Source organism: Diaphorobacter sp. B2A2W2, assembly GCF_056730635.1.
Genome location: NZ_JBWZOR010000017.1, coordinates 1 through 40419, shown reverse-complemented (window position 1 = coordinate 40419; position 40419 = coordinate 1). Strand labels below are relative to the sequence as shown.

The window sequence follows — 40419 nt, the reverse complement described above, 5'->3', positions numbered from 1 at the left end:
TCAACAACCGGGTCATGCTCAAGCCGGATCCCACCACGCCCGAGGTGCCTTTTGCCGGTGCGCGTGTGCGCCTGCACCGACTGTTGGACGGCTACTGCGCCTGGGAGGGTATCTCAGACGCCTCGGGCTACTACTGGCCGAGCGGTCTGGAGGTAGGAGTGGCGTACTACCCCGTGGCGATCGACCTGAGTGGCACTCATGAGTGCGATGCCGCCGGGCCTGTCATTGCGGTGAGGGCTGGCTGATGCGTGACCTGACACTCACCAAAGACGCCCGCGCCGCCCGCAATGCTGGCAGCATCGCCCAGGCAGATGCCGGCACCGGCAACAGCGCCATCAAGCTCTACACCGCCCAGGGCGGCACGCTGCTGGCTGTGCGCCAGCTGGACAAACCCAGCGGCACCGTGCGCCCGACGGATGGGCGCATCCAGCTTGCGATCGGCGCCGTCAACGACGTGGTGGCGGCGACTGGAGTTGCGACCTGGGGCGAGTGGCATGCGGGCGACGGCACGGTGATGGCCACTGGCCTTGTCACCGATGAGGATGGCAACGTCAGCGACGGAGCTGGCGGCCTCACGCCCACGGGTGACGTGGGCCCCTGGGTGCTGCAAGGCACCACAGGCACGTTGTTGTACGAGGGTGGCTTGGTGCTGCTCAACACGGGCCTGATCGGGTAGAGGGGCGCATGTGGCAGACGGCAAGCTCGTTTTTCTGCGCCCCGCCAGCGGGTCGGCCAAGCTGGTACTGGGCGACACCCATGCGGGCAGCATCGTCCCGGACGCCAACCTTGCCATTGATGCGGGGTTCGCCGGCGATGCCGCTGCGAATGTCCGCCTTGCATACGGCAGGCCGCTGGCTGTCGATGCGGGATTTGCGGGCGAGGGTGCGGCCGATGTGCAGCTGCTGTGGGATGCCAACGTCAGCCGCGGCGGCCTGCGGCACGAGCTGCGCAGCCACTGGCAGCCCGCCCGCACCCTGGCCGCCGGCCTGGGCGCCGCATGGCAGCAGGCACAGCCGTTGCACCTGGGCACGCAGGCCCGGTGGCAGCAGGCGAACACCCAGCGCGGTGCGGTGCGCGGCCACTGGCAAGATGCCGAGCGCCAGCGCACAGCCGTGGCCACGCGCTGGCAGCAAGGTGAGCTGCGCCGCGCCGGTGTGGATCTGCTGTGGCAAGAGGCCGAGCGCCTGCGCGCCGCAGCGCTCACCAGATGGCAGCACGGTGAGCTGCACCGCGCAGCTGTGCGCAGCCACTGGCAAGAGATGCTGCGCCTGCGCGCGGCTGTCACTTCGCGCTGGCAGCAAGGCCAGCAGCGCCATGCCCACCTGCTCACCAGCTACGGAGATGGTCTGCCCGTGCGCCTGCCGATGCGCGCGCACTGGCAAGAGGCCTGGCGCCCGCGCTCTGGCGTTTCCCAGCTGCCCAAGCCGCCTGAGCCGCGCCCCCCGTGCTACGACCCCGCGCGCCTGGGCCTGCTGGTGTTCGACACGCCGTACACGGGCGATGGGCGGCTGGTCTTCGTGTGCCGCCGGGCGGGGCCACCGCTGCCACCAGCATCCATCGTCGTTCCAGCGAGCAGGAGTTACATCGTGATCAATTCCATCGAGGTCCGCCGCGCGGATGACCTGGCGGGCGACCCGTTGCCATCCGAGACATTCCAGATGCAGCTGGACCGGCAAAGCTGGACATGGACGTTCTCAGCGAGTTTTCACGCATCGGCACGCGATGCGGTCGCTCCTGGCCCGGGTGGTCAGCCCGTGGAGCTGGAGGTGCGCGTTAATGGGCAACCGTTTCGTCTCCAGGCCGAACGCATCGGCCGCAGCAAGCGCTTCCCCGAGCACATGATCACCGCCTCGGGGCGGGGCTTAGCTGCGGTGCTGGATGCACCCCACGCGTCAGTGCAGACCTTCAGCCAGGCCATGGACCGCACGGCGCAGCAGCTGATGACCGAGGTCCTAACGGTCAATGGCGTAGGTTTCGGCTGGTCGGTGGACTGGCAGATCACGGATTGGCTGGTACCGGGTGGGATCTGGATGCACCAGGGCACATGGATCAGCGCGCTGGCGGACATCGCGGGCAGCGTGGGCGCCTATCTGCAGCCCCATGACACGGCCCCCGTACTGCGCGTACTGCCGGCATGGCCCGAGCCCTGGTGGCGGTGGGACACCCTGGCACCGGGCATAGAGCTACCCGAGGGCACTGCTGAGGTGGACGAGACCGAGGTGGTCGATCTGCCTGGCTACGACCGCATCTTCGTGGGGGGAGAGGCAGGCGGCATTCAGGCGGACCTGACGCGCTCTGGCATGCCCGGCACGATGCTCAAGCAGCCCATGGCCGTGCATCCGCTGATCACCGAACTTGCCGCCGCCAAGCAGCGCGCAACGGCCGAGTTGGCCGAGTCGGGGCGGATGCTCAAGCACAAGATGACGCTGCCAGTGTTGCCCACCACGGGCGTGATCAAGCCGGGGACGGTACTGCGATATGTGGATGACGCGCAGGCGCTGCGCCTGGGCATCGTTCGCTCCACGGCAATCACCCAGCAGTTCCCTGTGCTCACACAGTCGCTGGAGATCGACAGCCATGCCTAACCTGTACCAGCAACTCAAGGAACTGCTCGCACCTGGCCGGGTGCAGATCGGGGAGGTGGTGGCCTATGCGGATGGCGTGGCCACTATCAATCTGCCCGGCGCGGGCCAGATCCGCGCGCGTGGCGAGGCCACGGTGGGCGGCAAGGTGTTCGTGCAAGACGGGGTGATCCAGGGGCCGGCTCCCAATCTGCCCGTGTTTGTGGACGTGATCTAAAAAAACGGGCGACCTGGCAAGGTGCGGGAACACCAAGCCAGGACCCTAACCTGCAGGTATGAGCTGCAAGCCAGGCGAAGACCCGCCACTCTCGCGAGAGCGGGTGAAGCCTAACAGATGTTTCACCACAGAAAAGAGGCTTGCAAATAATGGCGAATCCAATCGTCCCGTGGATCGGCGGCAAACGCCGCCTAGTGGACCTGCTGCTCAGCAGGTTTCCGTCCCACGAGTGCTACTGCGAGGTGTTCGCCGGCGGTGCGGCGGTGTTCTTCGCGCGCAACCCGGCGCCCGTCGAGGTACTCAACGATGTCAATGGCGACCTGGTCAATCTGTACCGAGTCGTCACCCATCATCTCGAAGAATTCGTGCGGCAGTTCAAATGGGCACTGACGAGCAGGTTGGTGTTCAAGTGGCTACAGGAAACCCGTCCTGAGACGTTGACCGACGTGCAGCGCGCGGCGCGCTTCTTCTACCTTCAACAGCAATCCTTCGGCGGCAAGGTAGCCGGGCAGACCTGGGGCACGGCGACCACAGCCCCGGCGATCAATCTGTTGCGTATCGAGGAGAACCTCTCGGCCGCGCATTTGCGCCTGGCGAGTGGCGTTTACATCGAGCAGCTCGACTGGGCCGCGTGCATCGATCGCTACGACCGAGCCCACACACTGTTCTATCTCGACCCGCCGTACTGGGAGACCGAGGGCTATGGCGTCCCGTTCCCCTGGGAACAGTACGTGGCCATGGCTGCGAAGCTCAGGGCGATCAAGGGCAAGGCTGTAGTGAGCATCAACGACCACCCGGCCATCCGCGAGTGTTTCGCAGGCTTCGACATGGAGTCGCTCAAGCTGGACTACACCGTGGGCGGCGGTGCAAACAGGGTCGAGCGAGGAGAGCTGGTGATCTACAACTGGGATCGCCAAGCGGAACCAGCCGGCTTGTTCTGACGCGCAATTTACTTTCCTGACGCGAAAGTAAACTGACGGCAATTTATCTCAGCGCTGCGGCTTCAAATATCGCGGCGCGCTTCACCCTGTTTGCCATGAATGCTTCCGCCCCCACCGCCGCCCCTTCCCATCCGCGCCTGACCTCGCTGTCGCATGGCGGCGGCTGCGGCTGCAAGATCGCGCCGGGCGTGCTGTCGCAGATCCTGCAGCAAAGCGGCGCGGGCGCCGTCATGCCGCCCGAGTTGATGGTGGGCATCGAGACCTCGGACGACGCGGCCGTGTACCGCCTGAACGAGAGCCAGGCGCTGGTGGCTACCACGGACTTCTTCATGCCCATCGTGGACGACCCATACGAGTTCGGCCGCATCGCTGCCACCAACGCGCTGTCCGACGTGTACGCCATGGGCGGCAAGCCCATCATGGCGCTGGCGCTGGTGGCCATGCCGGTGAACACGCTGCCGCTGGACGTGATCGGCGCCATCGTGCGCGGCGGGCAGGACGTGTGCCGCGCGGCGGGCATCCCGATCGCGGGCGGCCACACCATCGACTCGGTCGAGCCCATCTACGGCCTGGTAGCCATGGGCCTGGTGCACCCGGACCGGGTGCGCCGCAACGCCGGCGCCCAGCCGGGCGACGTGCTGGTGCTGGGCAAACCGCTGGGCGTGGGCGTGTATTCGGCCGCGCTGAAGAAGGAGCAACTGGCCGACGCCCACTACCGCGAGATGATTGCCGCCACCACGCGCCTCAACACCCCCGGCCCGCTGCTGGCCGAGCTGCCCGGCGTGCACGCCATCACCGACGTGACGGGCTTCGGCCTGGCCGGCCATGCGCTGGAGGTGGCGCGCGGCGCGGGCGTCACGGTGCAGATCGACTGGGCGCGCGTGCCGCTGCTGCCCGGCGTGGCGGACCTGGCCGCGGCGGGCTTCGTGACCGGTGCCAGCGGCCGCAACTGGGCCGGCTATGGCGAGGGCGTGGCGCTGGGCGCCGGCCTGCCGGCCACCGCACAGGCGCTGGTGACGGACCCGCAGACCTCGGGCGGGCTGCTGGTGGCCTGCGCGCCGGACAGCGTGCAGGACGTGCTCGCGGTGTTCGCGCGCGAGGGCTTCGCGCAGGCGGCGGTGATCGGCAGCGTGCAGGCGGGGCCGGCACGGCTGGAGCTGCGTTGAACACGCCGCCGGGGTCGCCGCCGCAGCTGGCTACTCCGGCGGGGCAGGGGGGATTGCGCGAGCTGTCGCCTGCCTACTTTGGCCTGGTCATGGCCACAGGCATCGTTTCACTGGCTGCGGACATGCTGGGCCATCCCCTGCTGGCGCGCGCGTTGCTGGCCCTGAATGCCGTGCAGTACGTGGTGCTGTGGGCCTTGTATGTACTGCGGGCCTGGCGCTATCCCCGGCGTTTCTTTGGCGACATGGTGGACCACGCGCGCGGGACCGGCTACTTCACCATGGTGGCGGCCACGGGCATCCTGGCCAGCCAGTGCATCGTGCTGCTGGGCCATGTGCCGCTGGGCTTCGCGCTATGGGCGCTGGCGGCGCTGCTGTGGCTGGTGTTGACCTACACCATCTTCACGGCCTTCACCATCCGCCGGGACAAGCCCCCGCTGGACCGGGGCATCAGCGGTGCCTGGCTGCTGGCCGTGGTGTCCACGCAGGCGCTGGCCGTGTCCAGCGCCCTGCTGGCCGCGCGCATCGGCCAGCCGCTGCGGCTGGAACTCAACCTCCTGGCGCTGTCCATGTGGCTGTGGGGCGGCATGCTCTACATCTGGATGATGGCGCTGATCTTCTACCGCTACCTGTTCTTTCCCTTCTCACCGGGCGACTTGTCGCCGCCGTACTGGATCAACATGGGGGCCATGGCCATTTCCACGCTGGCCGGCTCGCTGCTGATCCTGAACGCGCCACAGGCGCCGTTCCTAGTGTCGCTGCTGCCGTTCCTCAAGGGCTTCACGGTGTTCTACTGGGCCGCGGGCACCTGGTGGATTCCCATGCTGGTGCTGCTGGGCATCTGGCGCCACGGCGTGCGCCGCTTTCCGCTGCGCTACGACCCGCTGTACTGGGGCGCAGTGTTTCCGCTGGGCATGTACGCGGCCTGCACCTGGCAGATGGACCAGGCCATGGCCTTTGGCTTTCTGGATGCGCTGCCCCGGCTGTTCTTTGCCGTGGCGCTGCTGGCCTGGCTGCTGGCGTTCATCGGCATGCTGCGCAGCGTGGCGCGCCAGCTGCGTGGGCTGTAGGCAAACAAAGGCACAGGCGCGCCAGTGCCAAGGCCGCTTGGCTAGACTCCGGCTTTCTCTTCAGCAAACCACACAACCATGGCACTCACAGAACAGGCATTGTTGGCGGCGATCGCCGGCGTCCAGGATCCGCACACGGGCAAGGACTTCGTGAGCACGCGCGCGGTGCGCAATGTGCAGATCAACGGCGGCGATGTCGCCTTCGACGTGGAGCTGGGCTACCCCGCCAAGAGCCTGGTGCCCGAGTTGCGCCGCCAGTTCATCGCCGCTGCCAAGGCAGTGGCGGGCGTGGAGAACGTGTCGGTCAACATCAACACCAAGGTGATCGCGCACGCGGTGCAGCGGGGCGTGCAGCTGCTGCCGCAGGTGAAGAACATCATCGCCGTGGCCTCGGGCAAGGGCGGCGTGGGCAAGAGCACCACGGCCGCCAACCTGGCCCTGGCGCTGGCCGCTGAAGGCGCCCGCGTGGGCGTGCTGGATGCCGACATCTACGGTCCCAGCCAGCCCATGATGCTGGGCATCAGCCGCCGCCCGGAGAGCGAGGACGGCAAGACCATGGAGCCGCTCGAGAACTACGGCGTGCAGGTCATGTCCATCGGCTTCCTGGTGGACCAGGACGAGGCCATGATCTGGCGCGGCCCCATGGCTACGCAGGCGCTGGAGCAGCTGCTGCGCCAGACCAACTGGAAAGACCTGGATTACCTCATCATCGACATGCCGCCGGGTACGGGCGACATCCAGCTCACGCTCTCCCAGCGCGTGCCCATGACCGGCGCGGTGATCGTCACCACGCCGCAGGACATTGCGCTGCTGGACGCCAAGAAGGGCATCAAGATGTTCGAGAAGGTGGGCGTGCCCATCCTGGGCATCGTGGAGAACATGGCCGTGCACGTGTGCAGCAACTGCGGCCATGTGGAGCACATCTTCGGCGCCGACGGCGGCAAGAAGATGGCCGCCGACTATGGCATGGACTACCTGGGCGCGCTGCCGCTGGACATGCACATCCGCCTGCAGGCCGACAGCGGCAAGCCCACCGTGGTGGCCGACCCTGACGGCGAGGTCGCGCAGATCTACAAGAAGGTGGCGCGCGATGTGGCCGTGAAGATCGCGCAGCAGGCCAAGGACTTCTCCAGCAAGTTCCCCACCATCTCGATCAGCAAGAACACCTGATCTGTCAGGGCGCGGTGCGGCTCAGCGCAGCGCGAGCCGCGCGCCCGCGCCTTCCTCTGCTCCGCCCATCACGGGCAGCGGCTTGCCGTCCGGTGCGCGCACCGTGCTCAGCAGCGCCACCACGCGGGCCTGCGTCTCGGCGGGCAGTGGCGCAAAGCCGGTGCCGGCCACCGCGCGGTCGCCCATCAGGAACGAGCGATAGAAGAAGTTGAGCGCGCGTGCCGTGCGCTCGGGCGCGGCGGGCTTGCTGTTGATCACGATGTAGGTGGCCGACACGATGGGCCAGGCCATTGGGGTGTCCACGTCCACCAGCGGCGGCGCGTTCAGGCCGTCACGAAACAGGTTGGCGCCGCGCACGGCGGCGCGGTAACTCGCCAGCGAAGGAGTCACCCATTCGCCGCGCCGGTTGCGCAGCGCGACGGCGGCGGGACCGTCGCCCACCACATAGTCCGATGACACGTAGCCCAGGGCACCGGCGGTGGCCTGCACCGCCGCCACCATCTTGCTGGAACCCTCCACGGCCTGGATCGCGCCGCCGGCGGGCCAATTCGCACGTCCGTCCTTGAGGGGGATGGCGCTGTCGTTCGCGGCCGCGGCCTGCCGCAGGTAGGCGAGCAGCACTTGCGTGGTGCCCGAGCCGTCGGCCCGCACGACGCGCGTGATCGGCAGGTTGGGCAGCTTCAATTCAGGGTTCAGCGCGGCAATCGCCTTGTCGTTCCAGTGGTCGATGCGTGCGGCGAAGATGGCGGCCAGCACCTGCGCGTCCAGGCGCAGCCGCCCGCTGGCTACGCCCGGCAGGTTCACGACCGGCACCACACCGCCCACCAGCGTGGGGAACTGGATCAGGTGATGCTGGGCCAGCTCCTGCTGCGACAGGGGAATGTCGGTGGCGCCGAAGTCGACCTGCTGCGCCTTGATCTGCTGCACGCCTTGGGTAGAGCCGACGGCTGCGTACTGGACCTTGGTGCCGCGCTCCTGCGCATAGTGGCTGGCCCACTGGGCATACACCTTGGCGGGAAAGGAAGCGCCCGCGCCACGCAGGGTGATGTCTTGGGCCAGTGCGGGTGCGGCCAGGACCAGGCTGACCAGCACGGGGGCGGCGATCAGCGCGATACGCGATCGGATAGTCGTTTGCATAGCGAGAAAGCGTCGGGAAGAGTGGTACGGCAGGGCCCGCATGCGCCGCAATCCAGGGGTGCGGCGGCGGGGGGGCTGCAGGGCTGGGCGGGAGCCAGGAGCGGAGCGCGGCTTTGAAGGGCGCGCATCTTACCGGCCTTTGCAAGGAGGCAGGACGGCTGGATGAGATGCCATGCCGCGGGAGCGGTATGGAGCCAAGGTGCCGAGGGCAAGCGAAGTGCGCGCAGGCAAGCGCGGGGCGGTGTGCCGGACAGCAGGGCCCGGCCTTAGTCCTGCCCGGTGGGACGGCGTGCATTGACGCCGCGGGGGGCGCGGCGCACACTGCCTGCGCTTCCTTTTCCCCGCGATTCCATGATCTCCCGACCCGAATTCACCGCCGTGCCCGTGGCCACGGCAGACGATCTGCGCGAGCGCCTGCGCCGCAAGGCCCACCTCAAGGGCCGCCAGCCCGAGGCCTCTGCCTTGACCGAGGTGCAGGCGCTGATCGGCGCGCGCCCGCCAGAGGGCTATGCGCGCGACCGGCTTATCGAGCACCTGCACCTGATCAACGATCGCCACGGCGCGCTGTACGAGCGGCACCTGGTGGCGCTGGCGCGCCTGATGAACCTGCCCATGGCCGAGGTGTACGAGGTGGCAAGCTTCTACCACCACTTCGAGGTGCTGCGCGACGCCGACGGGCCGCCGCGCCTGGTGCTGCGCGTGTGCAACGGGCTGTCCTGCTGCATGGCCGGGGCCGACGCGTTGCTGGCCGAACTGCCCGGGCGGCTGAGCGCCGCGGGCCATGGCGACGTGCGTGTGCAGGCCGCGCCGTGCGTGGGCCGCTGTGAGCAGGCGCCTGTGGCCGTGGTGCACCAGTGCCCGGTGCCGCGTGCCACGCTGGGGGCGGTGCTGGAGCGGGTCGATTTGATGCCGAATCGGGCTCAGGCCCAGCACCCTCAAGCGCCGACAGCTCCTGTTTTTGAAGCGCTGCCGCAAACGGCCATCACGCGCGGGCCGGAGGCGGTCGCGCCGCCGTGGGTGGGATTGGCCGCCTATCGGGCGCGCGGCGGCTATGCGTTGGCCGCCGGCCTGGGCCAGGGGCGCGTGCCGGCCGACGGCGTGCTTGCGGCCATGGAGGACTCAGGCCTGCGCGGCCTGGGCGGTGCGGGTTTTCCGGCGGGGCGCAAGTGGCGCATCGTGCGCGAGCAGGCGGCCCTTGCCGGGCGCCAGGCCGCCCCAAGCGGGGCAGCGGCCCCCTCGGCGGGCAGCGGACCACGCGAAGCGGGGGAGCGTGGGGGCGTGGCCCTCATGGCGGTGAACATCGACGAGGGTGAGCCCGGCACGTTCAAGGACCGCACTTACCTGGAGCGCGACCCGCACCGCTTCCTGGAGGGTGTGCTGGTGGCTGCACAGGTCGTGGGCACCGCGCAGGTGTACATCTACCTGCGCGACGAATACCACGGCTGCCGCGCCCTCCTGCAGACAGCGATTGCCGAACTGCAGGCCGACCCGCCGTGCGCCTTGCCGCGCATCGAGCTGCGCCGCGGGGCAGGCGCCTACATCTGCGGCGAGGAGTCCGCGATGATCGAGAGCATCGAAGGCAAGCGCGGCGAGCCGCGCATGCGCCCGCCCTATATCGCCCAGGTGGGGTTGTTCGGCCGGCCCACGCTGGAGCACAACTTCGAGACGCTGTACTGGGTGCGCGACATCGTGGAAAAGGGCCCCCAGTGGTTTGCCAGCTTCGGCCGCCATGGACGCAGGGGGCTGCGCAGCTTCAGCGTGAGCGGGCGTGTGAAGGAACCCGGCGTGAAGCTGGCGCCCGCGGGCATCACGCTGCGTGAACTGGTGGATGAATACTGCGGCGGCATGGCCGACGGGCACGTGCTGTATGCCTACCTGCCCGGTGGCGCGTCGGGCGGCATCCTGCCGGCGCGGCTGGCCGATGTGCCGCTGGACTTCGACACGCTGCAGCCACACGGCTGCTTCATCGGATCGGCGGCCGTGATCGTGCTCAGCCAGCACGACCGCGCGCGCGATGCAGCCCTGAACATGATGCGTTTTTTTGCGCACGAGAGCTGCGGCCAGTGCACGCCGTGCCGCGTGGGAACGGCCAAGGCGGCGCAGCTCATGCAGGCGCCGCTGTGGGACGAGGACACGCTGGACGACCTGGCGCAGGTGATGGCCGATGCCTCCATCTGCGGGCTGGGGCAGGCGGCACCCAACCCGATCCGCTGCATCCACAAGTACTTTGCGCATGAGGTGGGCGAGGGCCCCTGGCCCGGCGACCTGCCGCTGCCGCGTGGCGGCGTGCGCACCGAGCGCATCCCGCCCGCCGCAGTGCCGGAGGATCGCCCATGAGCGCCGCACCGCACACCGGCGCAGGCGCCGTGCCGTTCGAGCTCGACGGCGAACTCTTGCAGGCCCTTCCGGGTGAAACCCTGTGGCAGGCCGCGCGCCGCCACGGCGTGCAGATCCCCCACCTGTGCCACACCGATGGCCTGCGGCCCGACGGTAACTGCCGCGCCTGCGTGGTGGAGATCGAAGGCGAGCGCACGCTGGCGCCCAGCTGCTGCCGCGCGCCCACGCCCGGCATGCGCGTGCACGCCCAGAGCCCCCGCGCGCTCAAGAGCCAGCAGATGGTGCTGGAACTGCTGCTGTCCGACATGCCAGAGACCGGCTACAAGTGGAACGACGCTGCAAAAACAATAGCTGATAGCGCTTGTCAGGAGAGCGCTGGAGCAAAATTTGACCAAGTACCAACGCCCCCGGGGCAGCATGGCGAGTTGAGCGCCTGGGCCGATGCGCTGGGCGTGGCCGTGCGCCCCGCGCTGGCCGCGCTGCGCCGCGCGCAGCCCGCGCCCGACCTGAGCCACCCGGCCATGGCCGTGCACCTGGACGCGTGCATCCAGTGCAACCGCTGCGTGCGCGCCTGCCGCGAGGAACAGGTCAACGACGTGATCGGCTATGCACTGCGCGGAGCCGACAGCAAGATCGTCTTCGACCTGGACGACCCCATGGGCGCCAGCACCTGTGTGGCCTGCGGCGAATGCGTGCAGGCCTGCCCCACGGGCGCGCTGAGTCCCAAGACCCACATCGGCCCGCAGAAGGTGGACCGCACGGTGGACTCGGTCTGCCCGTTCTGCGGCGTGGGCTGCCTCGTCACCTACCACGTGAAGGACGAAAAAATCGTGCGCGTGGACGGCCGTGACGGCCCGGCCAACCGGGGCCGCCTGTGCGTGAAGGGGCGCTTCGGCTTTGACTACGCGCACCACCCGCAGCGCCTCACGGTGCCGCTGGTGCGCAAACCTGGCGTTCCCAAGGACTGGCAGGGCGCTGTGAGGCCCGAGGACTGGCGCGAGGTCTTCCGCGAGGCGACCTGGGACGAGGCACTGCAGCGCGCCGCAGGCGGACTGCGTGCGCTGCGCGATGCGCACGGCCCCAAGGCGCTGGCGGGGTTTGGCTCGGCCAAGGGCAGCAACGAAGAGGCCTACCTGTTCCAGAAGCTGGTGCGCACCGGCTTTGGCAGCAACAACGTGGACCATTGCACGCGCCTGTGCCACGCCTCCAGCGTGGCGGCGCTGCTGGAGGGCGTGGGCTCGGGCGCGGTGAGCAACCCGGTGAGCGACGTGGCGCATGCCGAGGTCATTCTGGTGATCGGCTCCAACCCCACATCCAACCACCCCGTGGCCGCCACATGGATGAAGAATGCCGCCCGGCGGGGTGCAAAGATCGTGCTGGCCGACCCGCGCGTGACCGACATCGGGCGCCACGCCTGGCGCGTGCTGCAGTTCCGGCCCGACACCGATGTGGCCGTGCTCAACGCGCTGATCCACACGGTGATCGAGGAGGGCCTGGCCGACGAGGCCTTCATCCGTGACCGTGCGCTCAACTACGAGGCCCTGCGAGAGAACGTGCGCGCCTACAGCCCTGAGGCCATGGCGCCGCTCTGCGGCATTCCCGCGGACACGCTGCGCGAGGTGGCGCGCGCGTTCGCCACGGCCAAGGCGTCGATGGTCCTCTGGGGCATGGGCGTGAGCCAGCATGTGCATGGCACCGACAACGTGCGCTGCCTGATTGCCCTCGCCACCGTCACCGGGCAGATCGGCCGGCCCGGCACGGGCCTGCACCCGCTGCGCGGCCAGAACAACGTGCAGGGCGCAAGCGATGCGGGCCTGATCCCGATGATGTTCCCCAACTACCAGCGCGTGGACAACGCCGAGGCGCGCGCGTGGTTCGAGCAGTTCTGGGGCTTGCCGCTGGACGACGCGCCGGGTTACACCGTGGTCGAGATCATGCACAAGGCCCTGGCCGATGAGGCCGACCCGCACAAGGTGCGCGGCATGTACATCATGGGCGAGAACCCGGCCATGAGCGACCCTGACCTGAACCATGCGCGCCAGGCGCTCGCGAGCCTGTCGCACCTCGTGGTGCAGGACATCTTCCTGACCGAAACCGCCTGGCTGGCCGACGTGGTGCTGCCCGCCAGCGCCTGGCCCGAGAAGACCGGCAGCGTGAGCAACACCGACCGCATGGTGCAGCTGGGCCGGCGCGCGCTCACGCCACCGGGTGACGCGCGGCCCGATCTGTGGATCGTGCAGCAGATAGCGAAGGGCATGGGCCTGGCCTGGGACTACGAGGGCGCAGAAGCTGGCGTGGCTGCCGTCTATGAGGAAATGCGCCAGGCCATGGCCGGCGCCATCGCCGGTATCAGTTGGGACCGGCTGGAGCGCGAGTCCAGCGTGACCTACCCCTGCCTCTCGGTCGAGGATCCGGGCCAGCCCATCGTATTCACCGAGCGCTTCCCCACCCCCACGGGCCGCGTCACGCTGGTGCCGGCCGACATCATCCCGGCCGACGAGCGGCCCGATGCTGACTATCCGCTGGTGCTCATCACAGGCCGCCAGCTGGAGCACTGGCACACGGGCAGCATGACGCGGCGATCGGCCGTGCTGGACGCCATCGAGCCGCACGCCACGGCCTCGCTGCACGGCGACGAACTGGCGCGCCTAGGGCTGGCGCCGGGCGACTGGGCGGCGATCCGCTCGCGCCGCGGTGCCGTGCAGGTGCGTGTGCGCCGCGACGACGGCACGCCGCGCGGTGCGGTGTTCATGCCGTTTGCCTATGTGGAAGCGGCGGCCAACCTGCTCACCAATGCGGCGCTGGACCCGTTCGGGAAGATTCCCGAGTTCAAGTATTGCGCCGTGGTCGTGCGGGGCATTGCGCCGCCGCAGGGGCAGGGCGGCTGACTCCGGCGTACAGTGGCGCGCATGTCCTCCCGCCCCTTTATCTCCGTTGCTGTGGTCATGCGCCGCGAGCATCTGAACAACCGCTGGCAGCCCTGGCGCTGGTCCCTGGGCGAGGTCGTGCCGCATGAAGACGTGTTTGGCACCACGCCCCGCCTGTTGCGCCAGAGCGAGGCCGAGGAGCACTGGCTGTTCCCCGGCTTCGCCGTGGAGCTGTTCCGCGACGATGTCGAGGGCTACCACCTCAATCTGAGCGCGCCCGAGCCCTGTTGGTTCGTGCACTGGCGCATGGACGAGGAGCCTGGCGCGGACGGGCACCAGCTGGCGCGCCCGGTCGATGTGAGCCTGAGCTACCACGATGCGGGCCGATGGCTGGATGCGCAGGAAAACGTGGACCAAGTGCCCGCGCCCGACCCGGTGCGCGAATGGCTTCAGGCCTTCGTGACGGAGCACTACCAGCCCGAGCCCAAGCGCCGCCGCCGGCCTGAGAGCTTCCGCCCACTGACCGACCGGTTCGGCAACCCCGCTTCCATCTCCACGGGCAAGACGCGCGGAGGCGGCGGTGGCGGTGGCGCACCGGCAGAAGGCGAGGGCGGTCATGGCTGAGGGCTTCCTGGGCCGCTGGTCGCGACGCAAGCAGGAGGCGCGAGACCCCGAAACCGCTTCCCAGACCGAGGTGGAGGTTGCTGCGGCGCCCGTTCTGCCGCTACACCGCGAAGCACCTGTGCAGCAGCCTGCCGCACAGCCAGCAGCGCAACCGGCAGCCGCAGCGCGGCCGTTGCCCACGCTGCAGGACGTGCAGGCGCTCACGCCAGAGTCCGACTTCTCCAGCTTCGTGACGCGCGGCGTGGCGCCGGAGGTTCGCAACGCCGCCATGAAGAAGCTGTTCAGCGACCCGCACTTCAATGTGATGGATGGGCTGGATGTCTATATCGACGACTACACCCAGCCCACGCCGCTGCCGCTGAGCACGCTGCGTCAGCTCGCCAGCGCCAAAGTGCTGGGGCTGGTGCAGGAGGACGCGCCGCAGGAGCGCGCCAGCGCGGCAAAGGCCAGCCAGGGTGCTGGGGTGATCGAGCCGCAGCAGGCCGCGGGCGATCTCGATGTGGCACAGTCCGGCGTATGCAACGCCATTCCTAGCCCGCAGGCGCCGGATGCTGCACCGCAGCAGACCGCGCCCGCCAGCCACCTACCCGATGCCCAAGACGCTGATATGCGATTGCAACCGGACCATGCCTCTGGACCCCAGGGCACTGGGAACGGCTCTGCATGAGGAGCTGACGCTCCACTCCACCCTGTGCCGCCGCGAGGCCGGCGCCTTCCAGCAGGCCGTGCGCAGCGGCGAGACGGTACTTGTCGCCTGCACCCAGGAACAACGCCTGTTCACCGAACTGGCCGAGCAGACCGAAGGGGCCACTTCGCCCCTGCGCTTCGTCAACATTCGCGAGACCGGCGGCTGGAGCCACGATGCGCGCCAGGCCGGCCCCAAGATCGCTGCGTTGCTGGCGGCGGCCCATCTGCCAGAGCCCGAGCCTGTGCCCACCGTGAGCTTTCGCAGTGGTGGCCGCCTCTTGATCATCGGCGCGCTGGATGCCGCCGAGCGTGCGGCCACGCTGCTGGCCGACGTGCTGGACGTGACGCTGTTCGCGCAAGGCCCCGGTGATGCCGGTGGCCGGCAGGAGCGGCGCTTTCCCGTCCTGGGCGGGCGCGTTGTGTCACTCAAGGGTTGGCTGGGGCGATTTGCGCTGCAATGGACGGCGGACAACCCCATCGACCTGGACCTGTGCACGCGCTGCAATGCCTGCGTGACCGCCTGCCCCGAGAACGCCATCGGGCTCGATTACCAGATTGACATGACGGCCTGTACCGGCCACCGCGATTGCGTGAAGGCCTGCGCGGTGGCGGGTGCCATCCGCTTCGAGCGCGAGGCCGAGGTGCAGTCGCAGGACTTTGATCTGGTGCTGGACCTGCGCCCTGCCGGCGCCGGGCCCACCTTTTTGCAGCACGCGCTGCCGCAGGGGTACTTCCGCTGGGACGGGCAGGACCTGCAGGCGCTGCTGCGCCTGCGCGACCTGGTGGGTGAATTCGAGAAGCCCAAGTTTTTCAGCTACCGCCAGAAGCTCTGCGCCCACAGCCGCAACCGTGGGGTGGGCTGCAATGCCTGCGTGGACATTTGCTCGGCCGAGGCCATCAGCAGCGACCCCGTGCGCCAGCAGGTGGTGGTCAATCCACACCTGTGCGTGGGCTGCGGCGCCTGCACCACGGTCTGTCCCACGGGCGCCATGGGCTATGCCTACCCGTCCGCGCAGGACATGGGCACGCGCATCCGTACCCTGCTGTCCACTTACGCCCAGGCCGGCGGCCGACAGCCCAGCCTGCTGCTGCACAGCCAGGAGAGCGGGCAGCAGCTCGTGCATGAACTGGGACGCGCGGCCCAGTTGGGCGTGGCCCAGGGCGTGCCCGCGCACATGATCCCCGTGGCGCTGTGGCATACAGCCAGTGTCGGTATCGATCTGTGGCTCAGCGCTATCGCGCAGGGGGCGACACAGGTGGCGGTGCTGTTCACGGGAGACGAGGCACCGCAGTACGTGGAAGGCCTGCAGTCGCAGATGGCGGTGGCGCAGGCGTTGTTGCACGGCCTGGGCTATACGGGCACGCATCTGCATTGCGTGCATGCGCGCTCCGTGACCGATCTGGATGCGGGGCTGCGCGCGATCGGCGGCGCGTGCGGCAGCGTACCGGCGCAGGCCGCCCGCTTCACGCCGACCAATGACAAGCGCGCCACGCTGGAGCTGGCGCTGGATCATCTGGTGACCAATGCCCCCGCGCGCGAGTTGCCCGAGGCTATTGCGCTACCCAAGGGGCCATCTCCGTGGGGTACGGTGGTCGTGGACAAGGACCGCTGCACCCTGTGCCTGAGCTGCGTGAGCGCCTGCCCCGCCGGCGCGCTGCAGGACAATCCGCAGGCACCGCAACTGCGCTTCACTGAGCAGAATTGCGTGCAATGCGGCCTGTGCGAGCGCACTTGCCCCGAGAATGCCATCACGCTGCAGCCGCGCATGCTGCTCACGCCGGAGCGCGGCCAGCCGCGCGTGCTGAACGAGACCCAGCCCTATGGCTGCATCCGCTGCGGCAAGCCTTTCGGCACGCTGCAGGCCATCGAGGCCATGCTGGGCAGGCTGGCCGACCACCCGATGTTCCAGGGCGAGGCGCTGGAACGCCTCAAGATGTGCGGTGACTGCCGCGTGATTGACCTGTACTCCGCCCAGAACGAAGCGAAAGTGACCGACCTGTGAGCAGTCCCACCACAGCCCACCTCACCGCCCCGGCCACCACCTCCGCGCTGGATGAGGAAACCGCGCGCGCAGAGTTGTACGGCCTGTTGGCCCAGCTGTACTACGCCTCGCCCGATCCGGCGCTGCTGGATGCGTTGCGCGTCGCCGTGACCGAGGCGCCCGCCAGCGGCGCCTTTTTGCAGGAGCCTTGGCAGCAGCTCGTGGCCGTGGCGCGCGAGCTGACGGACGGCGCGGTGGCCGACGAGTACGACGCGCTCTTTGGCGGCGTGGGCAAGCCCGAGGTATTCCTGTACGGCTCGCACTACCTGAGCGGCTTCCTGAACGAAAAGCCCCTGGCGCGGCTGCGCACCGACCTGCAGCGGCTGGGCCTGGCCGCCCGGGAGGACATGCCCGATACCGAGGACCACATCGCCTACCTGTGCGAGGTGATGCGCTACCTGATCGCTGGTGACGATGGGGGCGTGTGCCACCTGGAGTCGCAGCGCACCTTCTTTGCCGCGCATATCCAGCCCTGGGTGCTGCAGTTGTGTGATGTGCTGGAGCAGCAGCCGCGGGCGCGCTTTTACGCCGTCCTGGCGCGGTTCACGCGTGCCTTCGTGGCTGTGGAGTCGCAGGGCTTCGACATGCTCGAGTAAGCGCGGCGCCGCACCTAGCGCGGAACGTACAACGGTGCAGCACGCCCATCGCCAAAGGCGAGCCCGGTCCTCGGGTGACGTTGCCGCATTGTGACCAATGTCATAGACTGTATGAATGCGGCTTCATACGCCGCGATTTTTCCGTTTTCTTGCCAGCATTCCTGGAGACAAAAATGCAGGACCGCCAGCCCACCCCTTCCCGTCGTCGTTTCTTTGCAGGTGCTGCCACCGTCGGTGCCGCAGCTGCTTCCGTGGCCGTGCTTCCGCGCATGGTGACCACCCCGCAGGCTGTGGTGGAACAGGCCCCGCGCCCTACCCCCGAGCGGGGCGGCGGCTACCACGAGTCGGACCATGTCCGCCACTACTACAACACCACCCGCATCTGATGCGGCACAGCGGGGTTCGCCATGTTGCTGACTAAAAAATCTTCCCATGCGCCGCAAGGTGCACAGGCCTCTTCCCCTTTCGTGCACAGCCTGCGGCGCGGACTCTCGCAGGCGCTGCCCACCATGGACCGCCGCGCGTTCCTGCGCCGCTCGGGCCTGGGGGTGGGGGTGGGCATTGCCGCTTCGCAGCTAACGCTGGTGCGCAAATCCCAGGCAGCCGAGGGTGCCAAGGTCGCCATCGGCGATACCAAGGTCGAGGTGCGTCGCACCGTGTGCACGCACTGCTCGGTGGGCTGCGCTGTGGACGCCGTGGTGGAAAACGGTGTCTGGGTGCGCCAGGAGCCAGTGTTTGATTCACCCATCAACCTGGGCGCTCATTGCGCCAAGGGCGCTTCGGTGCGCGAACATGGCCACGGCGAGTACCGCCTGCGCTATCCGATGAAGCTGGTCAACGGCAAGTACGAGCGCATCAGCTGGGATACCGCCCTCAACGAAATCACCGCCCGCATGAAGGAACTGCGCGAGGCCAGCGGCCCCGACAGCGTGTACTTCATCGGTTCGTCCAAGCACAGCAACGAGCAATCCTATCTGCTGCGCAAGTTTGTGAGCTTCTGGGGCTCCAACAACTGCGATCACCAGGCGCGCATCTGCCACTCGACCACGGTCGCGGGCGTGGCCAATACCTGGGGGTACGGTGCGATGACAAACTCGTACAACGACATGCAGAACAGCAAGTGCGCGTTGTACATCGGCTCGAATGCCGCCGAGGCCCACCCGGTGAGCATGCTGCACATGCTGCATGCCAAGGAAAACGGCTGCAAGATGATCGTGGTGGACCCGCGCTTCACCCGCACGGCCGCCAAGGCTGACGAATACGTGCGCATTCGCTCCGGCACGGACATTCCGTTCCTGTTCGGCCTGCTGTACCACATCTTCAAGAACGGCTGGGAAGACAAGAAGTACATCAACGACCGCGTCTACGGAATGGACAAGGTGCGCGAGGAGGTGCTCGCCAAGTGGACGCCCGACAAGGTCGAGGAGGCCTGTGGCGTGGGCGAGGCGCAGATGTACAAAGTGGCCGAGATGATGGCCAAGAACAGCCCGGCCACATTGGTGTGGTGCATGGGCCAGACGCAGCACAGTATCGGCAACGCCATGGTGCGTGCCTCGTGCATCGTGCAACTGGCGCTCGGCAACGTCGGCAAGAGCGGCGGCGGGGCCAACATCTTCCGTGGCCACGACAACGTGCAGGGCGCGACGGACGTCGGCCCCAACCCCGATTCACTGCCCGGCTACTACGGCCTGGCCGAAGGCTCGTGGAAGCACTTCGCCAACGCCTGGGGGGTCGACTTCGAGTGGATCAAGGGCCGCTACGCATCGCCCGCCATGATGAGCAAGAACGGCATCACCGTCTCGCGCTGGATCGACGGCGTGTTGGAGAAGAACGAGCTCATCGACCAGGATTCCAACCTGCGCGGTGTCTTCTACTGGGGTCATGCGCCCAACTCGCAGACGCGCGGCCTGGAGATGAAGCGCGCGATGGACAAGCTGGACCTGCTGGTGGTGGTTGATCCCTATCCGTCGGCCACGGCGGCCATGGCGGCCATGCCCGGCAAGCCAGAGGATCTGAATCCCAACCGGGCCGTGTACCTGCTGCCGGCCTGCACCCAGTTTGAAACCAGTGGTTCGGCCACGGCATCCAACCGCTCGCTGCAGTGGCGCGAAAAGGTCATCGAGCCGCTCTGGGAGAGCCGCAGCGACCACATGATCATGTACCAGTTCGCGCAGAAGCTCGGCTTCGACAAGGAACTGGTCAAGAACTACCAGATGCAGAAGGTCAAGGGCATGGACGAACCCGTGCCCGAGGACATCCTGCGTGAGATCAACCGCTGTGTCTGGACCATTGGCTACACCGGCCAGAGTCCGGAGCGCCTGAAGGCGCACATGAAGAACATGCACATGTTCGACGTGAAGACGCTCAAGGCCAAGGGCGGCAAGGACAAGGAAACCGGCTACGACTTTACGGGCGACTACTTTGGCCTGCCCTGGCCGTGCTTTGGCACGCCCGAGATGAAGCACCCGGGCTCGCCCAACCTGTACGACACCAGCAAGCATGTGATGGATGGCGGCGGCAACTTCCGCGCCAACTTCGGCGTGGAACGCGACGGCGTCAACCTGCTGGCCGAAGATGGCTCGCACTCGGTGGGCGCCGATCTCACCACCGGCTACCCCGAATTCGACCATGTGCTGCTCAAGAAGCTGGGCTGGTGGGCCGACCTCACCGAGGCGGAGCAGAAGGCGGCCGAGGGCAAGAACTGGAAGACCGACCCCTCGGGCGGCATCATCCGCGTGGCGATGAAGGTGCACGGCTGCCACCCGTTCGGCAACGCCAAGGCGCGCGCGGTGGTCTGGAACTTTCCAGACCCCATTCCGCAGCACCGCGAGCCCATCTACGGCACGCGTCCGGATCTCGTGGCCAAGTACCCCACGCACGATGACAAGAACGCGTTCTGGCGGCTGCCCACGCTCTACAAGAGCCTGCAGCAGAAGAACGTGGCCGACAAGGTGTACGAGAAATATCCGCTGATCCTTTCGTCCGGCCGTCTGGTCGAATACGAAGGCGGTGGCGAGGAAACCCGCTCCAACCCCTGGCTGGCCGAGCTGCAGCAAGAGTCGTTCGTCGAGATCAACCCCAAGACGGCGGCCGATCGCGGCATCCGCAACGGTGAGCGCGTTTGGCTCAGCACCCCCACGGGCGCGCGCCTGAATGTGCAGGCGCTGGTGACCGAGCGCGTGGCGCCGGATACCTGCTGGATGCCCTTCCACTTCTCGGGCCGCTGGCAGGGCCAGGACATGCTGGCCTATTACCCCAAGGGTGCGGCCCCCGTGGTGCGCGGCGAGGCGGTCAACACCGCCACCACCTATGGCTACGACAGCGTGACCATGATGCAAGAAACCAAGACCACGATCTGCAACGTGGAACGCGCATAAGGAGGCAGCGATGGCACGGATGAAATTCATTTGCGACGCGGAGCGTTGCATCGAGTGCAACAGCTGCGTGACGGCGTGCAAGAACGAGCACGAGGTGCCCTGGGGCGTGAACCGCCGCCGCGTGGTCACGCTCAACGACGGCGTGCCCGGCGAGAAGTCCATCTCGGTGGCCTGCATGCACTGCAGCGATGCCCCTTGCATGGCCGTCTGCCCCGTCAACTGCTTCTACCGCACGGAAGAGGGTGTGGTGCTGCATGACAAGGACGTATGCATTGGCTGCGGCTATTGCAGCTACGCCTGCCCGTTCGGTGCGCCGCAGTTCCCCTCGCAGGGCACTTTTGGTGTGCGCGGCAAGATGGACAAGTGCACCTTCTGTGCCGGTGGTCCCGAGGAGCACGGCAGCCAGGCCGAGTTCGAGAAGTACGGACGCAACCGTCTGGCCGAGGGCAAGCTGCCCGCCTGTGCCGAAATGTGCTCCACCAAGGCGCTGCTGGCCGGTGACGGCGACGTGGTCGCCGACATCTTCCGCACCCGCGTGGTCCAGCGCGGCAAGGGCGCCGAGGTCTGGGGCTGGGGCACGGCCTATGGTTCCAAGCAGGCCGGCCAGCCGCCGGCGGGAGCAAAGTCATGAAGACGCGTGCATGGCATGTTCTGGGCGCCCTGGGCGCAGCCGTGGCCCTGACGGCCTGCGGCGAGAAACCGCAGACCGGCGGCGGTGTGAAGTACGACGCACCGCCCTACGCGGGCACGGGCAGCAACTTCACTTCTCCCGACTGGAAGGCGGGCGATGCGGGCAGCTGGGAGCAAAAGCTCAAGACCCGCATGCAGTACGGCCAAAACGAATACAACCGCGTGCGGTGATGCGAGGTCTGCCATGAAACACCTCTTGTGTGCATTGCTGCTTGCCAGCGGTGCCGCGTGGGCGCAGGCCCCGGCGGCGCCCGCCAGCGACGCGGCAGCGCCCGCTGCGGCAGACGCTGCCCCTGTGCCGGCGGCGGTAGGTGCCGTCAAAAGCCAGAACATCTTCGACGTGAAGCCCGATGCCAGTGAGGAGCCGGGCTACGCCCAGCAGACCAACGGTGAGCGTGCCAAGGTTCAGCCGGGCAACAACGCGCCCATGTGGCGGCAGGTGCGAGATGGGGTGACGGGCTACAGCAGCCTGCCGGCGAGCCAGGCCCCTGAGGCCGGCAACCTGATCCAGCCGTTCGCGCAATACCCCGGCTCGCGCTACACCACGGCAGGCCAGGCGTGGCGCGAGGTGCGCAATAACTGGATCATTCCCTACGGCGCGGCCTTGCTGGGCATCACCGTGCTGGCGCTGGCCATCTTCTTCGTGACCAAGGGCACCCTGGGCCACGCGGATGCCGAGGCTGGCGGTCGCCGGATCGAGCGCTTTACGCCCTTCGAGCGCGCGGCGCACTGGTCCAATGCGATCGCCTTCGTCACGCTGGCCATCACGGGCATCCTGATGGCGTTCGGCAAGTTCTTCCTGCTGCCCGTGCTGGGTGCACAGCTCTTCGGCTGGTTGGCGTACGCGGCGAAGAACGTGCACAACTTCATGGGCCCGCTGTTCGCCGTGTCTCTCACGGTGATCATCATCACTTTCATCAAGGACAACATCGCCAACCGCGCGGACTTCGTCTGGCTGTCCAAGGCAGGTGGCATGTTCACCAACAAGGAAGTGCCATCGCACCGCTTCAACGCAGGCGAGAAGGGCATGTTCTGGTGGGGCATCACTATTCCCGGCGTGTTTGTTGTGCTATCGGGCCTGGTGCTCGACAAGTTGATCCCCGGCTGGGGCCTGCTGCGCGGAGAGATGCAGATCGCCCACATGGTGCACGCCACGCTGGCCCTCTGGATGATGGCGCTGCTGCTGGGTCACATCTACATGGGCACGATCGGCATGCGCGGGGCCTACAAGGCCATGAAGACCGGTTACGTGAGCGAGGCCTGGGCGCGCGAGCACCATGAGCTGTGGGCCGACGATGTCCGCAGCGGCAAGATTCCCGCACAGCGCAGTGGTGCGGCTACCGCCGCGCAAACCACGCCTTCCCACCCCGCCGTAGGAGGAACCTCATGATTTTTGCAGCAACTCTCGTGCGCCGCTGCACAGCGGGTCTGGCGCTGGCGTCGTTGGCCGGCGTGGCAGCCGCCAAGCTGCCGCCCCTGTCGCCCGAGGCACAGGCCAAGGCGGCAGAGACCGCCGCCAAGGCCGCATGGTCCGGCAAGGTGGACGCCTATAAGCTGTGTCAGGCACAAGACCGCGTGGTGGCGCACTACCGCCGCACCGCGCCGAACGCCGCGCCTGCGGTTTCTGCCCCCGCGTGCCTTGATCCGGGTCCTTTCAGCTACACGCCGCCGGAGGCCAAGCCGCTAGAGGCCGCGGGTGCTCACTCGCCTGCGGGCACTGCCACCAGCCCCCCCAACACGGCCGTGCCGGCCGCCGCCGCGTCGGCCCCCAAGAGCTGACCGAGCCGCCAGTCCGCGGTGCCTGGAGGCCCGTGGGCCGGAGACCGTGGCCTCTCTGTCCTGCACGCCCCGCCGCGCTCTGCGCGCCGGGGCGTCGTTACGTGTACGCTGCACCCATGACGCCAACGTCCCAACCACAGACCCTCTCTCGCCATGCCAGTGTGCCGCGGCTCACGCAGGCGGTTGCGCCGCTCACCCATGCGGTGCAAGCCATCAACGAAAGAGGCGAGCGCGAAGAGCTGCACATTCCCGCCGAACGCCCGCTCACGGTGTACGTGGATCGGCGCGAGCTGGTCACGCTGATGACGCTGGGCGCACACCCCGAGCTGCTGGTGTTGGGATACCTGCGCAACCAGCGGTTGGTGGATTCCGTGAAGGAGATCGAGTCCATCACCGTGGACTGGGAGGTCAACGCCGCCGCCGTCGCCACGCGCCGCGGCATCGCACGCATCGAAGAGCGCACCGCGCGCAAGGTCGTCACCACCGGCTGCGGCCAGGGCAGCGTGTTCGGCGGCTTGATGGACGAGGTGGCCGGCATACGCCTGCCTCCCGCGCAACTGACGCAGGCCGAGCTGTACGGCATCGTCAACGCCATCCGACTTCAGGAATCCACCTACAAGTCCGCCGGCTCGGTGCACGGCTGCGCCCTGTTCCAGGGGCCGCAGATGCTCGTCTTTGTGGAGGACGTGGGACGCCACAATGCCATTGACACCATTGCGGGCTGGATGTGGATGCAGCAGCCTGCCGAGGCCATGCAGGGCAGCGACAAAGTGTTCTACACCACGGGTCGCCTCACAAGCGAGATGGTCATCAAATCCGCCCAGATGGGGGTGCCCATCGTGGTGTCGCGCAGCGGTATGACGCAAATGGGGCATGCCGTGGCCAGCCAGCTGGGGCTGTGCGCCATCGGACGTGCGACCAATCGGCGCTTTCTCTGCTACAGCGGGGCGGATCGGCTGGTGCTGCAGCCAGAGCTGGCACAGGCGCCGCCTGTACCCGCTGCGTAGCGGCGCAAGGGGCCCTATGTGGCCAATGGCGGTCACTGAGGCACACATAGTGCCGGTGGCATGATGCACGCCATGCCCGCATCCCCCGCCTCCGCATCTTCGCAAGACTCGCCAACCGGCCGCATCGCTGTGCCATGGGCTCGCCTGGGCTGGCGCACGCTCTGGCGTGATCTGCGTGCGGGCGAGTTGCGCCTGCTCATGGTCGCCGTGACGCTGGCCGTGGCAGCGCTCACCTCGGTGGGTTTCTTCGCGGATCGGCTTCAGGGTGGCCTGGCGCGCGACGCACTGCAACTGCTGGGCGGCGACGCAGTGGTGGCCAGCGACAACCCCACGCCCGTCGCGTTTGTGGAGCAGGCACGGGCGCTGGGTTTGACGGGCGTGACCACCCTGAGCTTTCCCACCATGGGGCGCGCGCCCGACCTGCAGGGCGGCGCCAGCCGGCTGGTGGCGCTCAAGAGCGTGGAGCCGGGCTACCCGTTGCGCGGCCGCCTGCAGGTGGCGGACGCCCCTCAGCGCCCCGGCATTCCCACACAAAGCATTCCAGCGCAGGGCGAGGTCTGGGTGGACGCTCCGCTATTGGAGTCGTTGGCGCTCCAGTTGGGCGACTTCCTGCTGCTGGGGGACACGCAACTGCGCATCACGCGCATCATCACGCTGGAGCCCGACCGCGGGGCGGGCTTCATGAACTTTGCCCCGCGCGTGATGCTCAATGCGATGGATCTGCCCGCTACCGGGCTGGTACAGCCCGCCAGCCGTATCACTTACCGCTTTGCGGTGGCCGGCACACCGGACGCCGTCAAGCGCTTCACCGCCTGGGCCAGTGCGGCGGCGGCCGAGCCGGGCATGCGCGGCGTGCGTGTGGAGTCGCTGGACAGCGGTAGGCCTGAGATGCGCCAGACGCTGGACCGCGCGCAGAAGTTCCTCAACCTCGTGGCGTTGCTGGCGGCGTTGCTCTCGGCCGTGGCCGTGGCGCTGGCCGCCCGCGGCTTCGCCAACGAGCATCTGGACGCCGCCGCGCTGCTGCGCGTGCTGGGCCAGAGCCAACGCACGATTGCTGGCGCCTACGTGATGGAGTTCGCTTTGGTCGGCCTGTTCGCCAGCGCGCTGGGTGTGCTGCTGGGCTTTGCGGTGCACCATGTGTTCGTGTTGCTGCTCGCGGGGCTGGTGGAATCGGCACTGCCTGCGGCCAGCCTCTGGCCCGTGGCCTTCGGCGTGGGCGTGGGCCTCACGCTGATGTGCGCCTTCGGCCTGCCGCCGGTGCTGCAGCTGGCGCAGGTGCCGCCGCTGCGCGTGATCCGGCGTGACCTGGGGAATGTGCGGCCCACGTCCCTGGCTGTGCTGGGCCTGGGCGTGGCGGGGTTTGCAGCGCTGCTGCTGGTGGTCAGCCGCGACTGGAAGCTGGGCGCGATCGCCGTGGGTGGTTTCGCCGCAGCCGCGCTGCTGTTTGCCGTGCTGGCCTGGGCGGCCGTGGGGTTGCTGCGCAAGAGTGTGCGCGAGACCACCGCGCCGCGCTGGCTGGTGCTGGCCACGCGCCAGATCGCCGCGCGCCCCGCCTATGCCGTGGTGCAGGTCAGCAGTCTGGCGGTGGGGCTGCTGGCGCTGGTGCTGCTGGTGCTGCTGCGCACGGACCTCATCGCCAGCTGGCAGCGTGCCACGCCGGCCACGGCGCCCAACCGTTTCGTGATCAACATCCTGCCGGACCAGGCCGAGGCCTTTCGCCAGATGCTGCAGCGGGCGGGCGTGGCGCAGTACGACTGGTACCCCATGTTCCGCGGCAGGCTGGTGGCCATCAACGACCGCCCGGTGGGCATGGACGACTATGAGGACGACCGCGCCAAGCGCCTGGTGGACCGTGAGTTCAACCTCTCCAACGCCCACGACGCGCCGGAGCACAACCCCATCGTGGGCGGGCGCTGGAGCCCTGACGAGCACGGCGCCGTGAGCGTGGAGGAGGGTATCGCCAAGACGCTGGGCCTCAAGCTGGGCGATCGACTGCGCTTTGACATCGCCGGCGTGCAGAGCGAGGCGCGCATCACCAGCCTGCGCCAGGTGGACTGGAGTTCCATGCGTGCCAACTTCTTCGTGATGTACCCGGTGGCGCAGATGCCCGACGTGCCCTACACCTACCTGGCCGCCTACCGCGCACCGCAGCAGCCGGGCTTTGACAACGCGCTGGTGCATGCCTTCCCCAACATCACCAACGTGGACATGAGCGCCACGCTGGCCCAGGTGCAAGGGGTGCTGGCGCAGGTGATCCGCGCGGTGGAGTTTCTGTTTGCCTTCACGCTGGCGGCTGGGTTGGTGGTGCTGTTCGCGGCCGTCACCGCCACGCGCGAGGAGCGCGCACGCGAATTCGCCATCATGCGTGCCGTGGGCGCGCGTGCCAGCCTGCTGCGACAGGTGCAGCGTGCCGAACTGGCCGGCGTGGGCCTGCTGGCGGGCTTCCTGGCCAGTTGTGTGGCCGTGGCCGTGGGCTGGGCGCTGGCGCGCTATGTGTTCGACTTCAGCTGGACGGCCCAGTTCTGGGTGCCGATCGCCGGTGCGCTGGCGGGTGCGCTGCTGGCGCTGGCGGCGGGTTGGTGGGGTTTGCGCGAGGTGCTGCGCCGCCCCGTGGTACAGACGTTGCGCAGCGCAGCGCAGGAGTGAGGAGGGGCCATGCCGCAACACGACACGCCGCATTGGGAACCCGACTGGTCGCAGGCGCCCGAGGGCTGGGATTGGCTGGCGCAGGACGAAGACGGGCGCTGGTACTGGTACCGCACGCAGCCGCAGGTGGGCGTGGGCGGCGGCGTGTGGCGCTCCAACTCGCGCAACCAGCAGTACGCCGGCCAGGGCCTGCCCAACCCGGCCTGGGACGCCTCGCTGCGCCATCGTCAACAATGATTTTGATAGCTGCCAGCGCTTGCTGGTATTGCGCTGGAGGCCAATTTGCTTATTGACGCAGACGAGAGTGCCGATCTGGCTGCCGCGCTGTGTCGGGCCCTGGGCGTGGCCGAGGGGGGGCCGGTGGAGCATGTGCAGACGCACCTGTCGCATCTGCTGCTGACCCCTACGCATGCCTACAAGCTCAAGAAGCCGCTGCACCTGCCCTTTGCGGATTTCCGCACGCTGCAGGCGCGGCGCCATTTCTGCGGCGAGGAACTGCGTCTGAACCAGCGCCTGGCGCCCATGCTCTACCGGGACATACTGCCGGTGGTGGGCAGCGCCAAGGCGCCGCGCCTGGGGAGCGTGGAGCAAGCCGGCAACGCTATCGACTGGGTGCTGCGCATGCGCCGCTTTCCCAAGGGCAGCGAGGCCGACGCCCTGGTGCGCGCCGGCGCGCTGCTGCCCGCGCAGGTGGACGCGTTTGCCGCGCATCTCGCGCGCTTTCACGTCGGCGCGCCGGTGGCGCCGCCGGATGGCGGCTGGGGCACGGCCGTGCAGGTGGAGCAGGCCATCACCGGCGTGCTGGACACGCTGGCGCCGCTGCTCGGCGAAGCCGAGCGCGCGCGGCTGGCGGCGCTGCGCACGTGGTTCAGCGCGCGCCAGCCCACGCTGGCCCAGTGCTGGGCCGTGCGCCACGCCACGGGCCATGTGCGCGAAGGCCATGGGGACCTGCACCTGGGCAACGTGGTGCTGCTGGCGGGTGCGCTCACCGCCTTCGACTGCATCGAGTTCAGCCCGCCGCTGCGCTGGATCGACACGCTGGCCGACGCGGGTTTCTTCAGCATGGACCTGCATGCCCATGGCCGGTCGGACCTGGCCTGGCGCTTCCTGGACGGCTACCTGGCGGTGACGGGCGACTATGCCGGCCTGGCCGTGCTGCGCCCCTACGAGATCTACCGCGCGCTGGTGCGGGCCATGGCCGCGCGCCTGCGTGCCGCGCAGGGTCTGGCGGGGACATCGGGGCCGGACTATCTGGCTTGCGCCGAACGCCTGGCCGCGCCGCTGGCCCCCCGCCTGCTGATCACCTACGGACTGTCGGGGTCTGGCAAGTCCACCCTCGCCGCCGCGCTGCTGGAGCAAGGTGCCGTGCGCCTGCGCTCGGATGTAGAGCGCAAGCGCCTGTATGGCCTGGCGGCGCTGGACAGCTCCGCCGCGCGGGGTGTGGACATCTATACCTCCGAGGCCTCGCGGCGCACCTTCGCGCACCTGCGCCAGCAGGCCCGCGCCGTGCTGCAGGCAGGCTACCCGGTGATCGTGGACGCGGCCTTCCTGCACCGGCGCGAGCGCGACGCCTTTCGCGCGCTGGCAAGCGAATTGGACGTTCCGTTCACCATCCTGCATTGCCATGCGGACCCACAGCAACTGCGCGAGCGCGTGCTGCGCCGCAGCGCGGCCGGCACCGACCCGTCGGAGGCTAGCCTGGCCGTGCTCGCGCGCCAGCAGGACAGCGCCGAGCCACTGGCGCCCGACGAGCAGGCACAGGTGCTGGACGTGGCCACCGACCGGGCATGGGATGCGGTGGCGCTGTGCGGCCGTTGGCAGGCGGCGGGCCGTGGCGCGGAGGGTGGTGCTTGATGTGTGTCAACATGTCCCGTATCGCCAGTGGCATGCTGAAACCATGAACACCACCCCTCTCTCCGATTCCCAACGCGAACAGCTGCGCGGTGTGCTGGAGCAGCGCAAGCAGCAATTGCTGGCCGAACTGGGCGAGGCCCAGCGCGACACGCTGGCCGTGGCCACCAACCGCGCCGATGCCGAGCGGCTGGACGACCGCAAGGACCAGGCCGACCGCATGGCGCAAGCCACCGTGCGCGACGCCGAGGCCACGCGCGACCACGACGAGCTGGTGGCGGTGCGCGCGGCCCTGGCACGCCTGGCCGACGGCAGCTATGGCGAGTGCACCGACTGCGGCCAGCCCGTGGGCGTGGCCCGCCTGCTGGCCCAGCCCGCGGCGGCGCGCTGCATTGCCTGCCAGTCCAAGGCCGAGGCGCGCGGCGAGCGTTGACAGCCCTGAGGAAGCGGCGCCGGCGCCGGCCCGCTTTCTACAATGGCGCGTATGTCAGCACCTGATTCCGCGCCGTCCGCCCCCACGCCTGCCACACCGTTCGAGCGGATCGGCGGTGAGCCGCGCATCCGCCAACTGGTGGACCGTTTCTACGACCTCATGGACCTGGAGCCCGGCTACGCCGAGCTGCGTGCCAGCCACGGCACTACGCTGGATGACGCGCGCGACAAGCTGTTCTGGTTCCTCTGCGGTTGGCTGGGCGGGCCCGACCACTACCAGAGCCGCTTCGGCCACCCGCGTTTGCGCGCGCGCCACATGCCGTTTTCCATCGGCATCCTGGAGCGGGACCAGTGGGTCGCCTGCATGGACCAGGCTATGGGGGAAGTGGGCGTGTCCGACGACCTGCGCGCGCGCCTGAACGAGAGCTTCATGGGCACGGCCGACTGGATGCGCAACCGCGGCGGTTGAAATAGCTATTGATTCAATAGCTATTGGCGCTTGTAGCAAGCGCGGTGAAGACGGATGCGACATGTGGACCCGCGGCGTCACATGCCTGTCAAACCCGCCCTACAGACTCTGGCGTTTTATCCACCACCAGGGTCTTCCATGCAGGACACTTTCTTGCGCGGCCAGCCATTTGCCGCGCGCCTTGCCTTTGTTTTCCCCCGTCGCCATGCGCTGGGCGCGCTGGCCTGTGCCGCGCTGCTGGCAGCCTGCGGCGGCAACGACGATGATGGCGACAGCTCCGCCGCCACGCCCGCCACGGCCACGCTGGCCGTGCTGGAAACCACCGATCTGCACTTCAACGTGCGCAGCTTCGACTACTTCAAGCTGGCTGAGGACAAGACCTACGGCTTCGAGCGCACGGCCACGCTGGTGCGCGCCGCGCGCAAGGAGTTCGCCAACACCCTGCTGGTGGACAACGGCGACACCATCCAGGGCACGGCTCTGGCCGACTACGAGGCCACGGTCAGCCCCATCCCCTGCACGCAGCAGCTGTCCATGTACAAGGCCATGGGCGCGCTGGGATTTGACGCGGGCACGCTGGGCAACCATGAGTTCAACTATGGCCTGCCGTTCCTGAACCAGGTGCTGGGCGGCGGCCTGGAGGTGGACGGCGTGGACGCCACCAAGAAATGTGCGGGCAACGGCTATCCCGCCGTGCTGGCCAACGTGTACAGCAGCAAGACCAAGAAGCCCCTGGTGCAGCCCTACACAGTGCTGGAGCGCACGCTGGTGGCCAAGTCCAGCGACGGCAAGGAGGTCCAGCTGCCCATCAAGATCGGTGTGATCGGTTTCACCACGCCGGGCATCATGAACTGGGACAAGCGCTTCCTGGAGGGCAAGGTCTACACCGAAGGCGCCGTGGAGGCCGCGCAGAAGTACGTGCCCGAGCTGCGTGCCAAGGGTGCCCAGCTGGTCGTCGCGCTGCTGCACGGCGGCCTGGACGCCAGCAGCTACTCGCCCACCATGGAGAACCCGGGCCTGCACCTGTCCAAGGTGCCGGGCATCGACGCCATGGTCATGGGCCACCAGCACAGCGTGTTCCCGGACCTGTCGGCCAAGCCCGCCTTCACGCAGGCTGGCGTGGACAACAAGGCCGGCACCATCAATGGCGTGCCTGCTGTGATGGCCAGCTCCTGGGGCAAGTCGCTGGGCGTGATCCAGCTTGCGCTGAAGTGGGACGGCAAGGCCTGGAGCGTGGACAAGGCCGCCAGCAAGAGCGAGCTGCGCAACATCCAGACCAAGGACGCCGCAGGCGCCAACGTATTCGTGGCCGCCGACCCCGCCGTGGCACCGCTGATCGAGAGCCAGCACCAGGCCGCCATCAACTACGTGAAGACGCCGATCGGCAACACCGACTTCCGCATGAGCACGCTGTTTGCCGACGTGGGCGACCCCGGCGCGATCCAGATCGTGAACCAGGCGCAGCAGGCCTACGTGGCGGCCTACATCCAGGCCAACCTGCCGCAGTACGCGCAGCTGCCCGTGCTGTCGGTGAGCGCGCCGTTCAAGTCGGGCTTCCAGGGCGGCAAGGACTTCACCGACGTCGCGGCCGGCCCGCTGGCCATCTACAACGCGGCCGACCTGTACCTGTACCCCAACACCGTTTACGCAGTGAAGGTGAACGGCGCCGACATCAAGGACTGGCTGGAGGCCGCCGCCAAGCGCTTCAACCAGATCGACCCCGCCAAGGCCGGCGAGCAGGCGCTCATCAGCACCTTCCCTGGCTACAACTTCGACATGTTCACCACTGCGGACGTGCAGTACGAGATCGACGTGACGCAGCCCGTGGGCAGCCGCATCAAGGGCCTGACCTACAAGGGCCAGCCCATCGACCCGGCGCAGGAGTTCGTGATCGCCACCAACAACTACCGCGCCACCAGCGGCAAGAGCTTCATCCCGAAGCTGGACGGCTCGGCCACCATCTGGGCCTCGCCGGATGCCAACCGCGATGTGGTCATCGAGTACGTGCGCAAGAACCCGCAGGTCACGCGCGTAGCCAACGGCGCGGCCAAGAGCTGGCGCTTCACCCAGGTGACGACCGCGGGCGACGTGGTGTTCAGCTCCGGTGCGGACGCGCTGCCCGTGGCCCAGGCCGCGGGGCTGGCCGGTGTGTCGCTGCTCGCGGCCGATGACGGCTCGGGCAAGGGCATGGCCAAGTACAAGATCGACCTGTCCAAGTAAGCGCTGCGCGTCCCCCGCACGGGGGCTGGCCCACGGTGGTGCACGCCCCCGTGGGCCTTTTGCTTCTAAAACAATAGCTGCTGGCGCTTGATGGATAAGCGCTGAAGACTGTTTTGGCTTGAAGTGCTGGTCGTCAGCCGCCCGGCCTGCGCCGCCCGGGCTGCAGCAGCACCACCAGCGCGCCTGCGCCGCCGTCCAGCGGCCGCGCCTGCACGAAGGCCAGTACCTCTTTCTTTTGCACCAGCCAGCGCTGCACCCGGCCCTTGAGCACCGGTGTGCGGCCCGGCGACCCCAACCCCTTGCCATGCACCACGCGCACGCAGCGCAGGCCCGTGCGGTGCGCCAGGCGGATGAAATCGCCCAGCGCCTCGCGCGCCTCGTCGGTGCGCAGGCCGTGCAGGTCCAACTGGCGCTGGATGCTCCAATGCCCTCCGCGCAGCTTGCGCGTCACGTCCAGCCCGATGCCCGGGCGGCGAAAGCTGAGCTGGTCGTCCACATCCAGCAGCGTGGTCACGTCGAACTCGTCGCTCAGCGACTCGCGCAGCACGCGCTCTTCGTCCAGCGCGCGCTGCACGGGCAGCGGCTCGGGCGGCTCGGGCGTGGACCAGCGCCGCTCCTGTCCCCGCTTGAGCGGCCGCACGGGGCCCACCGCGTCGGCGAACAGGTGGCGCTCGGCGCGGGCGCGCCGCTCGGCCTCGCGGTGCAGGCGCTCGCGCTCGGCCCGCTGCTGCGCGGCCTCCTGCAGCGCGCGGCGCAGGGGCTTGAGGTCGGCGAAGGAACGGGCGGTGAGGGCGGCGTTCATGGGCTGGGGGCGGTTGTACCGCATCGTCCATGCCCGCCCTGGGGGTCCAGGTATTCGGCGGCAATGAACTGCGTGACCTGCGCGGGGTTGAAGTTGTCGTCGCTCACGAAGACCAGCACGCAGCTGCCCGCCGTGCTGCCGCCTGCGCCACCGCCGGGCAGGGACGGGCCCCAGGTCATGCCTTCCAGGTTGTCCACATCCAGGCCCAGGGCGGCGAAGTCGGCCACCAGGGTCTTGGGGGGGCTGTGGTGGTTGGCGGGGGTGAGCGCATCCAGCGCCAGCGTGTCGCTGCCCGCGCGCGTGTCGATGCGGTACAGCCGCGCGGCAAAGCCGGCGCCGGCGCTGTAGGCGCGCTCCAGCACCAGCAGGTGGTGCGCACCATCGGCCAGGATCTCGCTCACGCCGTTCATTTGCGGTCCCCAGGGCAGGCGGCGGGCCTGGGGCACGGCGTCGGGCTGGTAGGCGATCTGGCGCAGCGCTTGGCCGCTGACCAGGTCGATGGCCGTGATGCGCACTGGTGCACCGCCCGATGCGGGCGTGGCCGGGGGGCCGTCCTGGCGCCAGGGCAGTTCCATGGACAGCCACGCGGTGCGGCCATCGGGCGCCAGGGCCAGGCCCTCCAGCGTGCCGTTGCTGCGCGGTCCGCTGCCGGCCTGGGGCGTGAAGCGGGCGGGCAGGGCGACATCGCGCACGGCCGCGCCGTCGGCGCGGCTTACGCGCAGTTGCGGGCCGAAGCCGCGGCTGAAGTCGCCCTCGCTGGTCCACACGAACTGCGCGCCGCCGGGCAGCCAGCGCACGGCCTCTGCGTCGGGCACGTCCACGCCGGGGTGCGCCCTCAGCCACGGCGCGTAGGGCCGGCCGCCAGCATGCAGAAGCGTATGCACGCCGGTGAATTCGGGCGGGGCGAGGGCGGTGGCGTCGTAGCGCAGCCGGGCGGTGTAGATGCGCGCCGGGTCATGGCTGGAGCGGTCGTCGCTGATGAGCAGGTAGGTGTCTTGCGCAGCGTTGTAGTCGATGCCGGAGAGGCCGCCCACCGTGGTGCCGCCATAGCGGGTGAGCGGCGGCACGGTGGCGGTGCCGATGAGCCGCAGCAGCGGGGCCTGGGCCGGCGGCTGCGGGGGCGGCAGGCGTGTGGCCAGCGGGGCGCAACCCGCCATGGCCAGCAGCAGCGCCTGGGCCAGTACGCGCCGCGCGCGCCCCGGTGCGCTCACACCAGCCCTTGCTCGGCCATGGACAGGGCCGCGCCTGGCGCCACGATCACATGGTCGAGCACGCGCACGTCCACCAGCGCCAGCGCGGCCTTCAAGGTCTGGGTCAGCGCCTCGTCGGCGCGGCTGGGCTGCACTCTGCCGCTGGGGTGGTTGTGCGCCAGCACCACGGCGGCGGCATGGTGGTGCAGGGCGCGCAGCACCACTTCACGAGGGTAGACCGAGGTCTGCGTGAGCGTGCCCCGGAACAGCTCTTCCATGGCGATCAGGCGGTTGCCGCTGTCCAGGAACAGCACGGCGAACACCTCGTGCGTGCGCCCCGCCAGGTGCAGCTGCAGGTAGTGCTGGACGGCCTGCGGCGAGTCGAACACCTCGCGCTCGCGCAGCTGCTGGGCCATGGCGCGGCGGGCGAGTTCCAGCACGGCCATCAGCTCGGCGCGCTTGGCGGGGCCCAGGCCCTTGATGCGCTGCAGGTCCTGGCTGCTGGCGTGCAGCAGCCCGGCAATGCCGCCAAAGCCGCCGCCGGCGCTGCGGCCCGTGGCGGGATCGCGCACGGGATCATCCAGCAGCTCCTGGGCCAGCTGCAGCACGCCCTTGCCCGCCAGGCCCGTGCGCAGCAGGATGGCCAGCAGCTCGGCGTCGGACAGCGCGGCGGGGCCGCGTGCGAGCAGCTTTTCGCGGGGCTGGGCATCCAGCGGCAGGTCTTTGAGGGGCATGGCGCGGTGGGCGCCGCCCCGGCATACGGCCGTGGGGGCTTGCCCGGTTTTCTACAATGCCGGCAGTTTATCGAGAGCTTTCATGACCGCAGACGCCTTCGCATCCTCGTCCACCGTGCCCACTGTGCAACAGGGCTCGTTCCTCACGCTGCACTACCGCCTGGCCGGCCCGGCGGGTGACGTGATCAATACCTTCGAGGACAAGCCCGCCACGCTGTCGGTCGGCACGGGCGAGCTTTCGCCCGCGCTGGAGCAGCGCCTGATCGACCTGCCCGAGGGCGCGCGCGCCACGTTCGAGCTGGCCGCGGGCGAGGCTTTCGGCGAGCGCAACCCCGACATGCAGCAGTGGGTGGCCAAGAAGCTGCTGAACGAGCTGGGCGACCCCCACGAGGAATACACCGTGGGCGACGTGGTGCAGTTCCCCACGCCCGACGGCACGGGCCAGTACGCCGGCGTGGTGCTGGAGGTGCGCGAAGACGGCGCCGTGCGCTTTGACTTCAACCACCCGCTGGCGGGCGTGCCCGTCACCTTCGAAGTGCTGCTCATCGGCGTGCTCTGAACGGGACGCCGCCATGCAAAAACCCCAGGAAATCGTTCTGGCCGAGCCGCGCGGCTTTTGCGCGGGGGTGGACCGGGCCATCGAGATCGTCGAGCGCGCCATCGCCAAGTTCGGCGCGCCCATCTACGTGCGTCACGAGATCGTGCACAACACCTACGTGGTGAACGACCTGAAGGCCAAGGGCGCGATCTTCATCGAGGACCTGGACGAGGTGCCGCCCGGCGCCACGCTGATCTTCTCGGCCCACGGCGTGAGCCGCGCTGTTCAGGACGAGGCGCGCGCGCGGGGTTTCACCATCTTCGACGCCACCTGTCCGCTGGTGACCAAGGTGCACGTCGAAGTAGCCAAGCTGGCCAAGGAAGGCTACGAGTTCATCATGATCGGCCACAAGGGGCACCCCGAGGTCGAGGGCACCATGGGCCAGCTGGACCATGGCATCCACCTGGTGGAAGACGTGGCCGACGTGGCCCGTGTGCAGCCCGCGCAGACCGAGAAGCTGGCCGTGGTCACGCAGACCACGCTCAGCGTGGACGACGCGGCCGAGATCACCGCCGCCGTGCGCGAGCGCTTTCCGTCGATCCGCGAGCCCAAGCAGCAGGACATCTGCTACGCCACGCAGAACCGCCAGGACGCGGTGAAGCTGCTCAGCCCGCAGGTGGACCTGGTGGTCGTGGTGGGCAGCCCCACCAGCTCCAACAGCAACCGCCTGCGCGAGCTGGCAGCGCGCCTGGGTACGCCGGCCTACATGATCGACAGCGTGGACGAGCTGCGCCACGAGTGGTTTGACGGCATCTCCCGCGTGGGCCTCACGGCCGGTGCGTCGGCACCCGAGGTGCTGGTGCAGGCCGTGATCACGCGCATCAAGGAACTGGGCGCGGTGGCCGTGCGCAAGCTGGACGGCATCGAGGAAACCGTGAAATTCCCGCTGCCCAAGGGCCTGAAGCTGGACACCGCAACGGGCCTGGAGATCACCGAGCGCCCGCCCGAAACCGGCCCGGGCGGACACTGAACGCACTTTCTCGCCCGCTAAAGCCGGGCGTCGCGGGGCTGCACGAACCCTGTCTGCGACAGCTTTGCTTCATTATTGATAGCTGCTCGCGCTTGATGGATAAGCGCTAATGGCATATTTGACATCTGTATTGCAATGCCTGCGCGTGGGTGGGGCATGTGGCGCCGGATGGCCAATCCCCCGCAGAATGTAGGCCTCTTTACAATTTCCGCTTCTTCACACCGTGGGGGCACGCTGGGCCCCCTGCATATGGAAATAGCAATACTGTTCGCCCTCATCCTGCTCAATGGCGTGTTCGCCATGTCCGAGCTGGCTCTGGTCTCCGCGCGTAAGACGCGCCTGCAGAAGCTGATCGATGAGGGCGATAGCGGGGCGATCGCAGCGGCCAAGCTGGGTGAGAACCCCACGCGCTTTCTCTCCACCATCCAGATCGGCATCACCTCGATCGGCGTGCTCAACGGCATCGTGGGCGAGTCGGCCCTGGCCAAGCCGCTGGGCGAGTGGCTGCTGGGCCTGGGGGTGGAGCCGCAACTGGCCGGCTACCTGGCCACGGGCCTGGTGGTGGTGCTGATCACCTACTTCTCGATCGTCGTGGGCGAGCTGGTGCCCAAGCGGCTGGGCCAGAGCTACCCCGAGACGCTGGCGCGCGTCGTGGCGCGCCCCATCAACTGGCTGGCGCTCGCCACCAAGCCTTTCGTGCGCCTGCTGTCGATCTCCACCGAGGGGCTGCTGCGCGCCCTGGGGGTGAAGGAGTATTCCGCCAGTGCCGTGACGGAGGACGAAATCCACGCCGTGCTGGCTGAGGGCACGAGTGCCGGCGTGATCGAGTCGCACGAGCACCAGATGGTGCGCAACGTGTTCCGCCTGGACGACCGGCAGATCGGCTCGCTGATGGTGCCGCGCGCGGACGTGGTGTTCCTGGATGTGGAGGAGCCTTTCGAGGAGAACCTGCGGCGCATCGAGGAGTCCGACCATGCGCGCTTTCCGGTGGTGCGCGGCGGCATGGAGAACATCCTGGGCGTGCTCAACGCGCGCCAGTGGCTGTCGCGCACGGTGCGCGATGCCCAGGCGCGCGACCTGACGACCCAGCCGCTGCAGACGGCGCTGTACGTGCCCGAGACCATCAATGCCATGGAACTGCTGGACAACTTCCGGCAGTCCGACGTGCAAATGGCATTCGTCATCGACGAATACGGCGAGGTGCAGGGCATCGTGACCGTGCAGGACATCATCGAGGCCATCACGGGCGAGTTTCAGCCGCGCGACCCCGAAACCTCCTGGGCCATGGAGCGCGAGGACGGCAGTTGGCTACTGGACGGCCACATCCCCGTGCCCGAGCTCAAGGACCGGCTGCAGTTGGCCACCGTGCCCGAAGAGGACCGCGGCCGTTACCACACGCTCAGCGGCATGGTCATGCTGCTCACCGGCAAGCTGCCCAAGGTCACCGACACGGTGCAGTGGGAACGCTGGCGCTTCGAGGTGGTGGACATGGACGGCAAGACCATCGACAAGGTGCTGGCCTCCCGCCTGCCCGATGAGGAGGCCAGCGCCGATCCCGCGAGCGGCGACTGAGGCTCAACTCCACAGGTCCAGTGGCGGGTCCGCCGCCACCGCGCGCAGGATGTCGGTGCGCGAGATGAAACCCGCGAGCAACCCACGCTCATCCGTCACCGGCAGGCCGGGCAGGCCGGTGTCCAGCAGCACGCCCGCCACGCGGCGCAGTTCCGTGTCCGCAGCCACCGTGGGCACGGGACTCACCATCACTTCGGAGACCGGCCGGCGCGCGAGCTCAATGGCCTGCTTGACCGCGCCGGGCTCGGGCAGCAGTTCCAGGGGCGCCATGTCAGCGCGCAGCAGCAGGCCCACCACTTGGCCCTGATCATTCACTACGGGGGCCTGTGCGATTTCGTGCTCGGCCAGCGTCTGCCACGCATCGTTCACGCGCTGATCGGGGGCCACCGTGAGCGCGCCCGTGGTCATCACGTCGCCCACGCGCGACAACGGCTGACGCGGTTGGACGGGCCCCTGCTCGGTCTGCACATAGGCCGATACGGCCTCCAGCAGGCGCAGGGGCTTGGGCGTCGCCGTCTGCGCCGTGGCGGGAGGTGCTGCGGTCGCAACAGGTGCCGTGTCGCTGTCCAGGGCGCGTGTGCGCAGTGCTTGGGGGCGGTGCACGCGCCGCACCGGCGCCACCTGCGCCAGCTTGTCCGGTCCACCCCGGTAGATTTGCCCCGAAGGGCCGAACACGAAAAACATGGCTTTGCCTCCTGACCCCTGGCCAATGCACCCGCATTGGTGGTGCATTGCCATGTTATCGGCGCGAAACGCCGCGGCTTTCGCCCCAGTACGCTCTTAGCATGCTGGGCTGCGCCACTAAAATCGCCGCCTATGCTAGACATCCTCCTCCTTCGCAAAGACCTCGCATCGGCCGTCGCACGGCTGGAAACCCGCAAGAAGCCCCAGGCCTTCCTGAATGTGGAGGCGTTCCAGGCCCTCGAGTCCGAGCGCAAGACCATCCAGATGCGCACCGAGGAGTTGCAGTCGCAGCGCAACCAGCTGTCCAAGCAGATCGGCATGCTCATGGGCAAGGGTGAGAAGGACGCCGCCGAGGCTGCGAAAGCCCAGGTGGCCGCGATCAAGGCGGAACTGGACGGTTCTGCCACCCGGTTGGATCAGATCCAGGGCGAACTGCAGACGATGCTGGCCGCCGTCCCGAATCTGCCGCACGAGAGCGTGCCCGTGGGGTCGGACGAGAGCGCCAACGTGGAGGTGCGCCGCTGGAGCCCCGATGGCCAACAGCCGCGCAGCCTGGGCTTCACCCCCAAGGACCATGTGGACCTGGGCGAGCCGCTGGGCCTGGACTTCGACATGGGCGTGAAGCTCTCGGGATCGCGCTTCACGGTGATGAAGGGGGGCATCGCGCGCCTGCACCGGGCCCTTGCGCAGTTCATGCTGGACGTGCAGACCCAGGAGCACGGCTACACCGAGTGCTACGTGCCCTACGTCGTCAATGCGGACTCGCTCAAGGGCACGGGCCAATTGCCCAAGTTCGAGGGCGACCTCTTCGCGGCCCAGAAGGGCGGTCAGGATGCCGAGCCCGTACCCGACAACGCGCAGCTGTACCTCATCCCCACGAGCGAGGTGCCCCTGACCAACTTCGTGCGCGACGAAGTCTTGGCCGAGGCCCAGCTGCCGCTCAAGCTCACGGCCCATACGCCCTGCTTTCGGTCGGAAGCCGGCAGCTACGGCCGGGACACGCGCGGCATGATCCGCCAGCACCAGTTCGACAAGGTCGAGATGGTGCAGATCGTGCATCCCGACAAGAGCTACGAGGCGCTGGAGGAAATGACCCGCCATGCTGAGGCTGTGCTGCAGAAGCTGGGCCTGCCCTACCGCGTGATGAGCCTGTGTACGGGCGACATGGGCTTTGGCGCCGCCAAGACCTACGACCTGGAAGTGTGGCTACCCGCCCAGAACACCTACCGTGAGATCAGTTCGGTGAGCAACTGCGAAGCCTTCCAGGCCCGCCGCCTGCAGGCGCGCTTCAAGAACGCGCAGGGCAAGAACGAGCTGGTGCACACCCTCAACGGGTCTGGCCTGGCCGTGGGCCGCACGCTGGTGGCGGTGCTGGAGAACTACCAGAACGAGGACGGCAGCGTGACCATTCCTGAGGTGCTGCGCCCCTACATGGGCGGTCAAGCCACGCTATCGGTCTGAAATTTCCTGCTTGAATCGCGGGCTCGACACACAGGAGAGGTGGTAGTGTGGTCGACTGTACCTAATTCGAAATCAGGCGTAGTGGCAACACCACCGTGGGTTCGGATCCCACCCTCCACTGCGAGTATTCATATCAGACGGGCCCGAGTGGCCCGTTTTGCATTTCTACATTCCGCTTTATCTATCGCAGCGGCGAGCGAGTCGCGGTGCGGCTAGCAGTTGGTTTGGTATTTTTCATTTCCAGCTTGCCGCGTACACACGCTGCATGACGGCAATGTGAGAGTGTTTGAGGCATTGGGCGGTATCGCTACATTGGCTTCGAGCCAAGGGGCAGCGCCGTCAACCGAGCGGCAACGTCCCATCCACCGTTGGCCGGACGAGTGAGGGGTAGCGCGAGGGGGAGAGGTGCCGGACGGGCCGCTATGCGGTGCGTGACATCAGACTGCGGAGGTGGGGATGACTTCCTCCTTTGGAACGCGAACAGCTCAGATATTTCTTGCGGCA

36 protein-coding genes and 1 tRNA gene are annotated in these 40419 nt (G+C 68.3%); 32 read left to right on the top strand and 5 right to left on the bottom strand.

Features of this window, described 5'->3' with window-relative positions; translation table 11 throughout:
• From AC1PPL_RS19015 to apbC, 8 genes are all read left to right on the top strand, one after another.
• Positions 1 to 245 (top strand): hypothetical protein (locus tag AC1PPL_RS19015; RefSeq protein WP_479973940.1); only part of this gene is annotated, 245 nt, incomplete at its 5' end.
• Entirely contained in the window at positions 245 to 676 is a 432-nt protein-coding gene (locus AC1PPL_RS19010; protein ID WP_479973939.1) for a hypothetical protein, read from the top strand. The genes AC1PPL_RS19015 and AC1PPL_RS19010, both read left to right, overlap by 1 nt.
• Positions 677 to 686: 10 nt before the next feature.
• On the top strand, positions 687 to 2585 hold the full coding sequence (locus tag AC1PPL_RS19005) for a hypothetical protein (RefSeq protein ID WP_479973938.1): 1899 nt from the start codon (positions 687 to 689) through the stop codon (positions 2583 to 2585).
• A complete protein-coding gene (locus AC1PPL_RS19000; protein ID WP_088888160.1) occupies positions 2578 to 2799 on the top strand; it encodes a hypothetical protein in 222 nt (73 codons plus the stop codon). The genes AC1PPL_RS19005 and AC1PPL_RS19000 overlap by 8 nt, the downstream gene beginning before the upstream one ends.
• Before the next feature lie 149 nt (positions 2800 to 2948).
• Positions 2949 to 3740: a DNA adenine methylase gene (locus AC1PPL_RS18995; protein WP_479973937.1), complete on the top strand. Its 792-nt coding sequence runs from the start codon at positions 2949 to 2951 to the stop codon at positions 3738 to 3740.
• A gap of 95 nt (positions 3741 to 3835) precedes the next feature.
• Positions 3836 to 4906 carry a selenide, water dikinase SelD gene (gene selD / locus AC1PPL_RS18990; protein ID WP_479973936.1) on the top strand — a complete coding sequence of 357 codons (1071 nt, stop codon included), beginning with the start codon at positions 3836 to 3838 and terminating at the stop codon, positions 4904 to 4906.
• Complete coding sequence (locus AC1PPL_RS18985; RefSeq protein ID WP_479973935.1) at positions 4903 to 5973, top strand: tellurite resistance/C4-dicarboxylate transporter family protein; 1071 nt, start codon at positions 4903 to 4905, stop codon at positions 5971 to 5973. The genes selD and AC1PPL_RS18985 overlap by 4 nt, the downstream gene beginning before the upstream one ends.
• Before the next feature lie 78 nt (positions 5974 to 6051).
• A complete protein-coding gene (apbC, locus tag AC1PPL_RS18980; protein WP_103737100.1) occupies positions 6052 to 7143 on the top strand; it encodes an iron-sulfur cluster carrier protein ApbC in 1092 nt (363 codons plus the stop codon).
• Positions 7144 to 7164: 21 nt separating this feature from the next.
• Here apbC and pstS read toward each other — a convergent pair whose 3' ends face one another.
• A complete protein-coding gene (pstS, locus tag AC1PPL_RS18975) occupies positions 7165 to 8280 on the bottom strand; it encodes a phosphate ABC transporter substrate-binding protein PstS (RefSeq protein ID WP_479973934.1) in 1116 nt (371 codons plus the stop codon).
• Between the two features lie 351 nt (positions 8281 to 8631).
• Here pstS and AC1PPL_RS18970 point away from each other — a divergent pair, with 351 nt between their 5' ends.
• From AC1PPL_RS18970 to AC1PPL_RS18880, 19 genes are all read left to right on the top strand, one after another.
• Positions 8632 to 10617: an NADH-ubiquinone oxidoreductase-F iron-sulfur binding region domain-containing protein gene (locus AC1PPL_RS18970; RefSeq protein WP_479973933.1), complete on the top strand. Its 1986-nt coding sequence runs from the start codon at positions 8632 to 8634 to the stop codon at positions 10615 to 10617.
• Complete coding sequence (fdhF, locus tag AC1PPL_RS18965; RefSeq protein WP_479973932.1) at positions 10614 to 13505, top strand: formate dehydrogenase subunit alpha; 2892 nt, start codon at positions 10614 to 10616, stop codon at positions 13503 to 13505. The genes AC1PPL_RS18970 and fdhF overlap by 4 nt, the downstream gene beginning before the upstream one ends.
• A gap of 21 nt (positions 13506 to 13526) precedes the next feature.
• Entirely contained in the window at positions 13527 to 14108 is a 582-nt protein-coding gene (locus AC1PPL_RS18960; protein WP_123676220.1) for a DUF3305 domain-containing protein, read from the top strand.
• Complete coding sequence (locus AC1PPL_RS18955; RefSeq protein ID WP_123676277.1) at positions 14101 to 14775, top strand: DUF3306 domain-containing protein; 675 nt, start codon at positions 14101 to 14103, stop codon at positions 14773 to 14775. Before AC1PPL_RS18960 ends, AC1PPL_RS18955 begins: the two co-directional genes overlap by 8 nt.
• Positions 14735 to 16798, top strand: coding sequence for a 4Fe-4S dicluster domain-containing protein (locus AC1PPL_RS18950; RefSeq protein WP_479973931.1), 2064 nt, complete (start codon positions 14735 to 14737; stop codon positions 16796 to 16798). The genes AC1PPL_RS18955 and AC1PPL_RS18950 overlap by 41 nt, the downstream gene beginning before the upstream one ends.
• Positions 16795 to 17433 (top strand): TorD/DmsD family molecular chaperone, encoded by a 639-nt coding sequence (locus AC1PPL_RS18945; protein ID WP_123676222.1) that lies wholly within the window; start codon positions 16795 to 16797, stop codon positions 17431 to 17433. The genes AC1PPL_RS18950 and AC1PPL_RS18945 overlap by 4 nt, the downstream gene beginning before the upstream one ends.
• Positions 17434 to 17606: 173 nt before the next feature.
• Entirely contained in the window at positions 17607 to 17819 is a 213-nt protein-coding gene (locus tag AC1PPL_RS18940; protein ID WP_015914109.1) for a formate dehydrogenase, read from the top strand.
• Between the two features lie 21 nt (positions 17820 to 17840).
• Positions 17841 to 20810, top strand: a complete 2970-nt coding sequence (locus AC1PPL_RS18935; RefSeq protein ID WP_015914108.1) for a formate dehydrogenase subunit alpha — start codon at positions 17841 to 17843, stop codon at positions 20808 to 20810.
• 10 nt (positions 20811 to 20820) lie between these two features.
• Complete coding sequence (gene fdh3B / locus AC1PPL_RS18930; RefSeq protein WP_011806563.1) at positions 20821 to 21441, top strand: formate dehydrogenase FDH3 subunit beta; 621 nt, start codon at positions 20821 to 20823, stop codon at positions 21439 to 21441.
• Positions 21438 to 21671: a lipoprotein gene (locus tag AC1PPL_RS18925; RefSeq protein WP_047349804.1), complete on the top strand. Its 234-nt coding sequence runs from the start codon at positions 21438 to 21440 to the stop codon at positions 21669 to 21671. Before fdh3B ends, AC1PPL_RS18925 begins: the two co-directional genes overlap by 4 nt.
• Before the next feature lie 13 nt (positions 21672 to 21684).
• Entirely contained in the window at positions 21685 to 22890 is a 1206-nt protein-coding gene (locus tag AC1PPL_RS18920; RefSeq protein WP_088888447.1) for a formate dehydrogenase subunit gamma, read from the top strand.
• Positions 22887 to 23279 carry a hypothetical protein gene (locus AC1PPL_RS18915; RefSeq protein ID WP_015914106.1) on the top strand — a complete coding sequence of 131 codons (393 nt, stop codon included), beginning with the start codon at positions 22887 to 22889 and terminating at the stop codon, positions 23277 to 23279. Before AC1PPL_RS18920 ends, AC1PPL_RS18915 begins: the two co-directional genes overlap by 4 nt.
• Before the next feature lie 116 nt (positions 23280 to 23395).
• Positions 23396 to 24286, top strand: coding sequence for a formate dehydrogenase accessory sulfurtransferase FdhD (locus AC1PPL_RS18910; RefSeq protein WP_479973930.1), 891 nt, complete (start codon positions 23396 to 23398; stop codon positions 24284 to 24286).
• A 72-nt stretch (positions 24287 to 24358) separates the two neighbouring features.
• Positions 24359 to 26932, top strand: a complete 2574-nt coding sequence (locus AC1PPL_RS18905; RefSeq protein ID WP_479973929.1) for an ABC transporter permease — start codon at positions 24359 to 24361, stop codon at positions 26930 to 26932.
• A 9-nt stretch (positions 26933 to 26941) separates the two neighbouring features.
• Positions 26942 to 27169: a hypothetical protein gene (locus AC1PPL_RS18900; protein WP_015914103.1), complete on the top strand. Its 228-nt coding sequence runs from the start codon at positions 26942 to 26944 to the stop codon at positions 27167 to 27169.
• A 45-nt stretch (positions 27170 to 27214) separates the two neighbouring features.
• Positions 27215 to 28786 carry a bifunctional aminoglycoside phosphotransferase/ATP-binding protein gene (locus AC1PPL_RS18895; protein WP_479973928.1) on the top strand — a complete coding sequence of 524 codons (1572 nt, stop codon included), beginning with the start codon at positions 27215 to 27217 and terminating at the stop codon, positions 28784 to 28786.
• A gap of 43 nt (positions 28787 to 28829) precedes the next feature.
• Positions 28830 to 29216: a TraR/DksA family transcriptional regulator gene (locus AC1PPL_RS18890; RefSeq protein WP_088888450.1), complete on the top strand. Its 387-nt coding sequence runs from the start codon at positions 28830 to 28832 to the stop codon at positions 29214 to 29216.
• A gap of 42 nt (positions 29217 to 29258) precedes the next feature.
• A complete protein-coding gene (locus tag AC1PPL_RS18885; RefSeq protein ID WP_123676225.1) occupies positions 29259 to 29684 on the top strand; it encodes a group II truncated hemoglobin in 426 nt (141 codons plus the stop codon).
• Between the two features lie 138 nt (positions 29685 to 29822).
• Complete coding sequence (locus AC1PPL_RS18880) at positions 29823 to 31904, top strand: bifunctional 2',3'-cyclic-nucleotide 2'-phosphodiesterase/3'-nucleotidase (RefSeq protein WP_287924241.1); 2082 nt, start codon at positions 29823 to 29825, stop codon at positions 31902 to 31904.
• Between the two features lie 133 nt (positions 31905 to 32037).
• On the opposite strand, the gene AC1PPL_RS18875 is transcribed toward AC1PPL_RS18880, so the two are convergent.
• From AC1PPL_RS18875 to radC, 3 genes are read right to left on the bottom strand one after another with little or no spacing between them, the layout of a single operon-like run.
• On the bottom strand, positions 32038 to 32706 hold the full coding sequence (locus AC1PPL_RS18875) for a Smr/MutS family protein (RefSeq protein ID WP_479973927.1): 669 nt from the start codon (positions 32704 to 32706) through the stop codon (positions 32038 to 32040).
• On the bottom strand, positions 32703 to 33917 hold the full coding sequence (locus AC1PPL_RS18870; RefSeq protein ID WP_479973926.1) for an esterase-like activity of phytase family protein: 1215 nt from the start codon (positions 33915 to 33917) through the stop codon (positions 32703 to 32705). The genes AC1PPL_RS18875 and AC1PPL_RS18870 overlap by 4 nt, the downstream gene beginning before the upstream one ends.
• Positions 33914 to 34630, bottom strand: coding sequence for a RadC family protein (radC, locus tag AC1PPL_RS18865; protein WP_479973925.1), 717 nt, complete (start codon positions 34628 to 34630; stop codon positions 33914 to 33916). Before radC ends, AC1PPL_RS18870 begins: the two co-directional genes overlap by 4 nt.
• A gap of 82 nt (positions 34631 to 34712) precedes the next feature.
• Here radC and AC1PPL_RS18860 point away from each other — a divergent pair, with 82 nt between their 5' ends.
• The 3 genes from AC1PPL_RS18860 to AC1PPL_RS18850 all read left to right on the top strand — a co-directional run bounded on the left by AC1PPL_RS18860 (position 34713) and on the right by AC1PPL_RS18850 (position 37770).
• The gene (locus tag AC1PPL_RS18860) at positions 34713 to 35189 is read left to right on the top strand and encodes an FKBP-type peptidyl-prolyl cis-trans isomerase (RefSeq protein ID WP_123676228.1); all 477 of its coding nucleotides are present in this window, start codon (positions 34713 to 34715) and stop codon (positions 35187 to 35189) included.
• A 13-nt stretch (positions 35190 to 35202) separates the two neighbouring features.
• Positions 35203 to 36198 (top strand): 4-hydroxy-3-methylbut-2-enyl diphosphate reductase, encoded by a 996-nt coding sequence (gene ispH / locus AC1PPL_RS18855; RefSeq protein WP_479973924.1) that lies wholly within the window; start codon positions 35203 to 35205, stop codon positions 36196 to 36198.
• Positions 36199 to 36447: 249 nt separating this feature from the next.
• Complete coding sequence (locus tag AC1PPL_RS18850) at positions 36448 to 37770, top strand: hemolysin family protein (protein WP_088888455.1); 1323 nt, start codon at positions 36448 to 36450, stop codon at positions 37768 to 37770.
• Positions 37771 to 37773: 3 nt separating this feature from the next.
• On the opposite strand, the gene AC1PPL_RS18845 is transcribed toward AC1PPL_RS18850, so the two are convergent.
• Positions 37774 to 38454 carry a CBS domain-containing protein gene (locus AC1PPL_RS18845; RefSeq protein WP_287806051.1) on the bottom strand — a complete coding sequence of 227 codons (681 nt, stop codon included), beginning with the start codon at positions 38452 to 38454 and terminating at the stop codon, positions 37774 to 37776.
• 132 nt (positions 38455 to 38586) lie between these two features.
• Between AC1PPL_RS18845 and serS the strand changes: the two genes are divergently transcribed.
• Both serS and AC1PPL_RS18835 read left to right on the top strand, forming a co-directional pair.
• A complete protein-coding gene (gene serS, locus AC1PPL_RS18840) occupies positions 38587 to 39915 on the top strand; it encodes a serine--tRNA ligase (protein ID WP_011806545.1) in 1329 nt (442 codons plus the stop codon).
• A gap of 33 nt (positions 39916 to 39948) precedes the next feature.
• Positions 39949 to 40033 (top strand) — tRNA-Ser (locus tag AC1PPL_RS18835).
• The last annotated feature ends 386 nt before the right edge of the window (positions 40034 to 40419 follow it).

What these genes read in the sequence shown, in the direction of transcription:
- AC1PPL_RS18940 (WP_015914109.1), top strand. Translation starts at nt 17,607, where the DNA reads ATGCAGGACCGCCAGCCCACCCCTTCCCGTCGTCGTTTCTTTGCAGGT.
- AC1PPL_RS18915 (WP_015914106.1), top strand. Translation starts at nt 22,887, where the DNA reads ATGATTTTTGCAGCAACTCTCGTGCGCCGCTGCACAGCGGGTCTGGCG.
- AC1PPL_RS18910 (WP_479973930.1), top strand. Translation starts at nt 23,396, where the DNA reads ATGACGCCAACGTCCCAACCACAGACCCTCTCTCGCCATGCCAGTGTG.
- AC1PPL_RS18905 (WP_479973929.1), top strand. Translation starts at nt 24,359, where the DNA reads ATGCCCGCATCCCCCGCCTCCGCATCTTCGCAAGACTCGCCAACCGGC.
- AC1PPL_RS18925 (WP_047349804.1), top strand. Translation starts at nt 21,438, where the DNA reads ATGAAGACGCGTGCATGGCATGTTCTGGGCGCCCTGGGCGCAGCCGTG.
- radC (WP_479973925.1), bottom strand. Translation starts at nt 34,630, where the DNA reads ATGCCCCTCAAAGACCTGCCGCTGGATGCCCAGCCCCGCGAAAAGCTG.
- ispH (WP_479973924.1), top strand. Translation starts at nt 35,203, where the DNA reads ATGCAAAAACCCCAGGAAATCGTTCTGGCCGAGCCGCGCGGCTTTTGC.
- AC1PPL_RS18935 (WP_015914108.1), top strand. Translation starts at nt 17,841, where the DNA reads ATGTTGCTGACTAAAAAATCTTCCCATGCGCCGCAAGGTGCACAGGCC.
- selD (WP_479973936.1), top strand. Translation starts at nt 3,836, where the DNA reads ATGAATGCTTCCGCCCCCACCGCCGCCCCTTCCCATCCGCGCCTGACC.
- AC1PPL_RS18880 (WP_287924241.1), top strand. Translation starts at nt 29,823, where the DNA reads ATGCAGGACACTTTCTTGCGCGGCCAGCCATTTGCCGCGCGCCTTGCC.
- AC1PPL_RS18875 (WP_479973927.1), bottom strand. Translation starts at nt 32,706, where the DNA reads ATGAACGCCGCCCTCACCGCCCGTTCCTTCGCCGACCTCAAGCCCCTG.
- AC1PPL_RS18885 (WP_123676225.1), top strand. Translation starts at nt 29,259, where the DNA reads ATGGCGCGTATGTCAGCACCTGATTCCGCGCCGTCCGCCCCCACGCCT.
- serS (WP_011806545.1), top strand. Translation starts at nt 38,587, where the DNA reads ATGCTAGACATCCTCCTCCTTCGCAAAGACCTCGCATCGGCCGTCGCA.
- AC1PPL_RS19010 (WP_479973939.1), top strand. Translation starts at nt 245, where the DNA reads ATGCGTGACCTGACACTCACCAAAGACGCCCGCGCCGCCCGCAATGCT.
- fdhF (WP_479973932.1), top strand. Translation starts at nt 10,614, where the DNA reads ATGAGCGCCGCACCGCACACCGGCGCAGGCGCCGTGCCGTTCGAGCTC.
- AC1PPL_RS18845 (WP_287806051.1), bottom strand. Translation starts at nt 38,454, where the DNA reads ATGTTTTTCGTGTTCGGCCCTTCGGGGCAAATCTACCGGGGTGGACCG.
- AC1PPL_RS18920 (WP_088888447.1), top strand. Translation starts at nt 21,685, where the DNA reads ATGAAACACCTCTTGTGTGCATTGCTGCTTGCCAGCGGTGCCGCGTGG.
- AC1PPL_RS18900 (WP_015914103.1), top strand. Translation starts at nt 26,942, where the DNA reads ATGCCGCAACACGACACGCCGCATTGGGAACCCGACTGGTCGCAGGCG.
- AC1PPL_RS18860 (WP_123676228.1), top strand. Translation starts at nt 34,713, where the DNA reads ATGACCGCAGACGCCTTCGCATCCTCGTCCACCGTGCCCACTGTGCAA.
- pstS (WP_479973934.1), bottom strand. Translation starts at nt 8,280, where the DNA reads ATGCAAACGACTATCCGATCGCGTATCGCGCTGATCGCCGCCCCCGTG.
- AC1PPL_RS19000 (WP_088888160.1), top strand. Translation starts at nt 2,578, where the DNA reads ATGCCTAACCTGTACCAGCAACTCAAGGAACTGCTCGCACCTGGCCGG.
- AC1PPL_RS18850 (WP_088888455.1), top strand. Translation starts at nt 36,448, where the DNA reads ATGGAAATAGCAATACTGTTCGCCCTCATCCTGCTCAATGGCGTGTTC.
- AC1PPL_RS18890 (WP_088888450.1), top strand. Translation starts at nt 28,830, where the DNA reads ATGAACACCACCCCTCTCTCCGATTCCCAACGCGAACAGCTGCGCGGT.
- AC1PPL_RS18955 (WP_123676277.1), top strand. Translation starts at nt 14,101, where the DNA reads ATGGCTGAGGGCTTCCTGGGCCGCTGGTCGCGACGCAAGCAGGAGGCG.
- fdh3B (WP_011806563.1), top strand. Translation starts at nt 20,821, where the DNA reads ATGGCACGGATGAAATTCATTTGCGACGCGGAGCGTTGCATCGAGTGC.
- AC1PPL_RS18970 (WP_479973933.1), top strand. Translation starts at nt 8,632, where the DNA reads ATGATCTCCCGACCCGAATTCACCGCCGTGCCCGTGGCCACGGCAGAC.
- AC1PPL_RS18950 (WP_479973931.1), top strand. Translation starts at nt 14,735, where the DNA reads ATGCCTCTGGACCCCAGGGCACTGGGAACGGCTCTGCATGAGGAGCTG.
- apbC (WP_103737100.1), top strand. Translation starts at nt 6,052, where the DNA reads ATGGCACTCACAGAACAGGCATTGTTGGCGGCGATCGCCGGCGTCCAG.
- AC1PPL_RS18960 (WP_123676220.1), top strand. Translation starts at nt 13,527, where the DNA reads ATGTCCTCCCGCCCCTTTATCTCCGTTGCTGTGGTCATGCGCCGCGAG.
- AC1PPL_RS18995 (WP_479973937.1), top strand. Translation starts at nt 2,949, where the DNA reads ATGGCGAATCCAATCGTCCCGTGGATCGGCGGCAAACGCCGCCTAGTG.